Below are 57,671 nucleotides of genomic sequence, written 5' to 3'. Positions count from 1 at the left end.
ATGTTCCTTGTATTGCACGTAATGCGGGTACACGTATAGATTCACGCTCCATTTGACGGGCAATCAAGTGCATTGCGTTGGTGTAAGTACTGATCAGTACCGGATTAAAACTGGCGAGATTCCGGGTAAATTCCCCGATTAATTCCGGTGATAATCGAAAAGTATTAAATTCACGCCGGTTGCTCAGGAGATTCTTCAGTCGATCGGAAACGCTTTTTAAGCTCCAATATATGGAGGAGCCCCACAACAAAGCAAACGGTTCACCGACTTTCCAGTTTGAGCACCACTGATAGGTTCTAAGCTGATGGGCACGCATCCATAGCCGGAAGTTAGCATCCTGAACGAAACAGGCACGTTTGCCTGTAGAACCACTGCTGTAGTTAGTTTGCAGCGTAGTATGGTCAGCCCGTGTCGAAATCAATTCAGCTTGATGTTGAGTTAATTCCTGTCTGGTCAACAAGGGTAATTTGGCGAGATCTGACAGGCTGTTAAAATCATCGGGTCTCAGGCCGCGCTCGTTAAAAACGCGGGTATAGTAGGGAACGCTTTCATAAGCATGTGTCAGTAATGTGTGCAATTTTTCCATTTGCAGTTTTCGGCATTCCCGCAGTGACAGGTATTGCGTTTCTTCCAGCCACTGCAATCGTTTTGCGACCTCGCCTTTACCCTGCATTTTTTCGCTTGCCCAGTATAGCTTGTTGGCCAGACTCGTATTTAGCTTCATAGTTTCCCTCTCTGCATATACACTTCGTCTTTCAAGTTGCCTCTTTGTTGGCTGCGCTCGCTCACCTCGGTCACATAGTTATCTATGTTCCCAAGGATTTACTCCCTTGCCGCCGCGATGCATCTTGAAATCCATTGTGTATAGCGTAATAGCGATTAAGCAAATTTTTGATGGATGCGTCGAAAGTAAGCCAATCATCTTCCTGTAATACGCGGTGCGCTAACGCCCAATAGTCATTTTCAAATGTTCCGTTGAACCATGACGCAAGCAAGGCTGAATGGCTAAAAGAGCTGCTGGTGTCAGTAATGTCCTGATTGGCATCCCAATCGTAAAACAGTATTGGCCCTACAGAGGTCAGGTGTTGATTCAACTCTCGCAGTAATGCTTCGGGTACCCGTTTTTCCAGTATAAAAAGATAAGTTGGCAGGTAGATTAAAAATCGGGCGCTAAGCAAGTCCAACAGACGATCACCATAGACGAACTGGCTGTTTGCGTAGCAATAATCTTGTAATTGCCGACGTTCGTGATCGTCAGGTCGCTTACTTGGCTGACCGAGGAATTGGCTAAAATCGGTGATACCATCGACAAGTTTTACCCCCTGCCATACGGATTCTACGGACCGGGCCAGCCGTTCAGGCTGCCCCGGTACAGGAATGGAGGGGGATGACCAGACATGGAAAGGATTAAAACTCTCAAACACCCGCATGTTAACGGGCGCCCCTTTGAAGCTGTCGACCATCATATAGTTCGATGTATCATCCAGCATGGTATTAAGTGCCTCCTGTCTGGAGGCAAAAATAGCCCGGTAGGGCATAGTCTGGGAACTCAAACGATACCTCCATGACTCCGCGGTATCACCCGGCGCTCACCTTCGCGGATGTAAATATGCTGGTTATCACTATGCTCTTCCAGAATCCATTGTGGGCGCGGCTGTTTGTATTTATTTTCGCGTCCCCAGTCTTGTAGCCTGATCCCCAGACGCCGTGCCTCAGCTTTCAGGTAGTCTGGCAGGACAGGGAAGGGAACAACCACAAAGCTCACACCCGCTTTGGCATACAAAGCCAGTTCGTCCAGACGGGGGAGATCGCTGAGATAAACCGCTAAACCGTTTTCAACGCGATTGTTACTATCGCTCAATTTTGCCAGCAGTGAAGTGGCAACATCCCAGTTCTCTCCCATCCAGTCAGCTACAATTTCGCGGTTGTCTTTGACGACACAGGCAACATAGCAGTCAGGGTGTTCCTCTGCCCGTTGTTGCAGTGGTAATAACCAATCACCATGAGTATGAAAACTCCACTGATAATTAAGATCTTCTTTTTCCAGCATCATTGTTGCCATGTTGTACTGTGTCAGTGGTGCTTCAATCTCATCGCGCTCGACTTGGAATCCCTGCTTACGTAAAAACGCCAAACGTTCCTGATTATTGGACATTAATAAGATATTACGTATACCGAGGAAGTGCAGGATAGCGGTCACTGCTTCATATGAGCGACTATCCAGAGGCGCATGGAAACGCTTATAGATTTCATCAGTATCCAGATTTTCATTTTGTCGGTAGTCATAGATGCGGAAGTGTTTTTCGATACCCAAACCACGGGCATCTTGATCGATGCCATAGATCACCACTCCACCTTTATTCCGGGCAATACGCCGGAATGCCTCGTCAAGCTGAAATCCACAATCGCATTGCTGGGAGTGCATGACATGACCGAAGAAACAAGCCGATTCGATCCGTAGTGGCACGGCTTGCATGGAGTTAAGGTCTCCCAGTGTAGCGCAGGCCCAGCGCTTGCCCTGACATTCAAAGTAATGAAGCTGAAAATAATTGACGCTTTCGTCAATTTTCAGCGGGAGAGAAACGGGGCCGACTATATTTTCCAGTATCGTGTTTTCTGGTTGCTCGTTATGGCTGTATGTCATGATCTTCTCCTTAAAGTGGTGGGGATAGGCAACGTTATATCCGGCGTGACAATAATGCCCGCGCCCAGGTTGGCCTTCCTGACAGAATGCAGGGTTGTGGTTCGGGAGCCGCAGTAAAACTGCATAGTTCGCCCATTTTCCAGGATGCCACTTTATCTGTGTGGGATCTGGTGGGGCAGATCGGAGCGATAACGCACTGACGTGCTGATAATGCCTGACATGCTTCAGCCTCTGAGGAGGCAAATGAGATTTGATTTCGGGCCTGATGAATAATTGTATAATTTACATCGTTTTCCACATCGGTAATGGCGTGAGTGACTTGTTTAGCTAGCCAGTCAGCAGAGCTGTTTCCCGGTAGATCCAGCTCTTGCTCTTTATCTGTACGTAGCAAACGGATGCGAGGAGAGTCGTTTGTGGTACGGCGGCCGAAAAATAGCAGTACAAGAGGGACACCGCGATCTCGCCAGTGCTTTTGTGCGGCTGTCAACGCCTTGCTTTCCTCACAGTAACGCAATACAAGGCGAAGTCCGGCAGCTTGCAACATACTCGCTAATTCCTGCATGTGTTCTTTTTCATCATCGCGTCGGCTGCGTACTAAAATCACGACTTGTGTAGGAGCAAGCCGGGGGTGCACAGTAAGTAAACCATTAGCTCTGGCTGACAGATAAAGCTGTGCGTATAGCACCCTGCGACTGATAAAACCATCCAACTGCCAGACATGTTGTCTTTGTTCTCCCTTACCAAAGCCGATATCGTAACGACGAGACAGTTCCTGTCCCTGAAAATAGAGCGCTGACGTTTGTACACATTCACCACTGGGAAGGGGAGTGTCACTGCCTATAGCCCATTGGTACAATTCTGAACGGTTGCCCCACGGAGGACGTATACCCACTATTTGTGGCAGAGGTAAGGAAGCAGACAGTGCAGTCAGGGAGCTATCTATACGTTGCACATCGAGTAATGCGGCCTCTGGAGTCCGATGGCAGCAGTGAAGTTCGAATATGTCAGACGCTTCAAGTGCACTGAATACCCCTTTACCACTGCGATCAGCCGAACTGAGAGGGCGGAAATAGCGAGCCCGCTGGAACATGCGGATTGGCATCACGTCTGGCGTATTGATCATTTTTTTCCAATGACTGGCAATGACCTGCTCACCCGTTGGAATTAATATACCGCGCTCACGCTGGCTCTGAGTGTCTTTGGTGGTCGCAACTCTCAACAAATTACGCTCTAAATCAAGCAAATCAGCCATAGGTTCAAAACAACTTTCTGCTATAACATGCGGATAGGCGTATTCATCCAGCTCTATTGCCTCATAAGCCGTCCTTATCCTTGTGGCGATGATTTCGCTCAATGCCACTCCCCAAGGAAGTAGAACGGTTGCACCAGGAATGGGGACGATACTGAGATCACAAATGCCAGCCTGTTTGAGTGAACGGGAAAAGTCCCCCATTGTCAGAGCCGCCAGTGTAGAATTTGTCGTTGTCTGAGACGAACATACAGGCCAGAGAAGCTGACTGATAACTGGTTTCGGGTTATGGATCAGCCAGTCTGGTAATGTTGGAAGTGTGCCGCCCAGCGAATCTGCTCTTACCTGTGGATTGGGTGAACCGATATATACATCAGGCTTCATGCTTATTTTATTCCGTTCCGAATTCGTTTATCTGGCGGGTGCGATAGCGGTTTTCTCCCGCTAAAGAAATACCGTCTACCCAAGTTCGATTAATCATCGGGTGTGATTCATGAGTGGGGCCGAAATCAGAATCAGGGTGATAGACCACGATCCGCAGCGGGGTATCATCAGTATGGAAGCTGTGAATTTCGTCTGTTGGCAGTAGGAATACTCCTCCGGCTATCAAGTCGGTTTTCGACTTTTCAGTCAGACAGTAGCCTGCACCCTCAATGACGATCCCGATCCGAACTGAAGGGTGGGTATGGGCTGTCTGATTCAGCCTTGGTGGAACATACAGGTAGTTTAGACAAGGGTCACCCTTGAGCGGCGGTGATATCAGAAGGCTATCGGAGCAGCCATCTATGTATTTCAGCCGTCCCAGTCGTTCTACGGGGCCACCAAATGACAGGAAACCTCTGTAGTTATTTCTGATGCAAATCAAACCGATAAAGGGAGAAAGCTCCGCAGGCCCGGGAATGGAAAAGTACATCCCCGCGCGTAGTTGTTGTGAAGTTCCATCGATGGAGATAGTTAAATCTCCCTGATGAACGAACCCATAAGCGGTACTGTTCTCTTCGACGTGGATAGTCTGTTGACCGCCAGAGATATGCAGAGTTGATGAAAAATTTACGTCCAGATCGTACCGCGATAGCGGCTGCATGATATCGAATATTTCCATAGCAAATTCCTTTAGACTAAGATTTAAAATGTAAATCAGGTTTAATCGGACTAGCTTTGTTAACATTTCGAAAGATGCTTTTTAATACAGCTCGATGCGACAAATCGTCAATATTATTTATGCATTACTATCCTTTGTTTTTTATTAAATACGCGTCTGCTTCATTTAATGTCCGTGTAAATCCACCACATATGAATAACACCGGCTCATCAAATAAATAACGAACATTTCACCTCTCTTAAAAAATGAGAAATTACTTTGAATTCAATATTCAGATTATTGTTAGGAATGATTCAGGGGATTGCTTTGGTTTTTGAATATTACTTTGAAGGTCTTTTTTTGTTTTTGCTCAAGTGATTGTGGAATTTTTATGCGAAGCGTATCGAAAAAAATGCGACTTATCCTGTTTACGCTGGCATAGCGGCAGCTAACTCCCTATAATCCGCCAAACATAGCATGAAAGAATGCTATTTTTCCCACTTTATTTTTTCTTTCTAACCAGGTTATTTTTAGTATGGCTGATGAAGCACATAAGTGTACTATCGTAGGCATTGCAGGTGCCTCCGCTTCGGGCAAAAGCCTTATTGCCAGCACACTTTATCGAGAATTACGGGTTCAGGTCGGCGATCATAATATCGGTGTTATCCCAGAAGATTGCTATTATAAAGACCAAACTAACACCCCGATGGAAGAGCGCATTAAAGTCAATTACGACCATCCAAGTTCAATGGATCACGATTTACTGTTCGAGCATATTCAGGCATTGAAATCCGGTGAATCCATTGAATTGCCTCAATATGATTACGCCGAACACACACGAAAATCAAAATCCATCCACTTCGAACCAAAGCGCGTTATTATCCTTGAAGGTATTCTATTATTAACGGATAAGCGTTTGCGTCAGGAACTGGATTTCTCTATTTTTGTTGATACACCACTGGATATTTGCCTGATGCGTCGCATTAAGCGTGACGTAAATGAGCGTGGGCGTTCATTGGATTCTGTTATGGATCAGTATAAAAAAACTGTCCGTCCGATGTTCCTGCAATTCATCGAGCCATCAAAACAATATGCAGATATTATTGTTCCCCGTGGCGGTAAAAACCGTGTGGCAATTGACATACTGAAAGCTAAAATTGGCCAATTTTGCGAATAACCTGTAGCACAGGTATTCATAAGAATCATCGTATTTTGAGAGGAAGTAATGCGACTCTGTGACCGTGACATTATTAAATGGCTTGATGAAGGTAAACTGGTAATTACCCCACGTCCTCCTGTCGAACGTATTAATGGGGCAACTGCGGATGTTCGCCTTGGGAATCAGTTTCGCGTTTTTCGTGGTCATACCGCTGCTTATATTGATTTGAGCGGCCCTAAGGCTGAAGTCAATGCTGCGCTTGATCGTGTCATGAGCGATGAAATAATTTTACCGGATGGAGAAGCTTTCTTTCTGCATCCCGGTGAATTGGCACTGGCAGTAACACTGGAATCTGTCACATTGCCTGCTAATCTTGTTGGGTGGTTGGATGGTCGTTCATCTTTGGCCCGTCTTGGGTTGATGGTGCACGTTACCGCTCATCGGATCGATCCGGGCTGGCATGGTCAAATTGTGCTGGAATTCTATAATTCAGGAAAACTGCCATTAGCTCTGCGCCCGGGAATGGTCATTGGGGCTTTAAGCTTTGAACCGCTTTCTGGTGATGCTGAACGTCCTTATAACCGACGTCAGGATGCCAAATATAAAAATCAGAAAGGAGCTGTAGGGAGCCGAATCAGCGAGGATTAATCTTTTCTGATGCAGATATCTAGTAAAATATACCTAATGAATTTCGAGTTGCATCGCGGCGGCAAGGGAGAGAGTCCCCTGGAACATAGATAACTATGTGACCGGGGTGAACGAGCGCAAGCCAACAAAGAGGCAGCTTGAAAGACGAAGGGTATAGTCATTTGGTGAAAATAATCATCTTGTGGACATGAGACTGGGGAAGTCATGAAAAGATTGTTGACGACACTCATTATTTTGTTAGTAGTTGTTGTTGCAGGTCTGACGGCATTAGTCATGTTGATTAATCCGAACGATTTTCGTAACTACATAGTAAAACAAGTACAAAAAAAGAGTGGCTACCAGCTCGTGTTACAGGATGATCTGCGTTGGCATGTCTGGCCAAAACTGAGTATTTTGACCGGGCAGGTATCACTAACTGCTCCCGGCGCAAAAAAGCCTGCAATTGTGGCAGAAAATATGCGTCTGGATGTCGAATTATTGCCCCTGTTATCCCATCAGTTGGCTGTGAAGGAAGTTATGCTCAAAGGGGCTGTTTTCCGCCATACGCCTGATAGCCAGCCACAACAAAAACCGGAAGCGCCTATTGCACCGGAAAGTGATATTCATTATCCGGTAGAAGGTGATGGTCATAGCTGGAAATTGGATATTGACCGGATCAGAGTAGAAGACAGTTTGCTAATTTGGCAAACCAACTCCGATTCGCAGTTAAACATACGGGATATTAACCTGTTGATGAAGCGTCAGGATCTGCATCATATTAATCTTGAGCTTAATAGTAAGATCAATAAAAACCAGCAGGAATTTGCTTTTGAACTTGATGCTGACATCAATATTGCTGATTATCCACAGTATGTAACAGGCAATATGAATTCGTTTAAATATCAGCTTACAGGCGTTGGTTTACCCTCAGAAGGTATTATTGGCGAGGGTTCTGCTATTGTACGATATGATGCTTTTTCTTCATTTATTTCGTTACAAAAAATTGCGCTTAAGGTGAATGAGAGCGAATTGACAGGTGGCGTGGATATTAATCTGAAAGATAAACCCGCCTATTCCATCAATTTATTTTCACCCGAATTAAACTTAGATAATCTGCTGGGATGGGATAAGTTAGTAAAGAAGAGTTTTCAGGAAAAACTTGATTACCGGATAGAAAATAATTCGGTAAAACCAGTGATTGCGAAGTCAGTTTCACCTTTATCTAATTATGATCTTAGTTTCCTGAAAGGATTTAATGCTCACCTGTTATTGAAAGCAAATAAATTTATTTATCAGGGGATGGATATTGATAACTTTGTTTTCAAGGCTGTCAATGACGAAGGAATGGCCGATATTTTGAGGTTGAATGGTAACGTATTTGGGGGATATTTTTCGCTTCCTGCAACCATTGATGCAACGGTTAATCCGGCTAAACTGCATGCGAAACCCTTATTACAAAATATTGACTTACAACCTCTGCTGAAAGCATTGGATTTACCGGCAGTATTCAGTGGGCAGTTAGCACTGGAAGGAAATCTTTTGGGGGAAGGGTATGATGAATATGCGGTCGCTCATTATTGGCAGGGAGATCTGAACGTTAATTTAAAAAATGCGCGTTTAGATGGTTTGAATATTCCAATGTTGATCCAGCAATCTTTTTCAAGAGTCACCGATCAGGTTAAGTCGCCCACGAATACTCAGAGCTTTACTGGCGCACAAAATTTATCAGTAAAAGCGAAACTGGCACAAGGTGAAATTAAAATTAACAACCTTTCTGCAATTTCTGAGAATTCAAAGATTGAAGGGCAGGGCAAAGCAAACTTATTGAAACAGAATGTTGATGTTGCATTACTGGTGCAGTTAACCGGTGGCTGGGGGCAACAAAATGAGTTAGTCAGCCATTTAGAAAAATTAAAAGTACCCTTACGGGTTTATGGCGATTGGAACAATTTGCAATATGCTCTGAATGTTGAATCCATCTTGCACGATGAATTACAACAAAAAGTTAAGCAATCCATAAAGAACTGGCTTGATAATATTGATAGCAGTAAAAATAAGAAAAAAGCCGCAGAATAATAGATAATTTGAGCATCATCAGGTGATTAATCTGCCAATCACCTGATGAGTCATAAAGTGGGTATTTTACTCCCTGTTACTGCTAATACCCGGTCACTTCATAATAAAACTCAGGAGTCCAGCCTAATTGTGGTGTGGTCACTGATATGGTCAAAGTATCTTGCGATAACCCCACTCCATTCGAATGACTTCTTTGGGTTCTAATATCAGCCAGATGGCTGGGGCCTTGGTTATCGAAATGATTACAAGCGATACTGGCGTGACACGAAATAATGCCATTAGGCAGGCTGATAGGTAATTGTATTTTGTAATAATTGGTATAGTACGTTATTCCACCGACAATCGATGTGTTTTCTGGCTTAATGGGTGCACTGGCTATTGCTACGCCATTTATTTGAGTAATTTTCCCAAGGTTAATGATCGTAGCATCTTGTCCGATTAGCTGGGATTCAATTTTTGATCCAATTAAATCACCCAAGCCTATATTTTTTACGAACGCATTTTTGTCCGGAATATCGGCACCATTCTCATCTTTTGCCAATCGGCCATTAGCGTTTTTAGTCACTTTGTCTAAGCGGGAATCGATCTCGCTTTTATTATAAGTGCCTACATCTAATGCAGTGAGGGTAATGTCGGTTAGTAATGCCTTATTGTTCACTGTACGGGTCAGAGGGACTTTGCTATTGACATTATTATTGGCATCATTTGCTAGTTTTCTGACAGAATTGATTTGTTGATCAATGTCTCCTTTAGCATAGGTATCTACATCAGATGCGTTAAGTATAATGTCTGTTAATAATGCTTTATTATTTATCGTACGGAACACCGGTACTTTGCTATCGGCATTATTATTGGCAGCATTTGCCAGTTCTTTGACGCCATCAAGCAGCTGATCTGTTTCTTCCTTATCGTAAGCATTTACATCAGATGCTATCAATCTGATATCATTGACTAATTCTTTTCCATTTATTCGACGGGTTAACGGAACTTTGTTTTCCGCATCGCGGATGGCGCTGGTGGCGTTTTGGTTGGCGGTATCAGCCAGCTTCATTGCCTGTCCGATATCCTGCTTAACGGGCGCAATCAGCGCATCGGTCTCAGCCTTATTGTAGGCATCCACGTCCGCCGCGTTTAGATTGATATCATTGACCAGCTCTTTATCATTAATTTTACGGGTTAGCGGGACTTTACTTTCCGCATCACGGATGGCGCTGGTGGCGTTTTGGTTGGCGGTATCAGCCAGCTTCATTGCTTGTCCGATATCCTGCTGAACGGGGGCAATCAGTGCATCGGTCTCAGCCTTGTTGTAGGCATCCACGTCCGCTGCGATCAGGCGGATATCATTGACCAGCTCTTTATCATTAATTTTACGGGTTAACGGGACTTTACTTTCCGCATCACGGATGGCGCTGGTGGCGTTTTGGTTAGCGGTATCAGCCAGCTTCATTGCCTGTCCGATATCCTGCTGAACGGGGGCAATCAGCGCATCGGTCTCAGCCTTGTTGTAGGCATCCACGTCTGCCGCGATCAGGCGGATATCATTGACCAGCTCTTTATCATTAATTTTACGGGTTAGCGGGACTTTACTTTCCGCATCGCGGATGGCGCTGGTGGCGTTTTGGTTAGCGGTATCAGCCAGTTTCATTGCCTGTCCGACATCCTGCTGAACGGGAGCAATCAGTGCATCGGTCTCAGCCTTGTTGTAGGCATCCACGTCTGCCGCGATCAGGCGGATATCATTGACCAGCTCTTTATCATTAATTTTACGGGTTAACGGGACTTTACTTTCCGCATCGCGGATGGCGTTGGTGGCGTTTTGGTTGGCGGTATCAGCCAGCTTCATTGCCTGTCCGACATCCTGCTGAACGGGGGTAATCAGTGCATCGGTCTCAGTCTTGTTGTAGGCATCCACGTCCGCTGCGATCAGGCGGATATCATTGACCAGCTCTTTATCATTAATTTTACGGGTTAACGGGACTTTGTTTTCCGCATTGTTGATAGCAGTGGCTGCGTTTTGGTTGGCGGTATCAGCCAGTTTCATTGCCTGCATGACATCCTGCTGAACAGGCGCAATCAGTGCATCGGTCTCAGCCTTGTTGTAGGCATCCACGTCCGCCGCGTTTAGATTGATATCATCGACCAGCTCTTTATGGTTGATCTTGCGGGTTAACGGGACTTTGTTTTTCGCATCACGGATGGCGGTAGTGGCATTTTGGTTGGCAGTATCAGCCAGTTTCATTGCCTGCGTGACATCCTGCTGAATAGTCGAAATCAGCGCATCGGTCTCAGCTTTATTGTAGGCATCCACGTCTGCCGCGTTTAGATTGATATCATTGACCAGCTCTTTATGGTTGATCTTGCGGGTTAACGGGACTTTGTTTTTCGCATCACTGATGGCGGTAGTGGCATTTTGGTTGGCAGTATCAGCCAGTTTTATTGCCTGTGTGACTTCATGCTGAACAGGCGCAATCAGCGCATCGGTCTCAGCCTTGTTGTAGGCGCCCACGTCCGCCGCGTTTAGATTGATATCATGGTTCAGCTCTTTGCCATTAATTTTACGGGTTAACGGAACCCATTTATTCATGGCATTATTGGGGTCGGCTAAATTATAGGCTTTTTGGGCTAATTCATGGGTGGATTTCACCGCTTTAGATGTAGCTGCGTGCGCTTCGCTATTACTGTCTACAGCATTGCTCAGAATGACAAAGCCTTTATTTTTTAATGTAGCATCGGGATGATTACGACTTTCTGCGTGATCTCTGATTTTCCCTCTGACATAGCTACGAGTGGCTAAGCCAGAAATTAATTCAACTATCCAGCCAGTTAAATTTCTATCACCAATAGGTAAAACCATGCGAACTGTTTGTTCCTGCATTTGTGATTTGTACAGAGCAGCACAGTTTCCGACAGCGATGAGCGTATTATCTTCATCAAACAGGCCTATTTCGCGGATCCACCAGTTCCCCTCATTTTCTGGGATTATCTGTTCAACAATAATTTGATTAGGGTTATTGGGATCGATGAATAGCCTGTCAATTTCTGCACGATGCTTTTCATTTATCAATTGGCTTTGATCGGCATGAGGTGTTGGTAAATGCCCATCGCCAACAGCCATATGTGTGATCTCAAGTTTATTTCCTGAGGTTGCTGCATTTTCCAGTTTATTGGCGCCTGAATCCGTCAATAATGCAAAATATTTATTACTCATGTAACCCCCATATTTATGAATGACAAGTCAATGAAGTAAGACATACAATTGCATACGTAAGATTTAAGGCTTAATTATCTGAAAATTCGCATTAAATCGATATAATAAAATTTATCAGAACTAAAAAAACCGACATAATGCCGGTTTTTTTAGTAAGTGATATCTATATTTGAATAGATTATTCGACGGTTTCTTCTTCCATTTTCAGCGAGGTAATTTTCACTTTGTTGATACGGTGGCTGGTAATTTCCATTGGCTCAAAAAGATAATCACCGATCTTTAGTTGTTCGCCCAGTTGTGGAATATGTTGCAGATGCTCCATTAATAAGCCTGCCAGTGTCTGATATTCGCGTTTTTCATCCAGTGGTAGCGGAACGTAAAGTACCAAATCATCCAGCGGCATAAACCCATTGGCAATCCAGTCTCCTTCTTCCGTGACCTGAATATCATGACGAGCATCAATTTCTCCACTACCTACCGGTAGGTTTCCTGTAATCGTTTCCACTACATCAGTAACCGTAACGATACCTTCAACAGAGCCGAACTCATCAACAACAAAGGCAAAATGCGTTTGAGCCTGACGGAATTGCTCTAATGCCTGAAGCAAGGAAAGAGATTCAGGAAAAATTAATGGCTGCTGTACTAATTGGCGCAAATCAAATGGATGATGAGTCAGTTGTTGATTAAGGATATCAATCACATGCACAACTCCCAGCGGTTCATCACTGGTTTTTTCATCTGTAACCACAATCCGGGTATGCGGCTTTTGTTTCAGTAGTACAGCCAGTTTGTCCATGGGGGAATGAACATCAAGGTAAATTACATCATGGCGTGAAGTCATAATGCTACTGACAGTGCGTTGTGCAAGGCTGAGAACACGGGCGATCATTTGCCGTTCCTGTGGCTCAAAGACTTCTTTATGCTCTTCGTGATCTGCAATCAAATTAGATGCATGATCATCCAGATTCGCTCTTTCACGTTTACCATTTAAAATATGCAGAACCGCTTCTGCTGTTCTTTCACGTAATGAACGTGAAGCACTCAGAAATTTACGGCGGTTGAACTGGGCAAATTGATTTAGTGCTTCAATTATAATAGAGAAACCAATGGCGGCATAAAGGTAGCCTTTGGGAATGCGATAACCAAAGCCTTCTGCAACCAGACTGAAGCCTATCATTAACAGGAAGCTGAGACACAATATCACTATGGTCGGGTGAGCGTTGACAAACTTTGTCAGTGGCTTACTGGCCCATATCATCAGGATCATCGCAATAATAACAGCAGCAACCATGATACCAATGTGATCAACCATACCGACGGCAGTAATCACTGAATCCAGTGAGAAGACCGCATCCAGAACAATAATCTGCACAACCACTGCCCAGAAACTTGCTCCTTTACGCTGTTGATTGGTATGCAGATTTTTTCCTTCCAGCCGTTCATTCAGTTCCATTGTTGCTTTAAAAAGCAGGAATATTCCCCCAATCAGCATGATTGAATCGCGGGCACTGAATGAATGACCCCACAGCGTCAGCAATGGCGATGTCAGGGAGACAAGCCAAGAGAGGCTGAATAAGAGGATAAGCCGCATTAACAGAGCACAGGTTAAACCCGTTAGCCTTGCTTTATCCCTTTGCTTTTCCGGTAATTTGTCTGCCAGAATGGCAATAAATATTAAGTTGTCAATGCCCAGAACAATTTCTAAAACGATAAGAGTGGCCAGACCTGCCCATATCGTCGGATCAGCGATCCATTCCATACAGTTTATTTTACCTTTTAGTATGACGGCGTTTGCCGACTCCTGAATAATGAGGATTGGCTGTCAAAATATCAATAGATGATTTATTGCGGCTGGAAATTTTTTCAGCAAAAAAACAGTATGACGATATCGATTGCATCAATAACTACCCCCAATACCCATTCATGAGTTAACATGTGATCTCATTAACAAATTGTCTACTATATTTTGTTGTACTCAACATTGTTACATGTGCAACATTTTGGTAGATAGCAGTCATTATCAGACGGGAGTTATTCATGTCCAAACAACAGATCGGTGTTGTCGGTATGGCGGTTATGGGGCGCAATCTGGCGTTGAATATTGAAAGCCGTGGTTACTCTGTATCTATCTTCAACCGCTCCAGTGATAAAACTGATGAAGTTATCGCTGAAAATCCAGGGAAAAAATTAGTTCCAAGTTATTCCATTGAAGAGTTTGTCGATTCACTGGAAAAACCGCGTCGTATCCTGTTGATGGTTAAGGCCGGTGAAGCTACGGATAAAACTATTGCATCTCTGACGCCACACTTGGATAAGGGTGACATTCTGATTGATGGCGGCAATACCTATTTTCAGGATACTATCCGCCGTAACCGTGAATTATCTGCGCAAGGCTTTAATTTCATCGGTACAGGGGTTTCTGGTGGTGAAGAAGGTGCATTGAAAGGCCCTTCAATTATGCCGGGCGGGCAGAAAGAAGCCTATGAACTGGTTGCGCCGATCCTGAAAGAGATTGCTGCTCAGGTGGATGGTGAACCTTGTGTGACTTATATTGGTGCCGACGGTGCCGGTCACTATGTGAAAATGGTTCACAATGGCATTGAATATGGCGACATGCAGTTGATTGCTGAGGCTTACTCTTTATTGAAACATTCACTGAACCTGAGCAATCAGGAACTGGCAGAAGTATTCAGTGACTGGAATAAAGGCGAACTGAGTAGTTATCTGATCGAAATTACTGCTGATATCTTCCGTAAGCAAGATGAAGAAGGTAAATATCTGGTTGATGTCATTCTGGATGAAGCAGCCAATAAAGGAACAGGTAAATGGACCAGCCAGAGTTCTCTTGATTTGGGTGTTCCGGTAACGTTGATTACGGAGTCAGTTTTCGCACGTTATATTTCTTCAATGAAAGATCAGCGCGTTGCCGCATCTAAAGTTCTGTCAGGGCCAGAAGCGCAGCAATTTGCAGGTGATAAAGCGGAATTTATTGAAAAAGTCCGTCGTGCGTTGTATTTAGGCAAAATTGTTTCTTACGCGCAGGGTTTCCAGCAGCTGAAAGCCTCTTCCGATGAATACAATTGGGATCTGAATTATGGCGAGATCGCTAAGATCTTCCGTGCGGGGTGTATTATCCGTGCTCAGTTCCTGCAAAAAATTACGGATGCTTACAACGAAAATCCGGCTATTGCTAACCTGTTGCTGGCACCTTATTTCAAACAAATTGCTGATGAATACCAGCAGGCTCTGCGTGATGTCGTTTCTTATGGTGTGCAGAATGGGATCCCAACTCCAACATTCTCTGCTGCCATCTCTTATTATGACAGCTACCGTTCCGCAGTCCTGCCAGCCAACCTGATTCAGGCACAGCGTGACTATTTTGGTGCGCATACTTACAAACGCACTGATAAAGAAGGTGTATTCCATACCGAGTGGTTAGAATAATAGAACGTTAATATTTAACTATTATTATTCAAAAAGGTGCTGAATTTTTCAGCACCTTTTTTACAGGCCATTACCGAGTAGCGCACGCCGGGAAAAGATTACTCTTCTAACAGCCAATGGGCAGCATGCTCCAGCCAATGATCGATATGGGAATCAAGCATATTGTTCAGTAATATGATGCAGGCAATAATAACCAGACCAAGCATTATCAAAATAAACAATTTATTCATAGGATAATTACTCATCTTGTCTGGTTGAATTATAGCAGAACGAGAGTTTTGCTCAGGTTAAGTCTGGCTGATTAATCACTTTGCGAAATGTGATTAGCTCAGGCATCGCGATCCGGCGGTAATCTTCTGTATTTAAAATGATTGATCGTTCCAGACTGCCAGCGTTAAATGCTAACTCATCATAGCGTTCAAACAAAAGTGGGTCGGCAATCAGCTTTAAATCAGGATGAAAACTAAAGGGAGGGATAGCGCCAAAAACACAGCGAGTTAATTCGGAAACCTCTTTCGGGCTTGCCAGTGATGCTCTGTTGCCACCAGCCTGTTTAGCCAGAACTGACAGATCAGCCTGCTGATCGGCGGGTAAGATTGCCAGAATATATTGACGGTAATTATTTCCCTTAACATGGCAGACTAAAGCTTTTGCCCCCTGACCTAAATGTGTCCCACGTATTTTTGCGACTTCTTCGGATTTCCCGCCAGTGGCATGTTCCATCACCCGATAACGGGCATGGTGAGTATCAAGTAAGGCTGTAAGGTGTTCAAAAATATCATTTTTTAACAAAATGCTCTCCTGATCCTGAATATTTTTAATTGTATTCATCTGATTATTAAATATATTTTTATCCTTTTGAAGTTCAGTGAATTTCCGTTTATTTTTTATTCCTACACTTGTGATTGTTGATTTGAGTCAAAATAACTGATGTAGATAAGTGAGAAATTATAAATCACTTCTCTATTCAAGATTTGAGATACCTCAGTAAAACCTAAGGAGTTCCTAATGGCAATATCAACTTTCTTTATCCCGCCAGTGAATAAAATCGGTGAAGGATGTCTGAACGAAGCCATTCAGTTAGCAAAAACCTATGGTTACAAACAGGCTCTGATTGTTACTGACCGAGTACTGAACGAGATTGGTGTTGTTGGGAAAGTTCAGAAGTTATTGACTAATGTAGGGATCAAAAGTGCGCTTTATGATGGAACGAATCCGAACCCAACTACGATTAATGTCGAAGAAGGATTGGCTGTTCTGCATCAGCATAGCTGTGATTTTGTGATTTCGCTGGGGGGCGGTTCGCCGCATGACTGTGCTAAAGGTATTGCATTGGTTGCGGCCAATGGCGGAGATATCCGCGATTATGAAGGAGTTGATGTTTCTGCAAAACCTCAGTTGCCGTTGATAGCAATTAATACCACAGCAGGTACAGCTTCTGAAATGACGCGTTTCTGTATTATCACGGACGTAGAGCGCCACATCAAAATGGCGATTGTGGATAAAAACGTGACGCCTATTTTATCCGTGAATGACCCTTCTTTGATGATCGGTATGCCGAAAGGGCTGACCGCAGCGACAGGTATGGATGCGTTGACTCATGCAGTTGAAGCTTATGTATCTACGGCGGCTAATCCTATTACTGATGCCTGTGCACTGAAAGCGGTGGAGATGATCAGCAGTTATTTACGCCGGGCTGTTGAAAATGGCAGTGATGTGGAAGCGCGGGAAAATATGGCCTATGCCCAATTTTTAGCGGGTATGGCATTCAATAATGCTTCTTTGGGGTATGTTCACGCGATGGCTCACCAGTTGGGCGGTTTCTATGATTTGCCACATGGTGTCTGTAATGCCGTGTTGTTGCCTCATGTACAGCGCTTTAATGCAAAAGTTGCAGCCTCCCGCCTGAAAGATATCGCAGTTGCGATGGGGGCAAATGTCGAGCATGTTTCTGACCAAGAGGGTGCCGAAGCCTGTATTCAGGAAATCCGCCGGTTGGCAAAAGATGTCAATATTCCAGCGGGATTAACTGAGTTAAACGTCAAAGTGGAAGATTTGCCTGTTTTGTCAGCTAATGCACTCAAAGATGCCTGTGGGTTTACTAATCCCATTCAGGCATCACATGAAGAGATTGTGACCATTTTCGAAGAGGCGATGTAATTAGCCCGCTGAGGATAGACCTTAGTCATAAAATGCCACTTCGTTTTATTCGGTTGCTGTCATTTAACGAAGTGGCTCTGTTTTTTGAACTCTATTCCTGAGCAGAAAACGGTGCGCTATCTTTAACTGAATGCCTTTCCTGTAATTGACGGATAATACAGCTCAGATCTAAATTTTGATCTTGGAGTAACACCAGCAGATGATAGAGTAAATCAGCCGCTTCATTGGTGAGTTCTTCCCTGTCATTAACAGTTGCTGCTAATGCGGTTTCTACACCTTCTTCTCCCACTTTTTGTGCAATGCGTTTTGTTCCGCTGGCATACAGACGAGCAGTATAAGAACTATCGGGAGACGCATTTTTCCGGCTTGCCAGTAATTGCTCTAATTGATAAAGAAAACCCCATTGTGTTTGTGCCGGAGCAAAGCAGCTTTCAGTCCCTTTATGGCAGGTTGGGCCGATAGGATTGGCAAGGATAAGCAGAGTATCATTGTCACAGTCAGGATAAATCTCGGATAACTCCAGAAAGTGACCAGAACTTTCACCTTTCGTCCATAACCGCTGTTTGGTACGTGAAAAGAAGGTGACTTTACCGGAACTTAGCGTTGTATTCAGGGCTTCTCTATTCATATATCCCATCATCAGTACGGTACCAGATACGGCATGCTGCACGATCACGGGCATCAGGTTATCGACTTTTTCCCAGTCCAATTTTTCGATTTCCTGCGATGTTAATGTTGATATCGTTAACATATTCTTACCTCAACCCCTTGTTCCGCCAGATATTGCTTTAGTTCGCCAATGTTAATAATCTGCTTATGGAAAACGGAAGCAGCTAAGGCCCCATCAACGTTAGCCTGTTTAAATGCATCCAGAAAATGAACCGGAGCGCCTGCTCCCCCTGATGCGACCAAAGGCACGGAACAGGTTTCCCGAACTTGTTTAAGCTGGGTAAGATCATAGCCACTACGAACACCATCCTGATTCATCATATTCAGGACAATTTCACCGGCTCCACGTTGTTGTACTTCCCTGACCCAATCCAGAGTCTGCCATGCCGTTGCTGTGGTGCGTTTTTCATCTCCGGTGAATTGATATACCTGATAGCGATTACTTTCTTCATCAAACCACGTATCAATTCCGATTACGATACATTGGACTCCATAGCGATCAGCCAAACGGTCAATTAAAGAAGGGTCTGACAAGGCTGGGGAGTTGATAGAAATCTTATCCGCACCAAATGATAAAATTTGCCCGGCATCTTCGACTGTTTTGATTCCACCAGCAACACAGAATGGGATATTGATGACTTCAGCGACTTTTGCAACCCAGCTTTTATCCACAACACGGCCATCAGAAGAGGCAGTGATATCATAAAATACCAGTTCGTCAGCACCTTCCTGAGCATAGCGCTGTGCAAGAGGTACAATATCACCAATAATTTCATGATTGCGGAATTGTACTCCTTTGACTACCTGCCCATCACGTACATCAAGGCAGGGAATTATGCGTTTTGCCAGCATTGGATAGCCTCCTTCAGTGTAAATTTTCCTTCAAGTAACGCGCGCCCGACAATGACCCCCGTCACACCCGATGCAGGCAGAGAGGAAATATCGGCCAGACTGCCAACGCCTCCGGATGCCTGAAATGCAACTTGTGGATAGTGTTGGCTGATCTCCTGATAGAGTGAAATATTAGAGCCGTTCAATGTGCCATCACGGGAAATATCCGTACACAGAACATGTTTCAGACCAACGGATAAATATTGTTCAACGACCTGTTCCAGTGTTGCTTCGCTGTTTTCCTGCCAGCCACTGATAGCAACTCGCTTAACACCGTCTGAATTGATGCGGACATCCAGCGCTAACACAATAGATTCAGCACCATAATTCTGAAACCACTGCTTCACTAACGCTGGTTGAGTGATCGCAGTGGAACCAATAACAACCCGGCTTGCTCCGGCTTCAAAGAGTGCAGCAACATCGCTTTCTGAGCGGATCCCTCCTCCTACCTGTACTGGAACAGATACGCCTGACAGTAGTTCGCGTAATAATGAAATCTGGCGTCTGGCAGGATCTTTCGCGCCGGTCAAATCCACCAGATGCAGGAGTTTAGCTCCTGTTTGTTCGTATTCCTGTAAACGGGAGAGGGGAGAACTACCGTAATTTCGACACTGACCATAATCCCCCTGATGTAAACGTACAACATTGCCATCAATTAAATCTAATGCAGGTATAATCATGGGGTTACATCTCCAGAAAGTTTTTTAATAACTGCTCTCCTGCTGCACCAGAACGCTCAGGATGAAATTGGACACCAAAAAAATTGTGTTTTGAAATAGCGCTACTGAACGAGCCACCATAATCTGTTTGAGCAAGGGTGTATTCGCCAATGGGCAGTGCGTAGCTGTGAACAAAATAAAAATAGGCATTATTTTCAATGCCATGAAACAGAGGATGCCCTGATAGGGTATTAACCTGATTCCAGCCCATATGCGGTAATGGCAGACCAGCAGTCGCCATTTTTCTAACCGGAGCGTTAATTAATTTCAGTAGCGGTATATTCCCGCCTTCTTCGCTGCTTTCAGCCAGAAGCTGCATGCCTAGGCAAATACCCAAAACAGGCTGAGTAAGCGAAGTGATCAGAGGGATTAACTCCCGTTGTTGTAGCTGGGCCATTGCGGTGGTGGCGGTGCCGACACCCGGCAAGAGCAATTTTTCTGCTGATTTCACAACATCGGCATCAAGGCTGATTATTGGGTCATACCCTAACCGACGAATGGCATAAGCAACTGAAGCAAGATTGGCACAGCCGGTATCCAAAATAACCACTTTCATTCTTATTCTCTCTTATAAAACACCTTTAGAGCTGGGTAGGGTATCGCCTTCGACGCGGATAGCCTGCCGCAGTGTGCGACCAAAAACTTTGAACAGACTTTCGGCACGATGGTGATCGTTTTTACCTTTAGTTTTCAGGTGTAAAGTACATCCCATGGTATAAGAGAGTGATCGGAAAAAATGTTCGATCATTTCTGTGCTCAAATCCCCGACACGCTGATGTTTGAATTCAGCTTTATATTCAAGGTGTGGTCTGCCGGAAATATCCAGCGCACATCGGGCAAGACATTCATCCATTGGAAGAGTAAAACCGAAACGGGCAATACCGAGTTTGTCACCCAACGCCTGTTTCAGGGCTTCTCCCAGAGCGAGGCCTGTATCTTCAACTGTGTGGTGATCATCAATATAAAGATCACCATCAACTTGAATATTCATACGAAAACCACCATGAGTGGCAATTTGATCCAGCATATGGTCAAAGAAGCCTACCCCTGTATTAATGCGGCTTTTTCCTTCACGATCCAGCCAGACTTCAATATTGATGGCTGTTTCTTTGGTGGTGCGGTTTACATTGGAATAACGATCCTGACGGGTTAACTGCTCACAAATTGCTGACCAACCGAATGATTCAGGTTGATAGAGAAGACCCTGAATTCCCATATTCCGGGCTAATTGCTGGTCAGTTTCCCGATCACCGATGACGTAACTATTTTTTGTATCTAACGTGCCATCAGCCAGATATTTTTCTACTAATCCGAGTTTTGGCTTACGGCAGTTACAGTTATCTTCGGGTTTGTGAGGGCAGATTAATATTTCTTCAAACTGAATTCCCTGTGAAGAAAATACCTGCATCATCAGTCTGTGAGGTGGTTCAAAATCAACCATAGGAAAACTGTCTGTGCCTAATCCATCCTGATTAGTGACCATGACCAGTTTATAACCGGACTTCTGTAAGGCTAACAGAGCAGGGATCACCCCGGATTCAAATGCCAGCTTATCAAGGCGATCAACCTGATAATCCGTTGGTGGCTCAGTGATTAACGTGCCATCGCGATCAATGAAAAGTATTTTCTGGCTCATGGATTCTCTGTTTCCTGTACTTGTTGATTTTGCTTGCAAAGAGCGTCAATGGCGGTGATCAACTGCTCACATTCACTGCGACTGCCAACAGTAATGCGCAGGCAATTTTCCAGTTCCGGCTGCTTTTGTTGGTCACGAAGGATAATGCCCTGATCCCATAATGCTCTGAATACAAATTCAGCATTGGTGAATCTCACCAGAATATAGTTGGTTTCACTGGGAAAAACTTTCTCCACTAATATCAGCTTATCAAGTGCGTCCTGTAGATAAGCGCGATTGGCAATAATTTCTTCTACCCGCTCCTGCATTACCCGTATGCCCGATGCTGTTAAAGCCTGTGCTGCGATATCTGCAACAGGTGTGGCAAGGGGATAAGGGGCGATCACTTTCAACATTAGCGCGATAATATCGGCAGAAGCCAGCGTAAATCCACAACGTAGCCCTGCTAAAGCAAAAGCTTTCGAGAGGGTTCGCAAAATGACAAGATGTGGATACGCTTTTAGCCAGTGAGTGGTAGTATTTTGTAGGCTGAATTCGATATAGGCTTCATCAATGGCAACGATGGCACGATTGCGGGCCAGTTCGAGGATCTGGCGTAACGCAGAGGGAGAAATCAGGTTACCGGTTGGGTTATTCGGGCTACAGATATAGATTAATTTGACGCGATCCAGATTATTTTTGATGGCCGTTATATTTGGCTGCCAGTCTGCGCCTGCGAGGATCTTCTTCTGTGCGACACCAAAAGTTTCAGCGCTGACACTGTACATACCATAGGTTGGTGGGCAAAACATAACAGCATCTTTGCCCGGCTCACAAAAAATACGGATCAGCAGCTCGATAGCTTCATCTGCTCCTCGGCTGACAAGTACTTGTTCTGGTTGCAGGCCGGCATAATCAGCGTAGCGCTGAATAACTGTTGCAGGCTGGCATTCAGGGTAACGATTGAGTGTTTTTTCAGAGAACTGAAAATCAGGTGCGGCGTGATATTCATTGGCGTTTAACCAAATATCACCCTTGCCACCCAAACGACGGGCTGACATATAAGGGACTAATTTACGGATATTTTCTCTTGCCAGTGAAGTGACATCAAAAACAGTGCTCATTAATTACTCCTTAGCCTGAGAGCTTGTGTCTGCGTTATTGTTTGTATTATCAGAATGATTCAAGGCAGCGATGCGTAATGTAACTGCATTTTTGTGTGCAGTGAGTTGCTCCGCCTGTGCCAGTGTTTCGATGGTTGGTGCCAGTTTTTTCAAACCCTGTGGCGTCAGCTTCTGCACGGTCATTCTTTTTAAAAAGTCTGCCAGCCCAAGGCTTGAGTGGGTAGAGGTATAGCCGTAAGTGGGTAAAACGTGATTGGTACCGGAGGCATAATCTCCCGCAGATTCCGGTGACCAATCACCGAGAAAAATGGAACCGGCACTGGTGATTTTATCTACAAGCTGTTCTGGTTGCCGTGTCTGGATAATCAAATGTTCAGGGCCATATTGGTTGCTGATTGCCACACATTGGGCGATATCATCAGCGACAATAATCCGGCTGGATTGTAAGGCTTGTATTGCAATTTGTTGGCGTGGCAGGGTTGGGAGCTGTTTTTCAATTTCACGGATAACTTCTCCGGCATAGCTTTCGTCAGGTGTAACCAGTATGACCTGCGAATCTGGCCCATGCTCGGCTTGTGAAAGTAGATCTGCTGCTGTGAATATGGGATTGGCACCGCTATCAGCGATTACAAGGACTTCAGAAGGGCCTGCGGGCATATCAATGGCAGCTCCGTCAATACGTTGACTGACCTGTTTTTTAGCTTCAGTGACCCATGCGTTACCCGGGCCAAAAATTTTATCCACTTTAGGAACCGATTCTGTGCCAAATGCCATGGCGGCAATAGCCTGAGCACCACCAATCTGGAAGATATCACTAATACCGCATAGTTGCGCAGCATAGAGAATTTCATTTGCAATAGGTGGTGGAGAGCACAGCGTTACTTTACGACACCCGGCAATGCTGGCAGGGATCCCCAGCATCAGTACAGTAGAAGGCAGTGGTGCTGAGCCGCCGGGGATATACAGTCCCACGGAATCAATTGGGCGTGTGATTTGTTGGCAACACACGCCGGGCATAGTTTCTACTTCAATTGCCACAGGTTTTTGAGCTTCATGAAACAGACGAATGTTATCCATTGCCAGCTGGATAGCCTGCCGGATGTCGGTTGTCAGATGTTTACCTGCTGCGTTAATCTCCTCTTCTGGGACTCGGACAGCATCAATTATTGTGTTGTCAAAACGCTGGCTGTATTCCCGTAACACGTTATCACCGTGCTCTTTAACTGATTCCAGAATCTGTTTTACCGTAGAGGTAATATCTTCAGATGCGGTGACAGCAGGGCGGGTCAGCAACATTTTTTGCTGTTCTGGTGTGTATGCTTGCCAACGGATAACGGTGCTGAAATCGACAATACTGACATTGGTGCTCATCGGGTTTACTCCATCATTTTTTCGATTGGTAAAACCAGAATAGAACTGGCTCCCAATGTCTTGAGTTTTTCCATGGTTTCCCAGAAGAGTGTCTCACTGCTTACCATGTGCATGGCTACACGATTCTGCGCTCCGGCCAGCGGCAAAATGGTAGGGCGTTCTGCGCCCGGCAACAGATCGATGATTTCTTCCAGTTTGTCACTGGGTGCATGTAGCATGATGTATTTGGATTCACGAGCCTGAATTACACCTTGAATACGGGTCATTAGTTTATTGATAAGCTGTTGTTTAGCTTCCGGCATTTCGCCATCACGTTGGATCAGACAGGCTTTTGAGCGATAGATAACTTCTACTTCCCGTAACCCGTTTGCTTCCAGTGTCGCACCGGTTGAAACCAGATCACAGATGGCATCAGCTAACCCAGCTCGTGGAGCAACTTCAACTGAGCCATTAAGCAGACAAGGTTTGAATTGAATTCCTTTTTTATCCAGATAGCGTTTTAGTAAGTGTGGATAAGACGTTGCGATGCGTGAATTTTGTAAGCATTCCACTCCTGTATAGTTGTAATCAAGAGGGGCAGCGAGAGAAAGACGGCAAGCGCCAAAATCAAGACGGCGTAATGTACTATAACGGGGATTATCCCCCTGTGCCCGGCGGCTCAGTAACTCTTCTTCCAGTACGTTTTCACCAATAATACCTAAATCAACAATGCCATCCATCACGAGGCCCGGAATATCATCATCACGGACACGAAGGATATCGATGGGCATATTTTCCGCGAAAGCGATCAATCTCTGCTGTTGCAAATTGATTTTGATACCACAGCGTGCCAGTAATTCTCTCGAATCATCACTCAGACGCCCTGATTTTTGCATCGCTATCCGTAAGCGTGTTTTATCTAACATGTTATGTCTACCCTATATAAATCAGAATATTTTCTGTAACGCGAAATTTATTAGTCTCGGGATTTATCAGGTATAAAAAAACCCCCGGAAAATCTTCCGAGGGTTTCTATCGTACTCATGCCACCGGAAGACTTACTAAATGTCTTCCAGCACACAACAGCCTGAAAGACTAATCAGGATGATGGTGATGATGGCTAAATTGAATACGATTCATAATATGTGTGCTCTCTGTTTGATATGGTTTTTGTGTTATTTGTTATTCAGGGCTATTTTGTGACTTCAGGGTAACTTTGTGCTTAACTTTGTATGCTGGCATAACTTGCCAGAATAAATAATGAACTGTCTGCCGTTTAACCTATCTGATCCTGTGTATGAAAAGCAATCTTTTTTTTTAAAAAATTTCTTTTTGCTATTAACTTTTTGTTTTATAAGAAATTACATTTTTCCCCATCAACGTAGAGTTGATTAATGTTTTTTATAGGAATACATATTACCTAATAATCAATAGCGTATAAGCTGGAGAGAATTATAGTGAAAAAGGTTTCAATTATCGGGCTGGGATGGCTGGGATTGCCATTGGCACAAGCTCTGCAAGGGAGTGGTTTACAGGTCATCGGCAGTAAAACAACACCAGACGGGGTTGAAGCAGCATGTATGTGTGGTATTGATTGCCATTTATTGAACCTGACTCCTGAAATAGTCTGTGCAGCCGATGAGCTTGAACAACTGATGTCAGTGGATGTATTGGTTCTGATGTTGCCACCCAGTGCTATCGCAGGAGGTGGTGTAGAGTATGTCAGAGCAATACAGTTAATTGTAGACACAGCACTTTCGCATTCTGTTCCTCATATTATTTTTACCAGCTCAACTTCCGTTTATGGTTCGTCTGTTGGTTATCTTGATGAAGATGCGCCATTGGCGCCTGAAACTCAGTCAGCCAGAGCATTGGTTGAGCTGGAGAACTGGCTGCATCAGTTACCCAACACTTCTGTTGATATCTTACGTTTGGCTGGGCTGGTCGGTACGGGGCGCCACGCAGGGCGTTTTCTGGCAGGACGGAAGGCAATTTCAGGAGGAGAGAATGCTGTTAATCTGGTTCATCAGGATGATGTTATCTCTGCCATTAAGTTGCTTATTCAGCACTCTGAAGGAGGAAACGTTTACAACTTGTGTGCACCTGTACACCCTAAAAGGTCAGAATTTTACTCGCAGGCCTGTCGCCAGCTTAATCTGACTCCGCCAGAATTTTTACAACCGGAAGAGGATAAGGAACCGGAAAGTGACACTGAAAAATGTAAAACAGTGGATGGAAGCCGTATTTGCCGGGAACTGGGATTCGAGTATCAATATCCAGATCCCGGAAGCATGCCGATGAGCCTGTAATTAATTTATTTCAATCATAACGATTTTTTGGAATGCTGGCCTTTCAGTCATTAATTGATACCAGCGTTCTAAGTTTGGCAATGATGGACGTTCAGTCATCACATTGATCCACGGGTAGATAAACGGAGCCAAGGCTATATCAGCCATGCCAAACTTATCACCAGAAAGATATGTTTGTTGGCTTAATGCCTCATCGGCAATTTTCAGCAGTCTTTCTATTTCAGCTAAAGCCTGTGCGATGACTTTTTGATCGCGCTGTGCCTCTGGTGTCCTGACAAGGCTTATCATGAGTTGTTTAATGGGGGAGAAGAGATTGCACCCGGTCCAGTCCATCCACTTTTCGATATTATATTTTTCTTTAATATCATTTGGATAAAGCGTATTTTTTCCGAATTTTTCGGCAAGATAACGAACGATCACATTTGATTCCCACAGAGTAAAATCACCATCCTGTAAGCATGGAATAACGCCATTGGGATTCATGTGTAAATAATTCGGATCATCAAGTTTGCCAAATTTCCCTCCGATATCAATTTGCTGGTAAGGAACATTTAATTCCTCCAGACACCAAAGCACTTTTTTGACATTTGATGAATTTTTACGGCCCCAGACTGTCAGCATCATTTTCTCCTCAATATCAAGTTGTTTGATAATATGACAATAAATTCATAGAAATAACAGGAGAATCTTTGCGTTATCGGATTGGAGTCTTATCCTATAGCATCTATATTAATAGGAGTTTTATATTTCAGTTGTTAAATAGGATGTGGTTGTCAGAGAGAAAAGGCAGATGATAATGATGAAAAGAAGAGGTCATATTAAGAGAATAAAGTCTTTTACGGTGGGGCTGGGTGTTTTTTGGCTGGCGAGTACCAGCTTATATGCAATGGACGAACCCACAGCACCTGAAGTTGATGCGAAATCTTATGTTTTGATGGATTATGCCAGCGGGAAAATTCTGGCATCAAATAATGCTGATGAACGTTTAGATCCTGCAAGTCTGACAAAAATGATGACTAGCTATGTCATTGGGCAGGCAATGAAGTCAGGTAAGATCTCTCAGGACGATATGGTTACAGTGGGACAGGATGCGTGGGCGACAGGGAATCCTGTGCTCAAAGGCTCATCCCTGATGTTTTTAAAACCGGGTGATAGAGTCAAAGTTATTGATTTGAATCGTGGGATTGTGATCCAGTCTGGCAATGATGCGAGCATTGCGCTCGCTGATTATGTCGCAGGAAGTCAGGAAGCTTTTGTTGATTTGATGAATAAATATTCTCAGTCACTGGGGCTGACGAATACGCATTTTAAAACAGTGCATGGGTTAGATGCTTCAGGGCAGTACAGTACTGCGCGAGATATGGCTGTTTTGGGGCAGGCGATGATCCGTGATGTTCCGGATGAATATGCGCTGAATAAAGAAAAAGAATTTACGTTTAACAAGATCCGCCAACCCAACCGCAACCGTTTGTTGTGGAATCAGAATATGAATGTGGATGGCATAAAAACAGGGCATACCAGTGGTGCGGGATATAACCTTGTCGCATCTGCAACAGAAGGCCCGATGCGCTTAATCTCGGTTGTCTTGGGAGCTTCAAGTGATCGGATGCGCTTTGTGGATAGTGAAAAGCTTCTGTCATGGGGCTTTCGTTTTTATGAAACGACGATTCCATTAAAGGCTGATACTGTTTTTGTCACACAAAAAGTCTGGTACGGAACTCGCTCGGAAGTAGCATTAGGTGTTGAAAAAGATGCCGCGGTGACTCTCCTGCGTGGGCAGGCTGGTAATGTGAAAGCGAGTTTCACCCTGAATCAGCCTGAGCTGGAAGCACCATTGGCAAAAAATCAGGTTGTAGGAACCGTTGATTTTATGTTGGATGGGAAAGTCATTGGGCAACACCCGCTGGTAGTGAAAGAAGCCGTTGAGGAAACGGGATTCTTTGGCCGTATCTGGGATTTTATTGTGAAGACGGTTAGTGGCTGGTTTAACTCAATTTTCAGTTAATAGGTGATTTAAAAATACGAAAATATATACACTTCGTCTTTCAAGTTGCCTCTTTGTTGGCTGCGCTCGTTCACCCCAGTCACATAGTTATCTATGCTCCTGGGGATTTACTCTCTTGCCGTCGCGATGCAAATTGAAATTCATTGTGTATCATACAGGCAGAGCGGTATAAAAATGCCAGTCCTATAAAAGAGACTGGCATTTTTTTCAGGAGGATAACTATAAAAAGTTACCTGATATATCGGTTACATTACAGAGTAAACTGCAGCAGAAATGGCAATTGAACCTGTCACAATAACGAAGATATTGCTTGGTTTGCCTGCGTATTTACGCATAGCAGGTACTTTGTAAATGGCATACATTGGCATGATGAACAGGATCATGGCAATGATTGGGCCACCCAGAGATTCAATGATGTTCAGAATACTTGGGTTAAGAGTAGCGATAATCCATGCGCTGATCAGCATGAAAAGGCTGGTGATTCGATTCAGCGTTTTGTGCTGAATAGATTTGCCTCGTGCGCTCATAGCTTTACTAACGATACCGTTAAAACCTTCGCGAGCACCCAGATAGTGACCAAGGAATGATTTGGTAATAGCGATAAAGGCAATGAATGGAGCAATATACTCAATGAGTGGTGTATTAAAGTGGTTAGCCAGATAAGACAGGATAGTAATGTTCTGCGCTTTTGCTTCTGCCAGATTTTCTGGTGACAGGCTGAGTACGCAGCTGAACACAAAGAACATGACTGTCAGTACCATCATGATATGAGCATAACCCAGAATGCGTGAACATTTCTTTTCCGCGTTTTCGCCGTATTCTTCACGTTTTGCTACAGCAAACGCAGAGATGATTGGAGAATGGTTGAAAGAGAAAACCATAACCGGAATAGCCAGCCACAAGGTGAACAGCAGACCGTGACTGTTTGTGGAAGAAACGGCATTTTCCAGTGACAGAGTGTCAAAAATCGCAGTGTTCCAATGAGGAACCAGATACAGAGCCAGCAGCATTAGTACAGTGACGAATGGGAATACTAGTACGCTCATTGCTTTAACAATGGCTTGCTCACCGAAACGGATAATACTCATAACGCCGAGAATCAAGACCAGTGCCAGCAGTGCGCGAGGAGGTGCATTCATATGCAGCTGGTGGGTAATGAAACTTTCTACCGTATTGGTCAGTGCGACACTGTAAACCAGCAGGATAGGGTAGATAGCAAAGAAGTAGAGGATAGTGATAAAAAAGCCTGCTACTTTCCCGAAATGTTCTTCTACTACACCAGTGATATCTTCACCGCTATTTTTGCCGGACAGGACGAAACGACACATTCCCCGGTGAGCAAAAAATGTCATCGGAAGTGCGAGCAGAGCCATAATGATAAGTGGTATTAATCCGCCAATCCCGGCGTTTATGGGAAGAAACAGAACGCCAGCCCCGATGGCTGTACCATATAATCCCAACATCCATACAGTGTCTGATTTACGCCAGGTAGAGTAATCGCTTTTGCTGCCGGAAGCAGAGGATGCGATTGAACCTGCTTGAGATGTGTCCATAAATATCTCCGAAATAACGCGGTAAAGTAAAATTTAAAAACTACTAAACCCGCGCATTAATAAAATGCACGAGTTGGATTCGTTATATGAATAATAAGTTGTCAGATGTTGAGCTGACGTTTATTTATACATGTTTATTTATATACTAATAATGTCGCTTAAAATACAGCCATTTTAGACTGAGGATTCGAGATCCCGTTTAGCCCTATTTTTGATATTTAAATCAAAATTTTTAACCACAGACATTTGCTAAGGGAAATATAATTATTTTTAGTAAAATGTACCGTGATCGCTCTCGCAATTGCAAGATTTATATCGTAAAGTTAATATGTTACGAATCTTTATAATGATGTTAATTAAATATTAAATAAAATGCGGCGGTAAGAAATTAAGGTAATAAATATCATAATTTAAATTTAAACTTCTTGTTCTGGTTATGTGGATAATATATTTATTAAAATATTAATAAAAATTTTAATTTTGAAATTTGTATTCTAAATCACAAGGGCTAATACTAACCGCTTTAATTGGAATTAAAAATTGCATTTATTTATTCTGATTGTATCGTGCTGAAATAAAAGTAAAATAATTCTGTTTTTGGGGTTGGCTTAAGATCTGGGTTTTATCAATAGGAATTTGGTATTGAGTATTATAACTTAATAAACATCTTAATTTTAAACAGTCATCATATGAAAGGGAATTATCATTGGTTATTTTTTATGTAGAAAGAGTAATGATACTCCATTGTGTGATGTTATATATAACGCAGAGTTTTATGATGATTGAGGGCGCTTCATATGTATATTTGTTGTTTTTCAAGTTGTAGCCAACAAAACTACAACTTGAAATTTATTGGGCATTTTTCCTTCTGAGGGAAAAACAAGCTAATTTTGCACCCAGCCTCTTTTAATCAAAAAGGAACAGAAGAATTGATAAAGGGAAGTCAGCTTGTTTTGTAAAAATGCGCCGTACCGATGCCAGAATATCTGGGAACATGCACACCCCATCAGGCTGACTAAAAAGGCTCCAATCATGTCAATTGGCCAATGAACGCCAACATAAACTCGGGCCCACACGATAGCACATGCAATAACCATCAGACACAATCCTGACCAGATGCGATGCCAGAAAAGAAATGCCAGTGAAAACGTAAACACGGCTGTACCGTGGTTACTGGGAAATGAAACTGTAGGTGCATGAGCGAGAAAGTTATAGCCAACCCCTTCAACAAACGGGCGGGCATGAGGAACAAGTGCTCCAATAATGGTTGATGCCGTTATGGCAAAGGCAAAGGCGATACAGGATTTACTGACAACAATACGTTGATGTGAAATGGCCTCTTTTTTCCCCCAAAGCCAGAAAACTGCCAGTGTTATGGGATATACATACACCAGATATTTTGCAATAAAGATCGAAAACATGATCATGCCTGATGATGAATCTGGTGTTGCATTGATAAGGTTAAACAAATCGTGGTTCAGTTGTTCTAGCAAGATGAGCCTCACACGTGCCTTGGAGTAAAAATACGATAACGTGTTTATCTATTTATCGGTAAAAACAATAATTTTAGCATGTGGATCAGTAAAGCGGTATCGCCTTCATTTGTCATTTTATTTAATGATTGTTGCAGTTGGGTAGGTCAATAATGTATTCATGATATGGGATAAGTTGTTTTTCACTTGCTTAACACCATGTATAAACAAGAATGTATAAACAAAAAACCCGATAGTCTTTAACCAAAGGGGATGACTATCGGGCTCCTCAATATGGGGACATCAAAGAAAAGCAGTGGCACTAATTGAGACTGTACGAAAACCTGAAAGTTCTCGCGATCGTAAAAAAATTACAGAATTTTTTCTATTTAGTGGGCTTTTTGAAGGGTGTGGTCTGGAATTTCTTTTAGAATGAAAGAGATATTTGCTGCTCAAGCTAAGAGGGTTCTTTTACCTGAACAGCAATGGTGCTGCGATTATTTATACAGTTCTAGATTTTCTTTGGCGTAGGCTTCAAAGTCAGTGCAACCGCCAATGTGTGTTTCATCAATGAAAATCTGAGGAACAGTCTCAACAGTTTTGCCCACCGTTTTTGACAAGTCTTCTTTGGTGATACCCTCTGCCAAGATATCTACATAACGGTAATCAAAGTCTTCACGCTCTGTTTTTAATTTTTCAGCCAGTTCTTTTGCGCGGACACAGTATGGGCAACCAGGGCGACCAAAAATGACAGTGTACATATAAACTCCTTAAGTAGTAATGATCATGGACTACATTGATATGTCATCTTGAGTTACTATGCCTGTAAGCGTCGGTAAAAAAAAGCAGGAATTTCCTTTCGCTTTAATTAGTCCTGCCAATACAAGTGGCTCAGGTATGATTATCTGGTGAGATATGCTCAAAATTTATCACCCGTATCAGGTTTGGAAGGTAGTCAACAAATGAAGAAAAGTTCATCAAAAGAGATGCGTTCGTTGGCTGATATGCCAAAGCTGGTTATTCTATTAGAACTATTGGGTATCGGGTTATTAGTGTTAGTCTATTTATCGGTAACAGATAGTCTAATTCTATCACCTTTACTAATGACGACAGAAGCACACGTTGCTATGATCTTATTGGGCATTGGCTGTTTGATTCCCGCAGCTATCCATATTATCTGGCGTGCGATCTATAATCTTTCTTTCTTAGGTATTGATCATAAGAAAGAGGGCAGCAATCATCGGGTTGTCTCTGATGGAGAAAAAACAAAATAGGTTAACGATTTCATGTTGCTATCCTAATAGAGTGTTTTCTGAAGGTAGCAGGTGTCACTTTTAGTCATATGAGGTTGATTCAATGGATTCTATGGTTACCCCAAATTTAGCAACATTACGTAATTGGCTCGATAAGCTCAAAATTTCTTATTTTGAAAATGAAGCAAGCCAGGTATTGCATTTGCCTCATATGCAGAATATTGAGGGGCTGTTTGATGCCAAGATTGATCTGTTGGGGGATGTTGTCTTTTTCTCCGCTCTGGCAGAAGTCCGGCCAACAGCTATCATTCCATTGGTTGCGAATCTGAGCCAGATTAATGCCAGTTCTCTGACTGTGAAGGCATTCCTTGATATTCAGGATGAAAATTTGCCTAAGCTTATTGTTTGCCAGTCATTTCCTATCGCCGCCGGTATGACGTTCCAGCAATTTTCTCATTTTCTGAAACTGGGTGAGGAGCAAATTGCCAATGTGATCTTTGAAGTTCACAGTAACAATTTCCTTTATGTCACGAGTGATATGGAAAGTGAAATGGAAGTAGAAGATGAAGAAGATGAGGCACAGGCTTCGACAGAAACATCAACGTTTACCTTGCACTAATATTTTTTAATGTGGTTTTTTACAATGCAGTGTGCGCAGTATACCGCGGGGCATTGTCACTCCTGCCAGTGGCTTGATAAGTCCTATTTAAATCAGTTATCAGATAAACAAGAACATTTACAACGGCTTTTACGAGATACTCCGAACACGCGCTGGCAGCCTCCTGTTGCCAGCCAGCTCAGTGAGTTTCGTAATAAAGCTAAAATGGTCGTGAGTGGCAGTGTTGAGCGTCCGCTGCTCGGAATGCTGCATAGGGATGGAAGAACAGTTGATCTTTGTGATTGTCCTTTGTATCCGCAACACTTTCAGCCAGTTTTTGAAGTAATAAAAATATTTATTGCGAAAGCGGGGTTAGTCCCATACAACGTTGCACGTAAAAAAGGTGAACTGAAATATATTCTGTTGACCGAAAGCCGGGCTGATAAAGAAATGATGCTGAGGTTTGTGTTACGTTCAGAAACAAAACTGGCGCAGTTACAACGATCCTTACCGTGGTTACAGGAAAAGTTACCACAACTGACGGTAATTTCTGCGAATATCCAACCGACACATATGGCGATCCTTGAAGGTGAAAAAGAAATTATTTTCACTGAAAAGAAAATGTTGCAGGAAAATTTCAATAATATTCCGTTGTATATTCGGCCCCGGAGTTTCTTCCAGACGAATCCGGTTATTGCTTCACAGTTATATATGACAGCAGGGCAGTGGGTCAGGGAGCTGAATATAGGCAGTATGTGGGATCTGTTTTGTGGGGCGGGAGGTTTTGGTCTGCATTGTGCAGATAAAGAAACCAAGCTGACAGGCATTGAGATCAGTGAGGAAGCTATTGCCTGTGCCAGAAATTCAGCCGAGAGCCTCGGGCTCAAACATGTTGAATTTCAGGCACTGGATTCTACTCACTTCGCTCTTGAGAAATCGCAGACTCCAGAATTGGTATTAGTTAACCCGCCTCGAAGGGGGATAGGTAAAGAGCTTTGCCAGTATCTTAACCGAATGGCACCTGAGTATATTCTTTATTCAAGCTGTAATGCGGAAACGATGGCAAAAGATATCACCATGCTCGAACGATACCGAATAGAAAAAGTGCAGTTATTCGATATGTTTCCACACACTGAACATTATGAAACGCTGGCTCTGTTGGTTCTGGATAATGGTTAGCCCGTAATGAAAGAATAGCTTCCATTGTTGGTAATCATCAATGGAAGCAAAGATACATCATAGCTAGTGGTTGTTTAATTGCGTTGCTCAAATGATAGTGTGCGCCGTTCAAAAATACGCATCAGTAATGTCAAAAGACCATTTATGCAGAGATAAATGATACCTGCTGCAACAAAAACGGTTGCATCATAACTGCGGCCAAATTGTAGCTGGCTGTATCCCATAATATCCAACAGTGTGATTGTACTGGCCAGTGAAGTGCTTTTGAAAATTAATACAACCTCATTGGAATAGGACGAGAGCGCTCGTTTGAAGGCATACGGCAGTAATATACGCATGGAATGTGCCTGTGACATACCCAGTGCATAACAGGATTGCCATTGTCCTTCCGGGATTGCCTTAACTGCCCCATAAAACAGTTGAGTAGAATAGGCTGCGCTATTTAAAGCCAGCGTCACCATCGCACAGAGCCACGGTTCAGACATTAACTGCCATAACCACGGGTATGCTTTTATGGCTGGAAATTGCCCGGGACCATAGTAAATTAAAAAGAACTGTACGAGTAAGGGAGTGCCGGTGAATAGTGTTATATAGCCTTTCACTAATTGAGATAGCACCGGCAGTTTCATTGTCAGAATCACAGTCAGGATGACTGATAGCATAAACGCCACCAACAACGCTGTAAAAGTAAGGCTCAGGCTGGTTTGCAGGCCCGGTAAGATATCCTTTATATACTCAAGCATCAGAAGCACTCCGTTCAAAATGAGTCGTACGTACTTCAAGTCGTTTGAGGATAAATTGGCTCACTAGTGTGATAACCAAATAGATGATAGCGGCTACCATATACCAGGTGAATGGCTCTTGTGTACGAGTGGCGATGCTTTTTGTTTGTAACATCAAATCATTAACGCTGATTAATGAGACCAGAGCTGTATCCTTTAATAAAACTAACCATTGATTACCTAACCCGGGTAAAGCATGGCGCCACATTTGTGGCATGACCAGCCGGAAAAAGATGCGGCTTTGGCTTAATCCCAGTGCCTGACCCGCTTCCCTTTGCCCGATAGGAATAGCTTTTAATGCGCCTCTTATTGTTTGGGATGCATAGGCAGAATAAAGGAGTGAAAGCGCAATAACACCGCACAGGAAAGGGCTGACGTCAAAATTGTCAATTTCCATCTGTATTCGGAATTGCCAGACGATCAGATTGACATCAAAACCTTCTGATAAAATGATAAGAAGCTGTGAACTCCCGAAGTAGATAAAAAGAACCACCAGAATTTCAGGTAACCCACGGATCAGGGTAACCCAGCAGGAACCTAAAAAAGCGAAGGTTTTCCAGCGGGAAGACTCCCAGCCAGCAAAAATCATTGCCAGAATCAAACCGGCTATAAGAGAGGAAACAGCAAGGCCGACGGTGATACCGGCGGCACTCATTAAAGATTGAAATTCATTCATTGGAGTTCAATTAATTATTTTTGCCAAACCATTTTTCGTAGATGGTGTCATAAGTACCATCCTGTTTGATTTCCGCCAGAGCTTTATTCAGTTTATTTAATAAGCCTGTATTGCCCTTACGAACCGCGATACCTAAACCTGTGCCAAAGTAATCTTTATCAGTGACTTTCTCACCAATGGTCCCTAACTCTTTATTCTTTTTTAGCCATTCATTGACAACAGCAGTGTCACCGAATATTGCCTCAATACGACCATTTTTCAGATCGAGAATTGCATTCTGGTAGCTATCATATGGCACTGTTTTTAACTCTTTATGCTGTTCCATCAGGTATTTTTGATGTGTTGTGCCATTCTGAGTGCCTACTAACTTTCCTTTTAACTCATCAATTTTGGAAAATTTGCCTTTGACAGTCACGAAGTTGGCAGAGTTATCGTAATAAGTATCAGTAAAATCAACCTGTTTTTTTCTGTCAGGCGTAATATCAATACCCGCCATTAACACATCAACGCGCCGGAATTTCAGGCTGGGAATAAGACTGTCAAATGCCTGATTAGTGAAACTGCATTCGGCATTAAGTTTTTTACACATTGCGTCTGCCAGATCGACATCGAATCCCTGAATCTTATTGTCAGCACCAACGAATTCAAATGGAGGATAGGTCGCTTCCGTTGCGAAACGCAGAGTTTCTTTTTCCGTTGCGGTTGCTGATAGAGTGACTGTAGTTAATAACGCTGCAAGCAAGAATTTTTTCATAGCCATGTCCTGTAATTGATGAGCATGTGATTGATGATTATTTTTCTGACATTATCTGTATGGCTGGCTCAGTATGACAAACTTAGTGTGACAAATAATGAGCAAAAGCTTCAGTTTGAGGCTTCAAAAAATGACTAGCATCACCTTTTTCTATAATTCGTCCTTTTTCCATGTAGATAACCTGGCTGGCTGTTTTACGGGCAAGTTCCACTTCATGTGTCACAATAATTTGGGTAATTCCGGTTTCTGCCAGTTCTCTTATGATATCAACAACCTGAGATGTGATTTCGGGATCAAGTGCAGCTGTTGGTTCATCAAATAACAGAACCTGAGGCTCCATCATTAGCGCCCGCGCAATAGCGACCCGTTGCTGTTGCCCCCCTGACAAGTGCAGCGGAAAGCGATTCGCAAACTCTTCAAGACGAAGGCGGGAGAGTAATTTGGCCGCTTTTTCCATGGATTGCTGTTTGGATAATCCCTGCACCCGACAGGGAGCTTCAGTCAGGTTATCCATTACGGTTAAATGTGGCCATAAGTTATATTGCTGAAAAACCATCCCTACATTCTGCCGCAGGGCACGGATTTCTTTTGCGTTAGGCGGTTGTTTAAAATCAAATTGATGCTTTGCTACACTTAACTGGCCGGAACGTGGCATCTCGAGTAAATTCAGGACTCTCAATAAGGAACTTTTGCCTGCACCACTAGGCCCAAGCAGAACGACGGTTTCCCCTGAACCACATTCAAAATTGATATCAAACAGAGCCTGATTAGTTCCATAGAAACAATTGATATTTTTTAATTGAATTTTCATGCGAAAACTATGAATAGTTAATTAGTTGATGGGATATTAATCCCAAAGGAATAACTATGCAATAATGTGCGCGTAAAATCGTTATTTTAGTCAGTTTTATGGGTTTTATAATCAGGCGTTGTTCTTTTTTTACCTTTTGTTGAGTGACTTTTTTTAGTGTAAATATGAGATTGTTAAATAACGTTATGCGTTTATTTATATAAATCTATTGGGTAAAAAATGCGATAAATATAGGCGTCATCAGGCTTAAAATGAAACCGTGAACGATGGCTGCGGGTACAATACTTATACCCCCACAACGCTGTAATATGGGTAATGTGAAATCGATTGATGCAGCTCCGGTTAAACCTAGTGCCGTTGAGCGATAGCGATTGATTAGCATGGGAAGAAGCATAATAGATGCCAGTTCACGAGCCAGATCATTAAAAAAAGCTGTACTGCCAAGTACTGGCCCGTAGGCATCAGAAATTAAAATGCCGGAAAGAGAATACCAGCCATATCCGGATGCAACAGCCAAGCCAGTCTTGGTTGGTAAACCAAGCAGGAACGCTGCTATCACGCCACCAATAAGTGAACTGATAGCGACAATAATCGCAACAACAGCTCCACGGCGATTCATGAATGTTTGCTTTAGGCTCAAGCCGTTATTACGTAGTTGGATACCCACAAAAAACAGTAAGAAAATTAAGGTGATTTCACTGGCTTTGCTGGAAAAATGAAACCATGACCATTCAGTCAGACCGAGCAAAAAACCGAATATTAATGCACTACATAATTTGATGGAGTCTAATGCCATATGCAGGCGAGAAGGGGGAGTTTCCTGTTTATGCCCTGTAATAATCCACGGTTCTTTTTTATCCAGAAAAAAAAGTGCAAGCCAGTTAGTTGCGAATATACACAGGAAAAATGTCATTGCATACAATAGGATAGAGAGTAAATTACTGCCCAGATTATCCAGCATTGCAAGGCTGATCCCCATAAGCAGGAGAATGAGATAAACCATGACATTGAGTAATTGATGAACTCGGGTAAGTATCGTTTTGTTATTTAGGCGAATCAGATAACCCAGGCTCAATGGAAGGAGGATAATTAGTAATCCTGAAAACATGTCACATATCCTTATAATAAACGTCTTTTAATCTGGCTTTATACGCTTGTCTTTCAAGTTGCTTTTTTGTTGCAGGGCATACTTCGAAATCCATTGGTATATCTTTGACTGGTCATAAAAACCAAAAAAGCTGTAACAACAAATAATTCACACTACTATAACATGCCGAGGAAAGGGAAACCTACTGAAATTCAGCCTATTCTTACTATCCTGTCATTTTTAATTCACAAAAAAATTAAGCAAATTCAAAGCGAAACAGGGTAATATCTTTTTGTATGGTATGGAAAATGGCTACCTTAGATATATGCGTCAGTTATGACTGATATTTGATGATAAAACTCTCCTGATTTTTACATCTGTTTTATTTACACCCAATTGATTTACATCTCACTCAATTATATTTATTGTGAATGAAAATCAGTAGGTTCTTAGGGAAGGGGAGTAGTGAGGTTATCCGCTGAATAACACGCCACAAATAAAGGGGGATTTACCTATGGCGTGTGAATTACGAAACTATTGGTTACTCTTTTTTAATTTTGAGCCATCTTCCAAAGGAACAATAACACAGGCATGATTGCCTTTAGGGCCTTGATTAACGCTGAAATTCACTTTTTGTCCGGCTTTCAGCGTCCTATAACCATCCATCTGAATGGTTGAATAGTGAGCAAATATGTCCTCGCCGCCACTCGCCGGGCAAATAAATCCAAAGCCCTTCGCATTATTGAACCATTTAACTGTACCTGTTTCCATACTTCTCTATCCCTCGTATTATGATTTCGGGTTTAGGAATCACTAAAAATTTCAGGATCATGAACAGTCGTCCAGCTAGGAATGGTGTTCATAAAATACACTGTAGTGAAATTCATTTTATCGTCAAGTGCAGAAGTTATGACAGGTTGTCTCAAATCATCAAAGTTTGATATAGATAACGGTATCAGACTTTTAGGTGGAATACTGGCTCTGATCGTCTACGGGAATAAGCAGAGTGCTTTATGTAGTGATAAAATATATAGAGGTAGAACGAATTAGTTCATACTAAAATCCGATAGAAAGATAATGCTCAGTGGAAAGACAATGAGTCAGTTTTATAACAGCTTGAATCTTGAAGAATTTATAGAAGACAAAGAAAAGCAAGCGCTACAGCCGCCGTCTATGTACAAGATAATTTTGAATAACGATGACTATACCCCCATGGAGTTTGTGGTTGACGTATTACAAAAGTTCTTTTCTTATGATATTGAACGAGCAACGCAACTAATGCTGGATGTCCATTACCAAGGGAAGGCAATTTGCGGTATTTATACAGCAGAGGTCGCAGAAACTAAAGCTGCGCAAGTGAACATGTATGCTAAGGAGCACGAGCATCCGTTACTTTGCACGCTGGAAAAAGTCTGATCTGGCTTATTGATTTTGGAGGAGGTGCTTATGCTCAATCAAGAATTGGAGCTGAGTCTCAACATTGCTTTTGCCAAAGCAAGGGATAACAGACATGAATTTATGACTGTCGAGCACCTGCTACTGGCGTTGTTAAGTAACACATCAGCGCGAGAAGCACTGGAGGCTTGTAAGGTCGAGCTGGCAGTTTTACGCCAGGAACTAGAAAATTTTATTACTCAAACAACCCCTTTATTACCAGAGAATGATGACAGGGATACTCAGCCAACATTGAGCTTTCAGCGTGTGTTGCAACGAGCGGTATTTCATGTTCAATCTTCAGGCCGCTCAGAAGTTTCCGGGGCGAATGTACTGGTTGCAATTTTTAGCGAACAAGAATCTCAGGCGGCTTACTTACTGCGAAAGCATGATGTCAGCCGGCTGGATGTTGTGAATTTTATATCTCACGGAACACGTAAAGATGAGCTCGATAATGAGAATCATCATAATGTTAATCCAGTTCAGGAAGAACAAGTGATAGGTGAGGATAGATTGGAAAATTTCACTACAAATCTGAATCAGTCTGCACAAAAAGGGCAAATTGATCCGCTGGTTGGTCGTCAGCATGAATTGGAAAGAACAATTCAGGTGCTGTGTCGCCGGCGCAAAAATAACCCATTGCTTGTTGGTGAATCGGGAGTCGGTAAAACTGCGATTGCTGAAGGGCTTGCCTGGCGCATCGTGCAAAAAGATGTTCCGGCAGTGATGAAGGATTGTACGATTTACTCACTGGATATTGGTTCATTATTGGCAGGGACAAAATATCGGGGCGATTTTGAGAAGCGCTTCAAAACCTTGTTAAAAACGCTGGAACAGGACAGCAAAAGTATTCTCTTTATCGACGAAATCCATACTATTATCGGTGCTGGTGCCGCTTCGGGTGGGCAGGTGGATGCAGCCAATCTGATTAAACCTCTTTTATCCAGTGGTCGTATTCGGGTGATTGGCTCGACAACTTATCAGGAATTCAGCAATATCTTTGAAAAAGATCGCGCCCTGGCCCGTCGGTTTCAGAAGATCGATATTCTGGAGCCTTCTTCCGAAGAAACGGTACAGATTATTCATGGATTACGTGCTAAGTATGAGGCGCATCACGATGTTCGCTACACAGCAAAAGCGATTCGGGCTGCTGTTGAACTGTCGGTGAAATACATTACTGATCGTCATTTGCCGGATAAAGCCATTGATGTGATTGATGAAGCAGGCGCGCGTACAAGGTTAGTTCCAATCAGCCGCCGCAGAAAAACCATTAATGTTGCAGATATTGAGTCAGTTGTTGCACGTATTGCCCGTATTCCGGAGAAAACCGTTTCAGCCAGTGATAAAGATGTCTTGAGAACACTGGATGATCGTTTGAAAATGCTGGTTTTTGGTCAGGACAAAGCAATCGGCGTATTAACCGAAGCCATCAAAATGAGCCGTGCCGGGTTGAGGCAGGAGTACAAACCTGTTGGTTCTTTCCTGTTTGCCGGGCCTACCGGAGTGGGTAAAACAGAAGTTACAGTACAGTTGGCGAAAGTACTCAATATCAAATTATTACGCTTTGATATGTCTGAATATATGGAGCGTCATACTGTCAGCCGCTTGATAGGTGCTCCGCCTGGTTATGTTGGTTATGATCAGGGTGGTTTACTAACGGATGCTATTATTAAGCACCCTCATTCTGTGTTGTTGCTTGATGAAATTGAGAAGGCTCATCCGGATGTGTTCAATATCCTGCTTCAGGTGATGGACAACGGAACGTTGACTGATAACAATGGCAGAAAGGCGGATTTCCGTAATGTTATTCTGGTGATGACAACCAATGCGGGAGTACGTGAGATACAGCGTAAATCCATTGGGTTCACGGAACAGGATAATAGCATTGATGGCATGGTTGAGATCAAACGAACCTTTACCCCCGAATTTCGTAATCGTCTTGACAGTATTATTTGGTTTGACTCATTGTCTGCGGAAGTTATTCAGCAAGTGGTTGATAAATTTATTGTTGAATTGCAGGTTCAATTGGATGAAAAAGGCGTGTCTCTGGAAATCAGTACGGATGCCCGTCAGTGGTTATGTGATAGAGGGTACGATAAAGCAATGGGTGCCCGTCCGATGGCACGTGTGATTCAGGATAGCCTGAAAAAGCCATTGGCAAATGAATTACTGTTTGGTTCTTTAGTGCATGGAGGCTCAGTCAGGATTAGTCTCGATAAAGAGAAAAATGTACTGAAATATGATTTCAAAAGCGTACAAAAATCAAACAAGAAAAAATCAGAAGATGCCGTACTATAATCAGTACGGTATATGAAAAACTAGCAATTAAGCAAAGAGCAACACCACAGGCGAATGTTGAAAAACATAGCCTGTGGTGTGTTAAGAAGGTATCGAACTTAGCGGCTACGGAAGATGATACGGCCTTTGGTCAGGTCATATGGGGTTAGTTCAACTGTAACCTTGTCTCCAGTCAGGATGCGGATATAGTTTTTACGCATTTTGCCTGAAATATGAGCAATGACAGGATGCCCATTTTCTAATTCGACACGAAACATGGTGTTTGGCAGTGTGTCTAACACAGTACCTTGCATTTCAATATTGTCTTCTTTGGCCATCTAATCCTCTAAATGTAACAAACGTAGTTTAACCGGCAAGATAATGCCGAAAAACCCTCATTATGTAAAGGAATGTCGTATTTTACACCATCATTTTCCTCATAATGGCATTGACACTCCCACCGTGAATGGTATAAACCACCAAATATTGGTTATAATGCCAGCGTTTGTTTATCCCAACAACCGATTTGCAATGATTGCTTCTGGTATTGGTCAAGATGCCGGAGAAACTCTTTCCTTGGAATATTTTTGGCGCCCAGTGATTCAGTATGGTGGTTTAGCACCTGACAGTCAAACAATTGACCGCCATGACGTAAAAAATGGTGATAGAATACCACAAAAGCGCACTTTGATGCATTCTCCATTTTGCTAAACATCGATTCACCGCAAAATAGTGTACCCATATTAACACCATATAACCCGCCGACGAGCTGTTGTTTATGCCAAACTTCAACTGAGTGAGCTAAACCTTCCTGATGTAAGGTTTGGTAGCCCAATTGAATGTCAGAACCGATCCATGTGCCTTCCTGCCGCTGGGCACAACCACAGATCACCTGTTCAAAAGCATAGTTTACCGTAAATTGGTAAGGGTGTTTGCGAATAAAACGTCGTAAGGTACGGCCGGTATGTAATTCTCCAGGGATCAGGACAGCCCTGGGATCGGGAGACCACCACAAAGGCAGTTCATTAGGTGAAAACCACGGGAAAATGCCTTTGCGATATGCGGTCTTTAATCGTTCTGCACTTAAATCACCCCCAAATGCCAGCAAACCATTTGGTTCTGCCAGTGCAGTCTCTGGATGGGGAAATTCATACGAGTTATCCAATTGAGCTATCAACATAAAACTTATTACTCCTGATCAGGATAGCTCTGCCGTTGATAGAATTGGTAGTAGCGTCCTTGTTGGGACAATAATACATCGTGTTGTCCTTGCTCAATGATACGTCCCCCATCCATCACACAGATCCGATCCATGTGTTGTAAGCCTGTTAACCGATGGGTAATTACAATAAGTGTTTTATCCTGACAACTATGGCGTAATAGCGCCAAAATTTGTTGTTCAGTATCTGCATCGAGCCCTTCTGTTGGTTCATCCAGAAGCATGAGTGGTGAGTTATGCAGTAAGGCTCTGGCAATACCCAAGCGGCGTTGTTCACCACCTGAAAGCTGACGTCCGCCTTCGCCCATCCAACAGTTTAGCTTTTCATTGTTTTCTAGCAAGTTTCCTAAGCCGACCTGTTGTAATACTGTTGCTAATTCTTCATCTGTAGCCCCCGGTTTTGCCATCAACAGATTTTCACGCAGAGTATGGCTGAACACATGTATCCGCTGAGGAACGACTGATATCATTGATCTCAGCGTGGCTTCATCATAAAGAGAAATAGCCTGTTGGTTGAGTAGAATTTCTCCGTTATCAACATCCCACGCCCGGGTTAATAATTGTAAAAGAGTCGATTTACCGCAGCCAGTTTTACCCAATAAGGCGATATGTTCACCTGCCTGAAGAGACAGTGAAACATTCTGCAATACAGGCATAAGCTGGTTAGGATAAGTGAATTCTATATTTTTTATCTCAAGGCTGAGATGACCTATACTTTTAGGCCCGTCAGCAGGAAAGGTGACTTCTGCTTTCTGATGCATTAGCTGGGAAACACGGGTTGCTGACGAGATCACCTGCCCCATGTGCTGGAATGCAACAGTGACGGGCCCCAGAGATTCAAACGCGGAAAGGGCACAGAATGTAAACAGAGCAATTAATGCACCGGGTTGATTATTTCCACCTACATTTGCTGCTGCCAGCCACAATATTAATGTTACCGTTATACCAGTAGCAAAAATCATGATGGCCTGAGAAAGCCCAGTCAGGTTGGCTTGCTGTTGCTGGCTTTTTAGCCATTGGGATTCAACTTCGGACATTGTCTGGCGGAAACGTTTAAGAGCACCGAACACGGTTAATTCTGCCTGACCCTGCAATGTGCTGGTGAGTAAAGTACGGTACTGCCCACGTAATGCTGTGATATTCCTGCCATAAGGTTTACCTGCGTGATAAAACACAAAAGGTAATATAAGTAATAATCCCAGCATAATACCGCCGAGGGTATAGGCGAGAGTCCGGTCAAGAAAGCCTAGACCTAATGTCAGAACTACAATTACAGCGAGTGCAGCAAGCAGTGGAGACAGGACACGAAGATAGAGGTGATCTAATGTTTCTACATCAGCCACAATTCTGTTTAATAACTCTCCCTGACGAAAACGGGCAATCCCACCCGGCGAAAGTGGCAGGATCTTCTGAAAGGTAAATACCCTCAGATGGGCTAATACCCGAAATGTAGCATCATGGCTAACCAACCGTTCTCCATAACGCCCGGCAGTGCGGAAAATTGCGGCTCCCCGGACACCCGCGGCAGGCAGCATGTAGTTAAAGGTATATTTTCCGGCAAAGCCCGCCACAGCCGTACCAGCCAGAAACCAGCCAGACAGTGTAAGTAAGCCAATACTGGCTAACAGAGTTAATGTTGCCAGAACCATCCCTAAACTGATGAGAAACCAGTGGCGGCGGTATAGTGCGAGAAATGGAAGTAATATACGCATGATTAAAGCTCCATACTGCGATGAGACAACAGACGGGAAAATGCGCCCTGAGATTGGCTCAGGCTTTCATAGTTGCCTTTTTCAATAATGAATCCATTTTCCATCACCCAGATTTGATCGTATTCCGGCGTTTCTTCCAGTAAGTGTGTAACCAACAGCGTAGTTTGCTGACTGGATGCCTGATTCAACGCTGTCATTACCCGTTGCTCACTGTGAGCATCAAGACTGGCAGCGGGTTCGTCCAGCAGCAGAAGCTGGCAGGGATGCAATAAAGCCCTGGCTACAGCAATACGCTGTGCCTGCCCAACAGATAACCGTGCTGCATTATCACCAATAACGGTATTTATGCCATCGGGTAGTGCAGAAACAAACTCCGTCACATAGGCTCGCTGCATGACATCCTGAATTTTTTCCTGTGTCGCATCAAACTGCCCAAGACGAATATTATCAAGTATGGTTTGTTCTGGCAGGTGAGGGTTTTGCCCAACCCAGCTTAATTGTTCACGCCATTTGTCGAGATCAAGTTCATTGAGCTCACTTCCATTGATTTTCAGTGAACCGCGATAAGGAAGAAAACCGAGTAAGACATTTATCAGAGAACTTTTTCCCGCGCCGCTTTTACCCACTAATGCAATACGTTGGTGTTGATCAATCGTAAAATTTAAAGGGCCGGCAAGACGATGACCATCATGCGACAAAATTTCCAGCTCATTCGCTTCAATACTGACAGCATTTTTATCTGACAGAATTTTTTTACCGCCGTATGAGGCATGTTCCTCATCGCTGGTTAATAGTGTGAAAAGTGATTCCGCCGCACCGACAGCCTGGGCTTTAGCATGGTAGAAAGTACCCAGATCACGCAGCGGCTGAAAAAACTCCGGAGCAAGGATAAGTGCCAAAAAACCGGCAAACAGTGTGACACCAAGGCCGTAACTGCCAAAATGCAATTCTCCCAGATAAGAAAAACCAAAATAGACAGCCACAACGGCAATAGAAACAGCAGCAAAAAACTCCAGTACTGCAGAAGATAAAAATGCCATGCGTAACACTTCCATCGTTCGCTGCCGGAAATCTTCGGTTGATTCGGTAATTTGCTTAACTTCGGCTTTTCCCCGATGGAATAAGCGTAATGTTTCGAGACCACGCAAGCGATCGAGAAAATTACCGCTTAATCGGCTGAGCGCAACAAAATTACGCCGATTTGCATCCGCTGCACCTAACCCAACTAACGCCATAAAAAGCGGAATCAAAGGTGCTGTTACCAATAAAATAACACCGGCAGCCCAATTGATTGGAAATACTGTAATCAGAATAAGCACTGGAATAGTGGCAGCGAGGGTCATTTGAGGTAAATAGCGGGAATAAAAATCCTGCATATCTTCGATCTGTTCCAGAATAATCGTTGCCCAACTGCCAGCGGGTTTACCTTTTACCCAGACAGGCCCTAATTGAGTCAATTTATCCAAAACCATACTACGGATTTGCTGACGTACAACCTTGCCACAAATAAAGCCGACACGCTCCCGAATAGCACTGACAATCGCTCGTAGGGTAAAAGAAGCCAGTAACATCGCAAACTGGTTGATAAGATGTTCACGGGGAGCATGGTCCATGATAAGTGCCTGAAGAATGGAAGCGAGCAGCCAGGCCTGAGAGATAATCAGTAGGCCGCTGATCAGGCCTAGTAGCATGGATAGGCGAAGCCATCGACGGGCTGGAGTACTTTGTTGTTTCAGCCATCGAACCAGTTCAGATTGTCTTGTTTTGTCCATAAGAAAAATTTCAGATTAACAGATGATACAGAGTATCAAAACAAGCTGGTAACCACATTGCCAGCTTCCGCGCACTATGCCTATCTACAAAATGTGTTATCTACAAAATGCTATTTACAAAAAATGCGCCCTGTTAAAAAGCGCTATTGGAATAGCGCTTTTAAGGGAAGATATTTTTATTTGGTTGCCAGCCCGTCCAGAAAACGTTCAGCATCCAAAGCTGCCATACAGCCAGTACCGGCAGACGTAATCGCCTGACGATAAACATGATCCATGACATCACCAGCGGCAAAAATACCCGGAACGGAAGTCTGAGTGGCATTTCCATGCAGCCCGGACTGGACTTTGATATAGCCGTTTTCCAGTTCAAGTTGACCTGCAAAAATACCGGTATTCGGGCTGTGACCGATAGCAATGAAAACACCGGCAACATCCAGCTCTTCGGTGTTATCGCTCTTAGTATCGCGGATACGAACACCTGTCACACCCATCTCATCACCCAAAACTTCGTCCAGAGTGCGGTCTGTATGCAGAATAATATTGCCGTTTTTAACTTTATCCATCAAACGATCAATCAGGATCTTCTCTGAGCGGAAAGTATCACGACGGTGTATCAGGTGAACTTCAGATGCAATATTCGCCAGATATAATGCTTCTTCAACGGCGGTATTGCCGCCACCGACAACTGCAACTTTTTGTTTACGGTAGAAGAAACCATCACAGGTTGCACAGGCAGAAACACCACGTCCCTTGAATTCTTCCTCGGAAGGTAAGCCTAAATAGCGAGCCGAAGCACCAGTTGCGATGATCAGAGCATCACAGCTATATTCCTGATCATCACCATACAGATGGAATGGTCTTTTTGAGAAATCAACTTTCTGAATGTGGTCAGAAACAATTTCTGTCTGAAATTTTTCAGCGTGCTGGAACATACGCTCCATCAAGCCAGGGCCTGTCAGCCCTTCAGGGTCACCGGGCCAGTTTTCAACTTCAGTCGTGGTGGTTAATTGGCCGCCTTTCTCAACCCCTGTAATGAGTACGGGACTTAGATTAGCACGGGCTGCATAAACAGCAGCAGTATAACCAGCAGGACCTGAGCCAAGAATGATGAGCTTACTGTGTTTGGCTGTACTCATGAATACCTCATTTCCATTATCACATATCGTGGATTTAGGGATTGTAGGAGAAATGATAAGTTAAAAAAAGCGATTATCAGATAAAATATTCATGTTATTAACGATTTTACCGATAGATAGTAACTATGATGTAATGGGAATGTAAGGAGTAAGTGCTTAACATTTTGAATTGAACATCATTTATGCGTTTTAGTCATGAAACGAGCGGCTAAGGCGATTTACCGAAAATTTGTTTGGTATGTTGTTCTGATTTTTGTTCATTTACTTTGACAATCGGCTATGCATTTGCGAAAACATCTGTGTAAGAGATAATTATCTACCTCGCTAATCAATTGTTTCTATAGAATAGACAATTCTGAGGGGATGATTTTCTCATAGAATATTAAAAATTGCCGATAAGCTGCTTTCTGGGAGACCCAATGTTTTGGGAAAATCGTGTTTTGGGAAATTACATTCTGGAAGACGGTGTTCTAGTAAGTCGTATTTTGGTTAATCGAGTTCTGGGAAATTGTGTTCTGGAAGATTACGTGCAGGCCCCAAACCTTGGTTACAGATTGAGCTTTAGCCTTTGAAGACATCTTTTCCAGCTCAATTGCTTAAAAGAGATAGGGAAAATGTTATGGGTGTAGGAATATAAAGAGAGAGCAATAAGATGATAGATAATAAGAAGCGTCCAGGAAAAGATCTTGATCGCATAGACCGTAATATCCTTAATGAATTGCAGAAAGACGGCCGTATTTCCAATGTGGAATTATCCAAACGAGTAGGCTTATCACCAACTCCTTGTCTGGAGCGTGTACGTCGTTTAGAGCGTCAGGGTTTTATTTCTGGTTATACGGCGTTGTTAAATCCTCACTACCTGGATGCATCATTGCTGGTATTCGTTGAAATCACCCTGAATCGCGGAGCAGCAGATGTTTTTGAGCAGTTCAATACTGCCGTACAAAAACTTGAAGAAATTCAAGAGTGTCATTTAGTTTCTGGAGATTTTGACTACTTACTGAAAACACGTGTACCGGATATGTCTGCGTACCGTAAATTACTGGGTGAAACCCTGCTACGCCTTCCGGGTGTTAACGATACTCGTACTTATGTCGTTATGGAAGAAGTGAAACAGAGTAACCGTCTGGTAATTAAGACTCGTTAAGCTTTTGTCTACAATGTACAGTGTATAGATGCAAAACAGGAAAAAGTTAGGTACACTCCTGTTTATGCATACAGTTTCAACGCTGAGCTGCCCTCAGCGTTGTTCCGTTTAATCCACAGGAAAACCTGGAGAGCCTTTCTTGAACCAGGAATATACAGAAGACAAACGTGTTAAATTAAAAAGAGTCAGCAGTGGCCGCAGGCTTCTGGAAGCCATTCTGTTGGTAATTGCTATATGTGCCGTCTACTTAATGGTAGCACTTGTCAGTTTTCACCCCTCCGATCCCAGCTGGTCCCAAACTGCCTGGCATGAGCCCGTCCATAATTTAGGTGGCAGTGTTGGTGCGTGGTTATCAGACATACTATTTTCCGCATTCGGTATTCTTGCCTATGCAGTCCCGCCATTAATCTTTTTAGGGTGTTGGAATGCTTTCCGTCAGAAAGATAGGCAAGAGTATGTAGATTTTTTCACGCTCGCATTACGTATTATTGGTGCCTTGGCACTTATCCTGACTTCATGTGGTTTAGCAGAACTTAATATTGATGACTTCAAAGATTTCGCGTCAGGTGGTGTAATTGGCAGTTTATTCAGTAGTGCCATTTTGCCGTGGCTCAATATTTTGGGTACGACTCTGGCGCTGCTTGGTATCTGGGTTATCGGGTTTACGCTATTTACTGGCTGGTCCTGGCTTACCATTGCAGAAAAAATTGGCGCTTGTATCCTTGATTCAATTAGCTTTGTACTCAATCGTAGCCGTCCTGAATCTGAATATGATGAAGAGCGGGAAGGGCAGGCATTGGAAAATGAAGTAGTATCCGCTTCCTCTGATACTGAAAAAGAACCCATCCATAATGGGAATAAGCCTGCTACCGCTGATATTATGCAGGATTCAGGTACAGTCGATGAAGACGACGTTTTGTTGGCAACACCAACGGTAGCAGAATTAGCGAATATTGACTCAAGACAGCCAGAAAGCGAAAAATCAGAAGAAAGTCTCACTCCTGTCAGTATTTCATCTGGAAGTGTTACATCTGAAAGTGCTCCATTTGAGCCTCAGGTCTCTATCGTTCCGGAAACAGCTCAGGCTATATCAGAGCCAGAGCAGGTTGAGAATGTTCAGGAAGCGGAACCTACGCACTATACATTTGAACTGCCGGGCGACGAGCAAACAAGGCATCTAACGGCAGAATTCAGTAATACACTGCATACTGTGCCGGAGCCAGATTTACCGCCAGCCGATATGCATTCAGTTACAGTGGGTATAGCAGCGCAGGATACAGTGCAGGATAGTCTGGCTGTGTCGCCATCACCTGATAATCGTGATGAGTTGCAGAATCCGGTAACAACTCCTGCTGTGCCAGTAAGGAACCCTCAGGTAAAACAAGGTATTGGTCCTGAGATGCCGAGGCCGAACCCAGTACGGATACCGACTCGTCGTGAATTATATGGCGTTAAAGTCCCTTCTTATCGTTTGGCTGAACATTTGCAGCGAAAAGAAAAAGAGAGACAGGAAGAACTTAATGCTGAAGCTGAAGAACAGAAAATGGATGCGCAACAACAAGATATGTTGCGTCAGCAATTTCTTGATCAGCAACGTGAACGTTACGGCTGTGATGTTGAAAAAGAGCCTAAAGAAAATACAGAGCGACTTCACTATACTCAAAGCCAGACTGTTCTTGATAACCTGCATGAGAATAAAACAGTAGAGGCTCCTGTTTTACCTGTCAGTAATGTTGACGAGCAGGCAGAGCAGGAAGAAATGTTGCGGAAAGCATTTGAGCAGCAACAGAGTGAACGTTACCAAAACCAGACTCAGCCCTTACAACAGCCTGAAAAATCTGTATTTGAATATTTTTCACAAATTGATAGCTCAGATAAACCGGAGCCGACAGAACCACTCTTTATGCCATCTGAGTTCATGCCAGCAGAAGATATTTCACAACCAGAACAGGAAATAAATGTTCCTCCTGTTTCAAGTGATTCAGCAATTTCTGTTGTCCCGAATACTGTTCATGAGGCAGAAAACCGGCATAATTTTGCACAGCAACCGCAGCAACCGCAGCAACCGCAGCAACCGCAGCAACCGCAGCAAAGCCTATTCCATCCGTTCTTGGTGCGTAATGATCAACCATTACCTAAACCAACTACACCGATGCCTTCTCTCGATCTTCTGGCTGCACCGCCGGCAGAAGAAGAACCTGTTGATATGCTCGCTCTGGAACAAACTTCACGTTTAATTGAATCCCGTCTGAACGATTATCGGGTTAAGGCTGATGTTGTCGGGTTTTCGCCTGGCCCAGTGATTACCCGGTTTGAGCTGGATCTGGCTCCCGGGGTTAAAGCTTCACGTATTTCCAATCTATCCCGTGATCTTGCCCGTTCACTTTCGGCTGTCGCTGTCAGGATTGTAGAAGTCATACCGGGGCTACCTTACGTCGGTCTGGAATTACCCAATAAAAAACGTCAGACCGTCTATTTACGGGAAGTATTGGATTGCGAAAAATTCCGTGATAACCCCTCTCCTTTAACCATCGTTTTAGGGAAAGATATCGGGGGCCAGCCTGTTGTGGCTGATTTAGGGAAGATGCCGCACTTATTGGTTGCAGGGACGACCGGTTCGGGTAAATCTGTGGGGGTTAATGCGATGATCCTCAGCATCCTGTATAAAGCAAAACCCGAAGATGTTCGCTTTATCATGATCGACCCGAAAATGCTTGAACTGTCTGTTTATGAAGGCATCCCCCATCTGTTGACTGAAGTCGTGACAGATATGAAAGATGCTGCTAACGCATTGCGTTGGTGTGTTAATGAAATGGAACGCCGCTATAAACTGATGTCAGCTTTAGGTGTGCGCAATATTGCAGGTTATAACGATAAGATCAAACAGGCTGAGCAAATGGGCCGTCCTATTCCTGATCCATTCTGGAAACCCGGTGATAGTATGGATGCGGAACACCCTGTCCTGAAAAAAGAACCTTATATCGTTGTAATGGTCGATGAGTTTGCTGACCTAATGATGACTGTAGGGAAAAAAGTAGAAGAATTAATTGCCCGTCTGGCTCAGAAAGCAAGGGCAGCAGGTATTCATCTGGTGCTGGCAACACAACGTCCTTCTGTTGATATTATTACAGGCCTGATTAAAGCTAATATTCCTACGCGCATTGCATTCACCGTTTCCAGCAAAATTGATTCCCGTACTATTCTTGATCAGGGAGGGGCAGAATCATTGCTTGGTATGGGGGATATGCTTTATTTAGCACCAAATTCATCTATTCCTGTACGTGTTCACGGTGCTTTCGTTCGTGATCAGGAAGTTCATGAAGTTGTTAATGACTGGAAAGCACGTGGTCGCCCTCAATATATTGATAGTATTATTAAAGGGGGAGAAGATGGCGAAGGCGGTTTGGGGTTGGATGGTGATGAAGAGTTGGATCCTCTGTTCGATCAGGCGGTAGAGTTTGTGATTGAAAAACGTCGGGTGTCTATTTCCGGAGTACAGCGCCAATTCCGCATTGGCTATAACCGGGCAGCCCGTATCGTAGAACAGATGGAAGCTCAGCAAATTGTCAGTACGCCGGGTCATAATGGTAATCGTGAGGTTTTAGCTCCTCCGCCACACGAACACTGATAATAATATGAATTGAAGGTACTCACACATGAAAAAACTGATGTTGATTGGCTGTCTGATGGTGGGGTTGAGCGTGAGTTCTGCATGGGCTGATGCTGCACATGATTTGCAGGAGCGCCTGAGCAAAGTAAATAGCTTTCATGCAAATTTTACCCAGACAGTTACCAGTAATGATGGCTCAGCGATTCAAAATGGTGAAGGTCAACTTTGGGTCAAACGCCCTAATTTGTTTAACTGGCATATGACATCACCTGATGAAAGCACTTTGATTTCTGATGGTAAGACATTATGGTTTTATAATCCCTTTGTTGAACAAGTTACTGCGAATTGGCTGAAAGATGCGACGGGAAATACGCCATTTATGCTGATTGCCCGTAATGATTCAGCAGATTGGAAGCAATACAAAGTGACTCAAAGTGGTAATCATTTTGAGCTGACACCCAAGAGCGCTAGCAGGAATCTTAAGTATTTCTCAATCACAGTGACACCAGATGGCACTATTCAGAAATTTACTGCTGTTGAACAAGATGGTCAGAAAAGTGCTTATCAGTTGAAAGGGCAGCAGAATACGAATGTAGATGCGTCAAAATTTAAATTCACTCTGCCAGAAGGTGTGACGCTGGACGATCAACGCCAGTGAGGTTTAATTGAACAATCTTTCTCTTGATTTTTCACAGAATGAATTTCAGCCACTGGCCGCAAAAATGCGGCCAATCACGTTAGATCACTATATTGGTCAGCAACATTTATTAGCGGAAGGTAAACCTCTACCGAGAGCTATTCGTGCGGGGCAACTCCATTCTATGATTTTATGGGGGCCACCGGGTACGGGAAAGACCACATTAGCTGAAATTATTGGTTATTATGCGCAGGCAGATATTGAACGTATTTCTGCGGTGACTTCGGGTATCAAAGAGATCCGGGAATCCATCGAAAAAGCACGGCAAAATCGTAATGCAGGTCGCAGGACAATTTTATTTGTTGATGAAGTTCACCGATTTAATAAAAGCCAGCAAGATGCATTTTTGCCACATATTGAAGATGGCACAATTACATTTATTGGCGCGACAACCGAAAATCCCTCTTTTGAATTAAATTCAGCTCTGCTGTCACGGGCGCGAGTCTATCTACTGAAATCCCTTTCGCCAGCAGAAATAGAACAAGTGCTGACTCAGGCCTTAAGTGATAAAGAACGTGGTCTTGGTGGGCAAGATATTGTGTTGCCGGAAGATACCCGGCATATACTCGCAGAGCTGGTAGCCGGTGATGCACGCCGCTCACTGAATCTGCTGGAAATGATGTCAGATATGGCGGAAGTTGATGCGAAAGGTCAGCGGATTCTGACACTTGAACTGCTGAAAGAAGTCAGTGGGGAAAGAAGTGCACGCTTTGATAATAAAGGTGACCGATATTACGATTTAATATCGGCCTTACATAAATCAATCCGCGGTTCAGCGCCAGATGCTGCACTTTATTGGTATGCGCGGATTATTACTGCCGGTGGTGATCCCCTTTATGTTGCCCGACGTCTACTGGCGATAGCTTCTGAAGATGTTGGTAATGCAGATCCTCGAGGGATACAGGTTGCAATTGCTGCATGGGATTGTTTCACTCGTGTCGGAGCCGCAGAAGGAGAGCGGGCTATTGCGCAGGCGATTGTTTATCTTGCTTGTGCTCCTAAAAGTAATGCTGTTTATACTGCATTTAAAGCGGCTATGGCCGATGCTCAGGAAAAGCCTGATTATGATGTCCCGGCTCATTTGCGTAATGCCCCGACGAAGTTAATGAAAGAGATGGGATATGGTGAAGCATACCGTTATGCGCATGATGAGCCGAATGCTTATGCCGCCGGAGAGATTTATTTTCCGCCTGAGATGCAAAAGACAACTTATTACCATCCGACTAACAGAGGATTGGAAGGTAAAATCGGTGAAAAATTAAACTGGCTAATGGCACAGGATCAAAATAGTCCAATAAAACGCTATCGTTAATGTGGCTGATACGGTAATGTTGGTACGTTAAAAAACTTCTATCAGTCTGCTTAGTCCAGACTGATTTTATTACTGTTTTACCAATAACTTTTTTCTCAATAACAAACAAGCACAGGAATAGCATGCTCGATCCAAATATGCTGCGTAATGAGCTAGACGCAGTCGCCGAAAAACTGGCTCGCAGGGGTTATACCCTTGATGTGGAGACGGTGCGTAAACAAGAAGAGCGCCGTAAAGTTTTACAAGTTGAAACTGAAACCCTGCAAGCAGAACGTAATTCCCGATCGAAATCTATTGGTGCAGCGAAAGCCCGTGGTGAGGATATTGAACCACTGCGTCAGGAAGTAAATCAATTGGGAGAAAAGCTGGATACAGCAAAAGCAGAATTGGAAGCATTACAGGTTGAGATCCGTGATCTTGCACTGAGTATGCCGAATATTCCTGATGATTCTTCTCCTGATGGTAAAGATGACAGCGATAACGTAGAGATCAGCCGTTGGGGTGAGCCGCATCAGTATAATTTTGAAGTGAAAGATCACGTATCATTGGGTGAATTGACAGATGGTCTTGATTTTGCAGCAGCCGTGAAATTAACGGGTGCGCGCTTTGTGGTAATGAAAGGCCAGATTGCCCGTTTGCACCGTGCATTGGCGCAATTTATGCTGGATTTGCATACTGAGCAGCATGGTTATCTGGAAACCTATGTTCCTTATCTGGTTAACCATGACACTCTGTTTGGTACAGGTCAGTTGCCTAAATTTGGTGAAGACTTATTCCACACTAAAGCGCTGGAAGAAGAATCTGGTAGTAACTATGCACTGATCCCGACTGCGGAAGTTCCGGTGACTAACTTGGTGCGTGGTGAGATTCTGGATGAGAAAGATCTTCCTTTGAGAATGACGGCACATACACCTTGTTTCCGATCTGAAGCGGGTTCTTATGGTCGTGATACCCGTGGCCTGATCCGTATGCACCAGTTTGATAAAATTGAGTTGGTTCAGATTGTACATCCTGAGAAATCAATGGAAGCACTGGAAGAACTGACAGGACATGCGGAAAAAGTATTGCAGCTACTAAACCTGCCGTACCGTAAGATGTTGCTGTGTACCGGAGATATGAGTGCAAGTTCAAGAAAAACTTACGATTTGGAAGTTTGGCTACCGGCTCAGAATACTTATCGTGAAATTTCATCTTGTTCTAACACATGGGATTTTCAGGCTCGTCGTATGCAGTCTCGTTTCCGCAGTAAAGATGATAAGAAAACCCAGCTGGTACACACACTGAATGGCTCAGGTCTGGCTGTTGGCCGTACTCTGGTTGCAGTGATGGAAAACTATCAGCAGGCAGATGGCCGAATTGAAGTTCCGGCAGTATTACGTCCTTATATGAACGGGCTGGAATATATTGGTTAATAGCTGATTATTCTAAGTAATAAAAAAGCGCCTTGTTAGGCGCTTTTTTATTTAATGATATATACGCTTTGGGTTAGAGAAGAATAATAAGCACTGAAAATATCGCTTATTATAAATATAGAAATAAGAACCCTTAAATAACGAAATCTGATTGTATTTGTTTTTCTTCCTGCTTATAAAAAATACTACGGTACGTTGTATAATAAACAATAAGGTTCATCGGAAGCATTATAATCAGACCTAAAAATAAGGGAAGCAGTGATACAATAAATAGAATCCCCATCAGTAAGAAAAATAGAAATCCACCGAATAAATTTTTCTTTACCGCACTCAGACTCATTGATACTGCCTCACCAAATTTCAGATCATTAATGATAATTAATGCGGGAGCAAACCAGATAAATGCAAGAGCAATGGTGATGAAAATCCAAAACACAAGACATGCCCACATAATTGAAGGAATAACCGCAATTAATTGTTCTGGGTCTAGTTCTGCATTTATATCCTGAGCGGCTAAAATCAAATCTATCATCCCTATGCCCGCAATGAGAACAGCAGCCACAGCCCCAAGTGCACAGATGCCTAAATAAAGAGCACCAACAGCAACCAGTGAACCTAATTTTTCTTTAAACCCGTAAAAGAGTAAATCTATTTTAAAATTCCCCGTAGTTCTTTGCTTCTCAGCGGCTGCGATAATACCCGCAACAAACACAGGACTAAACAAAGTTAAGATATAATTGAGCAGTGGAATAACACTCAATCCTCCAAGAATTAACATATAGATAAATGTAAACAGTATCCATTGCGATGGATTTGCTTTAAACATCTTCCATGCATCACCGATCCACTCGGTGGCAGCTCCGGCACCTACGGACTGTCCTTCACGAATGAAAATCTCTTTTTCTTTGATAAGGGAAACATTTTGTTCCCCAGAATTTAAATTAATATTTTGATTATCCATTTCTTTTACTTAATTTGATTAAATGATTTTTCTAAGTTAAATGTTAACTAAATTCATCCCTGAACAACTTTATGGATAAATTAGATAGAATTGTTCCATGAAAGTCATTAATCAACAAGGATTAATAAATTTCTAATTAATGGATTATCATTCGATTTTTTGTTTATTTTATAAGATAAAATTAACTGCTCTTGAACGGAGGATTTTCTATATTTATCAGAATGGGGCAATCGATGATGAGTTTTGGCAAAATATCAGGTAGTAAACAATGGGTAACTGAAGAGGTTATTTTGAGATATGAAACTGGCTGCAACCCGTGACTGAGCCAGTTACAATTTAGAACGATTAATTCAGTGGAATAAAAAATATGTTTAATTTAACCCCAATTCCGCTTAAGCTATTGCTGAAATATCTTCTTCTGAGTAGAAAATTTTCAGTGATGGCTTTTTCTCTTTAAGGCAGTAAGCAACCAATCCCGTTAAAATCG

51 protein-coding genes, 1 pseudogene and 1 other annotated feature (1 of these 53 running past the window's edge) are annotated in these 57,671 nt (G+C 43.3%); of the genes and pseudogenes, 17 read left to right on the top strand and 35 right to left on the bottom strand.

Annotation, left to right across the window (positions count from 1 at the left end; translation table 11 throughout):
* From AAC855_RS14715 to AAC855_RS14695, 5 genes are all read right to left on the bottom strand, one after another.
* On the bottom strand, window positions 1-724 hold the 5' portion of the coding sequence (locus AAC855_RS14715; protein WP_340610568.1) for a phenylacetate--CoA ligase family protein. The gene continues 665 nt to the left of window position 1, outside the view; only the first 724 of its 1,389 coding nucleotides appear in the window; it begins with the start codon at window positions 722-724; its stop codon lies beyond the left edge, outside the window.
* An 82-nt stretch (window positions 725-806) separates the two neighbouring features.
* Window positions 807-1,553, bottom strand: a complete 747-nt coding sequence (locus AAC855_RS14710) for a DUF6939 family protein (protein WP_340610567.1) — start codon at window positions 1,551-1,553, stop codon at window positions 807-809.
* Window positions 1,550-2,644 (bottom strand): GTP cyclohydrolase II, encoded by a 1,095-nt coding sequence (locus AAC855_RS14705; protein WP_340610566.1) that lies wholly within the window; start codon window positions 2,642-2,644, stop codon window positions 1,550-1,552. Before AAC855_RS14705 ends, AAC855_RS14710 begins: the two co-directional genes overlap by 4 nt.
* A gap of 34 nt (window positions 2,645-2,678) precedes the next feature.
* Window positions 2,679-4,277: a hypothetical protein gene (locus AAC855_RS14700; RefSeq protein ID WP_340610565.1), complete on the bottom strand. Its 1,599-nt coding sequence runs from the start codon at window positions 4,275-4,277 to the stop codon at window positions 2,679-2,681.
* A 7-nt stretch (window positions 4,278-4,284) separates the two neighbouring features.
* Complete coding sequence (locus AAC855_RS14695) at window positions 4,285-4,995, bottom strand: AraC family ligand binding domain-containing protein (RefSeq protein ID WP_340610564.1); 711 nt, start codon at window positions 4,993-4,995, stop codon at window positions 4,285-4,287.
* A 514-nt stretch (window positions 4,996-5,509) separates the two neighbouring features.
* Between AAC855_RS14695 and udk the strand changes: the two genes are divergently transcribed.
* The 3 genes from udk to asmA all read left to right on the top strand — a co-directional run bounded on the left by udk (window position 5,510) and on the right by asmA (window position 8,836).
* Complete coding sequence (udk, locus tag AAC855_RS14690) at window positions 5,510-6,151, top strand: uridine kinase (protein WP_340610562.1); 642 nt, start codon at window positions 5,510-5,512, stop codon at window positions 6,149-6,151.
* A 48-nt stretch (window positions 6,152-6,199) separates the two neighbouring features.
* A complete protein-coding gene (gene dcd / locus AAC855_RS14685; RefSeq protein WP_099121235.1) occupies window positions 6,200-6,781 on the top strand; it encodes a dCTP deaminase in 582 nt (193 codons plus the stop codon).
* A gap of 204 nt (window positions 6,782-6,985) precedes the next feature.
* Window positions 6,986-8,836 (top strand): outer membrane assembly protein AsmA, encoded by a 1,851-nt coding sequence (gene asmA, locus AAC855_RS14680; RefSeq protein ID WP_340610561.1) that lies wholly within the window; start codon window positions 6,986-6,988, stop codon window positions 8,834-8,836.
* A gap of 82 nt (window positions 8,837-8,918) precedes the next feature.
* On the opposite strand, the gene AAC855_RS14675 is transcribed toward asmA, so the two are convergent.
* Entirely contained in the window at window positions 8,919-12,044 is a 3,126-nt protein-coding gene (locus tag AAC855_RS14675) for a phage tail protein (RefSeq protein WP_340610560.1), read from the bottom strand.
* 178 nt (window positions 12,045-12,222) lie between these two features.
* Entirely contained in the window at window positions 12,223-13,803 is a 1,581-nt protein-coding gene (locus tag AAC855_RS14670; RefSeq protein WP_340610559.1) for a TerC family protein, read from the bottom strand.
* Window positions 13,804-14,081: 278 nt separating this feature from the next.
* On the opposite strand from AAC855_RS14670, the gene gndA reads away from it, so the two are divergent.
* Window positions 14,082-15,488, top strand: a complete 1,407-nt coding sequence (gene gndA / locus AAC855_RS14665) for an NADP-dependent phosphogluconate dehydrogenase (protein ID WP_340610558.1) — start codon at window positions 14,082-14,084, stop codon at window positions 15,486-15,488.
* Window positions 15,489-15,586: 98 nt separating this feature from the next.
* Here the strand turns inward: gndA and AAC855_RS14660 are convergent, their stop codons facing one another.
* Both AAC855_RS14660 and AAC855_RS14655 read right to left on the bottom strand, forming a co-directional pair.
* Window positions 15,587-15,718, bottom strand: coding sequence for a hypothetical protein (locus tag AAC855_RS14660; RefSeq protein ID WP_340610557.1), 132 nt, complete (start codon window positions 15,716-15,718; stop codon window positions 15,587-15,589).
* 52 nt (window positions 15,719-15,770) lie between these two features.
* Entirely contained in the window at window positions 15,771-16,319 is a 549-nt protein-coding gene (locus AAC855_RS14655; protein WP_422824392.1) for a YbaK/prolyl-tRNA synthetase associated domain-containing protein, read from the bottom strand.
* A gap of 177 nt (window positions 16,320-16,496) precedes the next feature.
* Between AAC855_RS14655 and yiaY the strand changes: the two genes are divergently transcribed.
* Complete coding sequence (yiaY, locus tag AAC855_RS14650) at window positions 16,497-17,648, top strand: L-threonine dehydrogenase (RefSeq protein ID WP_340610553.1); 1,152 nt, start codon at window positions 16,497-16,499, stop codon at window positions 17,646-17,648.
* A gap of 91 nt (window positions 17,649-17,739) precedes the next feature.
* Here the strand turns inward: yiaY and hisIE are convergent, their stop codons facing one another.
* From hisIE to hisL, 9 genes are all read right to left on the bottom strand, one after another.
* A complete protein-coding gene (gene hisIE, locus AAC855_RS14645; protein ID WP_340610551.1) occupies window positions 17,740-18,399 on the bottom strand; it encodes a bifunctional phosphoribosyl-AMP cyclohydrolase/phosphoribosyl-ATP diphosphatase HisIE in 660 nt (219 codons plus the stop codon).
* A complete protein-coding gene (gene hisF, locus AAC855_RS14640; protein WP_340610550.1) occupies window positions 18,393-19,169 on the bottom strand; it encodes an imidazole glycerol phosphate synthase subunit HisF in 777 nt (258 codons plus the stop codon). Before hisF ends, hisIE begins: the two co-directional genes overlap by 7 nt.
* Window positions 19,151-19,888, bottom strand: a complete 738-nt coding sequence (gene hisA / locus AAC855_RS14635; protein ID WP_340610548.1) for a 1-(5-phosphoribosyl)-5-[(5-phosphoribosylamino)methylideneamino]imidazole-4-carboxamide isomerase — start codon at window positions 19,886-19,888, stop codon at window positions 19,151-19,153. The genes hisF and hisA overlap by 19 nt, the downstream gene beginning before the upstream one ends.
* Before the next feature lie 4 nt (window positions 19,889-19,892).
* On the bottom strand, window positions 19,893-20,483 hold the full coding sequence (gene hisH, locus AAC855_RS14630; protein WP_340610547.1) for an imidazole glycerol phosphate synthase subunit HisH: 591 nt from the start codon (window positions 20,481-20,483) through the stop codon (window positions 19,893-19,895).
* A gap of 12 nt (window positions 20,484-20,495) precedes the next feature.
* On the bottom strand, window positions 20,496-21,563 hold the full coding sequence (gene hisB, locus AAC855_RS14625; protein ID WP_340610545.1) for a bifunctional histidinol-phosphatase/imidazoleglycerol-phosphate dehydratase HisB: 1,068 nt from the start codon (window positions 21,561-21,563) through the stop codon (window positions 20,496-20,498).
* Window positions 21,560-22,666, bottom strand: a complete 1,107-nt coding sequence (hisC, locus tag AAC855_RS14620; protein ID WP_340610543.1) for a histidinol-phosphate transaminase — start codon at window positions 22,664-22,666, stop codon at window positions 21,560-21,562. The genes hisB and hisC overlap by 4 nt, the downstream gene beginning before the upstream one ends.
* 3 nt (window positions 22,667-22,669) lie before the next feature.
* Window positions 22,670-24,037: a histidinol dehydrogenase gene (hisD, locus tag AAC855_RS14615; RefSeq protein ID WP_340610541.1), complete on the bottom strand. Its 1,368-nt coding sequence runs from the start codon at window positions 24,035-24,037 to the stop codon at window positions 22,670-22,672.
* A gap of 5 nt (window positions 24,038-24,042) precedes the next feature.
* On the bottom strand, window positions 24,043-24,942 hold the full coding sequence (gene hisG, locus AAC855_RS14610) for an ATP phosphoribosyltransferase (protein ID WP_340610539.1): 900 nt from the start codon (window positions 24,940-24,942) through the stop codon (window positions 24,043-24,045).
* Between the two features lie 72 nt (window positions 24,943-25,014).
* Window positions 25,015-25,136: a sequence feature (His leader region), on the bottom strand.
* Window positions 25,112-25,156 (bottom strand): his operon leader peptide, encoded by a 45-nt coding sequence (hisL, locus tag AAC855_RS14605; RefSeq protein ID WP_155271310.1) that lies wholly within the window; start codon window positions 25,154-25,156, stop codon window positions 25,112-25,114. It overlaps the preceding feature by 25 nt.
* A gap of 317 nt (window positions 25,157-25,473) precedes the next feature.
* Between hisL and AAC855_RS14600 the strand changes: the two genes are divergently transcribed.
* A complete protein-coding gene (locus AAC855_RS14600; RefSeq protein ID WP_340610538.1) occupies window positions 25,474-26,325 on the top strand; it encodes an SDR family oxidoreductase in 852 nt (283 codons plus the stop codon).
* On the opposite strand, the gene AAC855_RS14595 is transcribed toward AAC855_RS14600, so the two are convergent.
* Window positions 26,326-26,946 carry a glutathione S-transferase family protein gene (locus AAC855_RS14595; protein ID WP_340610666.1) on the bottom strand — a complete coding sequence of 207 codons (621 nt, stop codon included), beginning with the start codon at window positions 26,944-26,946 and terminating at the stop codon, window positions 26,326-26,328.
* Window positions 26,947-27,121: 175 nt separating this feature from the next.
* Here AAC855_RS14595 and AAC855_RS14590 point away from each other — a divergent pair, with 175 nt between their 5' ends.
* Window positions 27,122-28,330, top strand: a complete 1,209-nt coding sequence (locus tag AAC855_RS14590) for a serine hydrolase (RefSeq protein ID WP_340610537.1) — start codon at window positions 27,122-27,124, stop codon at window positions 28,328-28,330.
* A 245-nt stretch (window positions 28,331-28,575) separates the two neighbouring features.
* Here AAC855_RS14590 and AAC855_RS14585 read toward each other — a convergent pair whose 3' ends face one another.
* The 3 genes from AAC855_RS14585 to AAC855_RS14575 all read right to left on the bottom strand — a co-directional run bounded on the left by AAC855_RS14585 (window position 28,576) and on the right by AAC855_RS14575 (window position 32,116).
* Window positions 28,576-29,883 carry an HAAAP family serine/threonine permease gene (locus AAC855_RS14585; protein WP_340610535.1) on the bottom strand — a complete coding sequence of 436 codons (1,308 nt, stop codon included), beginning with the start codon at window positions 29,881-29,883 and terminating at the stop codon, window positions 28,576-28,578.
* Window positions 29,884-30,767: 884 nt separating this feature from the next.
* The gene (gene ybjG, locus AAC855_RS14580) at window positions 30,768-31,376 is read right to left on the bottom strand and encodes an undecaprenyl-diphosphate phosphatase (protein WP_340610534.1); all 609 of its coding nucleotides are present in this window, start codon (window positions 31,374-31,376) and stop codon (window positions 30,768-30,770) included.
* A gap of 476 nt (window positions 31,377-31,852) precedes the next feature.
* Complete coding sequence (locus tag AAC855_RS14575) at window positions 31,853-32,116, bottom strand: GrxA family glutaredoxin (RefSeq protein ID WP_086953673.1); 264 nt, start codon at window positions 32,114-32,116, stop codon at window positions 31,853-31,855.
* A 201-nt stretch (window positions 32,117-32,317) separates the two neighbouring features.
* Between AAC855_RS14575 and AAC855_RS14570 the strand changes: the two genes are divergently transcribed.
* The 3 genes from AAC855_RS14570 to rlmC all read left to right on the top strand — a co-directional run bounded on the left by AAC855_RS14570 (window position 32,318) and on the right by rlmC (window position 34,385).
* Window positions 32,318-32,629: a YbjC family protein gene (locus AAC855_RS14570; protein WP_340610533.1), complete on the top strand. Its 312-nt coding sequence runs from the start codon at window positions 32,318-32,320 to the stop codon at window positions 32,627-32,629.
* Window positions 32,630-32,711: 82 nt separating this feature from the next.
* Window positions 32,712-33,227 (top strand): type III secretion system chaperone family protein, encoded by a 516-nt coding sequence (locus AAC855_RS14565; protein ID WP_099110672.1) that lies wholly within the window; start codon window positions 32,712-32,714, stop codon window positions 33,225-33,227.
* A gap of 24 nt (window positions 33,228-33,251) precedes the next feature.
* Window positions 33,252-34,385: a 23S rRNA (uracil(747)-C(5))-methyltransferase RlmC gene (rlmC, locus tag AAC855_RS14560; protein ID WP_340610532.1), complete on the top strand. Its 1,134-nt coding sequence runs from the start codon at window positions 33,252-33,254 to the stop codon at window positions 34,383-34,385.
* A 74-nt stretch (window positions 34,386-34,459) separates the two neighbouring features.
* On the opposite strand, the gene artM is transcribed toward rlmC, so the two are convergent.
* From artM to cspD, 6 genes are all read right to left on the bottom strand, one after another.
* On the bottom strand, window positions 34,460-35,128 hold the full coding sequence (gene artM / locus AAC855_RS14555) for an arginine ABC transporter permease ArtM (RefSeq protein WP_340610531.1): 669 nt from the start codon (window positions 35,126-35,128) through the stop codon (window positions 34,460-34,462).
* The gene (gene artQ, locus AAC855_RS14550; protein WP_340610530.1) at window positions 35,121-35,843 is read right to left on the bottom strand and encodes an arginine ABC transporter permease ArtQ; all 723 of its coding nucleotides are present in this window, start codon (window positions 35,841-35,843) and stop codon (window positions 35,121-35,123) included. The genes artM and artQ overlap by 8 nt, the downstream gene beginning before the upstream one ends.
* A gap of 10 nt (window positions 35,844-35,853) precedes the next feature.
* Window positions 35,854-36,597 carry an arginine ABC transporter substrate-binding protein gene (artJ, locus tag AAC855_RS14545; RefSeq protein WP_340610529.1) on the bottom strand — a complete coding sequence of 248 codons (744 nt, stop codon included), beginning with the start codon at window positions 36,595-36,597 and terminating at the stop codon, window positions 35,854-35,856.
* Window positions 36,598-36,679: 82 nt separating this feature from the next.
* Entirely contained in the window at window positions 36,680-37,408 is a 729-nt protein-coding gene (gene artP, locus AAC855_RS14540) for an arginine ABC transporter ATP-binding protein ArtP (RefSeq protein WP_340610527.1), read from the bottom strand.
* 205 nt (window positions 37,409-37,613) lie between these two features.
* Window positions 37,614-38,516 (bottom strand): LysO family transporter, encoded by a 903-nt coding sequence (locus AAC855_RS14535; RefSeq protein ID WP_340610526.1) that lies wholly within the window; start codon window positions 38,514-38,516, stop codon window positions 37,614-37,616.
* A gap of 513 nt (window positions 38,517-39,029) precedes the next feature.
* A complete protein-coding gene (cspD, locus tag AAC855_RS14530; protein WP_099110679.1) occupies window positions 39,030-39,266 on the bottom strand; it encodes a cold shock-like protein CspD in 237 nt (78 codons plus the stop codon).
* 324 nt (window positions 39,267-39,590) lie between these two features.
* On the opposite strand from cspD, the gene clpS reads away from it, so the two are divergent.
* The gene (clpS, locus tag AAC855_RS14525) at window positions 39,591-39,911 is read left to right on the top strand and encodes an ATP-dependent Clp protease adapter ClpS (protein WP_228859774.1); all 321 of its coding nucleotides are present in this window, start codon (window positions 39,591-39,593) and stop codon (window positions 39,909-39,911) included.
* A 30-nt stretch (window positions 39,912-39,941) separates the two neighbouring features.
* A complete protein-coding gene (gene clpA / locus AAC855_RS14520) occupies window positions 39,942-42,227 on the top strand; it encodes an ATP-dependent Clp protease ATP-binding subunit ClpA (protein ID WP_340610525.1) in 2,286 nt (761 codons plus the stop codon).
* 98 nt (window positions 42,228-42,325) lie between these two features.
* On the opposite strand, the gene infA is transcribed toward clpA, so the two are convergent.
* The 5 genes from infA to trxB form a co-directional block, all read right to left on the bottom strand.
* A complete protein-coding gene (gene infA, locus AAC855_RS14515; protein WP_340610524.1) occupies window positions 42,326-42,544 on the bottom strand; it encodes a translation initiation factor IF-1 in 219 nt (72 codons plus the stop codon).
* Window positions 42,545-42,696: 152 nt separating this feature from the next.
* On the bottom strand, window positions 42,697-43,386 hold the full coding sequence (aat, locus tag AAC855_RS14510) for a leucyl/phenylalanyl-tRNA--protein transferase (RefSeq protein ID WP_340610523.1): 690 nt from the start codon (window positions 43,384-43,386) through the stop codon (window positions 42,697-42,699).
* Window positions 43,387-43,394: 8 nt separating this feature from the next.
* On the bottom strand, window positions 43,395-45,137 hold the full coding sequence (gene cydC, locus AAC855_RS14505) for a heme ABC transporter ATP-binding protein/permease CydC (RefSeq protein ID WP_340610522.1): 1,743 nt from the start codon (window positions 45,135-45,137) through the stop codon (window positions 43,395-43,397).
* Window positions 45,138-45,139: 2 nt separating this feature from the next.
* Window positions 45,140-46,909, bottom strand: a complete 1,770-nt coding sequence (gene cydD / locus AAC855_RS14500; RefSeq protein ID WP_340610521.1) for a heme ABC transporter permease/ATP-binding protein CydD — start codon at window positions 46,907-46,909, stop codon at window positions 45,140-45,142.
* A 176-nt stretch (window positions 46,910-47,085) separates the two neighbouring features.
* Window positions 47,086-48,045, bottom strand: a complete 960-nt coding sequence (trxB, locus tag AAC855_RS14495; protein ID WP_340610520.1) for a thioredoxin-disulfide reductase — start codon at window positions 48,043-48,045, stop codon at window positions 47,086-47,088.
* A 652-nt stretch (window positions 48,046-48,697) separates the two neighbouring features.
* On the opposite strand from trxB, the gene lrp reads away from it, so the two are divergent.
* From lrp to serS, 5 genes are all read left to right on the top strand, one after another.
* Window positions 48,698-49,192, top strand: a complete 495-nt coding sequence (lrp, locus tag AAC855_RS14490; RefSeq protein WP_004256338.1) for a leucine-responsive transcriptional regulator Lrp — start codon at window positions 48,698-48,700, stop codon at window positions 49,190-49,192.
* 139 nt (window positions 49,193-49,331) lie between these two features.
* On the top strand, window positions 49,332-52,820 hold the full coding sequence (locus AAC855_RS14485; protein WP_340610519.1) for a DNA translocase FtsK 4TM domain-containing protein: 3,489 nt from the start codon (window positions 49,332-49,334) through the stop codon (window positions 52,818-52,820).
* Between the two features lie 28 nt (window positions 52,821-52,848).
* Window positions 52,849-53,460 carry an outer membrane lipoprotein periplasmic chaperone LolA gene (gene lolA, locus AAC855_RS14480; RefSeq protein WP_340610518.1) on the top strand — a complete coding sequence of 204 codons (612 nt, stop codon included), beginning with the start codon at window positions 52,849-52,851 and terminating at the stop codon, window positions 53,458-53,460.
* A gap of 7 nt (window positions 53,461-53,467) precedes the next feature.
* A complete protein-coding gene (locus AAC855_RS14475; protein ID WP_340610516.1) occupies window positions 53,468-54,811 on the top strand; it encodes a replication-associated recombination protein A in 1,344 nt (447 codons plus the stop codon).
* Between the two features lie 122 nt (window positions 54,812-54,933).
* Window positions 54,934-56,223: a serine--tRNA ligase gene (gene serS, locus AAC855_RS14470; protein ID WP_340610515.1), complete on the top strand. Its 1,290-nt coding sequence runs from the start codon at window positions 54,934-54,936 to the stop codon at window positions 56,221-56,223.
* A 133-nt stretch (window positions 56,224-56,356) separates the two neighbouring features.
* Here serS and AAC855_RS14465 read toward each other — a convergent pair whose 3' ends face one another.
* Window positions 56,357-57,184, bottom strand: coding sequence for a BPSS1780 family membrane protein (locus tag AAC855_RS14465; protein ID WP_340610514.1), 828 nt, complete (start codon window positions 57,182-57,184; stop codon window positions 56,357-56,359).
* 392 nt (window positions 57,185-57,576) lie between these two features.
* A pseudogene (locus tag AAC855_RS14460) lies at window positions 57,577-57,671 on the bottom strand (IS982 family transposase); the annotation flags it as partial.

The sequence above is a fragment of the Xenorhabdus bharatensis genome, from assembly GCF_037996705.1.
Classification (GTDB): Bacteria; Pseudomonadota; Gammaproteobacteria; order Enterobacterales; family Enterobacteriaceae; genus Xenorhabdus; species Xenorhabdus bharatensis.
This window is presented reverse-complemented; position numbering and strand designations above follow the sequence as displayed.

Bases quoted from the DNA above. Each gene is read 5' to 3' on its own strand.
- AAC855_RS14675 (WP_340610560.1), bottom strand. From the start codon at position 12,044: ATGAGTAATAAATATTTTGCATTATTGACGGATTCAGGCGCCAATAAA.
- hisIE (WP_340610551.1), bottom strand. From the start codon at position 18,399: ATGTTAACGATATCAACATTAACATCGCAGGAAATCGAAAAATTGGAC.
- rlmC (WP_340610532.1), top strand. From the start codon at position 33,252: ATGCAGTGTGCGCAGTATACCGCGGGGCATTGTCACTCCTGCCAGTGG.
- clpS (WP_228859774.1), top strand. From the start codon at position 39,591: ATGAGTCAGTTTTATAACAGCTTGAATCTTGAAGAATTTATAGAAGAC.
- artM (WP_340610531.1), bottom strand. From the start codon at position 35,128: ATGCTTGAGTATATAAAGGATATCTTACCGGGCCTGCAAACCAGCCTG.
- aat (WP_340610523.1), bottom strand. From the start codon at position 43,386: ATGTTGATAGCTCAATTGGATAACTCGTATGAATTTCCCCATCCAGAG.
- hisA (WP_340610548.1), bottom strand. From the start codon at position 19,888: ATGATTATACCTGCATTAGATTTAATTGATGGCAATGTTGTACGTTTA.
- AAC855_RS14695 (WP_340610564.1), bottom strand. From the start codon at position 4,995: ATGGAAATATTCGATATCATGCAGCCGCTATCGCGGTACGATCTGGAC.
- asmA (WP_340610561.1), top strand. From the start codon at position 6,986: ATGAAAAGATTGTTGACGACACTCATTATTTTGTTAGTAGTTGTTGTT.
- trxB (WP_340610520.1), bottom strand. From the start codon at position 48,045: ATGAGTACAGCCAAACACAGTAAGCTCATCATTCTTGGCTCAGGTCCT.
- AAC855_RS14660 (WP_340610557.1), bottom strand. From the start codon at position 15,718: ATGAATAAATTGTTTATTTTGATAATGCTTGGTCTGGTTATTATTGCC.
- gndA (WP_340610558.1), top strand. From the start codon at position 14,082: ATGTCCAAACAACAGATCGGTGTTGTCGGTATGGCGGTTATGGGGCGC.
- cydC (WP_340610522.1), bottom strand. From the start codon at position 45,137: ATGCGTATATTACTTCCATTTCTCGCACTATACCGCCGCCACTGGTTT.
- AAC855_RS14655 (WP_422824392.1), bottom strand. From the start codon at position 16,319: ATGAATACAATTAAAAATATTCAGGATCAGGAGAGCATTTTGTTAAAA.
- hisH (WP_340610547.1), bottom strand. From the start codon at position 20,483: ATGAAAGTGGTTATTTTGGATACCGGCTGTGCCAATCTTGCTTCAGTT.
- artQ (WP_340610530.1), bottom strand. From the start codon at position 35,843: ATGAATGAATTTCAATCTTTAATGAGTGCCGCCGGTATCACCGTCGGC.
- hisD (WP_340610541.1), bottom strand. From the start codon at position 24,037: ATGAGCACCAATGTCAGTATTGTCGATTTCAGCACCGTTATCCGTTGG.
- serS (WP_340610515.1), top strand. From the start codon at position 54,934: ATGCTCGATCCAAATATGCTGCGTAATGAGCTAGACGCAGTCGCCGAA.
- infA (WP_340610524.1), bottom strand. From the start codon at position 42,544: ATGGCCAAAGAAGACAATATTGAAATGCAAGGTACTGTGTTAGACACA.
- dcd (WP_099121235.1), top strand. From the start codon at position 6,200: ATGCGACTCTGTGACCGTGACATTATTAAATGGCTTGATGAAGGTAAA.
- AAC855_RS14570 (WP_340610533.1), top strand. From the start codon at position 32,318: ATGAAGAAAAGTTCATCAAAAGAGATGCGTTCGTTGGCTGATATGCCA.
- hisB (WP_340610545.1), bottom strand. From the start codon at position 21,563: ATGAGCCAGAAAATACTTTTCATTGATCGCGATGGCACGTTAATCACT.
- hisG (WP_340610539.1), bottom strand. From the start codon at position 24,942: ATGTTAGATAAAACACGCTTACGGATAGCGATGCAAAAATCAGGGCGT.
- AAC855_RS14590 (WP_340610537.1), top strand. From the start codon at position 27,122: ATGATGAAAAGAAGAGGTCATATTAAGAGAATAAAGTCTTTTACGGTG.
- AAC855_RS14595 (WP_340610666.1), bottom strand. From the start codon at position 26,946: ATGCTGACAGTCTGGGGCCGTAAAAATTCATCAAATGTCAAAAAAGTG.
- lolA (WP_340610518.1), top strand. From the start codon at position 52,849: ATGAAAAAACTGATGTTGATTGGCTGTCTGATGGTGGGGTTGAGCGTG.
- AAC855_RS14535 (WP_340610526.1), bottom strand. From the start codon at position 38,516: ATGTTTTCAGGATTACTAATTATCCTCCTTCCATTGAGCCTGGGTTAT.
- clpA (WP_340610525.1), top strand. From the start codon at position 39,942: ATGCTCAATCAAGAATTGGAGCTGAGTCTCAACATTGCTTTTGCCAAA.
- AAC855_RS14585 (WP_340610535.1), bottom strand. From the start codon at position 29,883: ATGGACACATCTCAAGCAGGTTCAATCGCATCCTCTGCTTCCGGCAGC.
- artJ (WP_340610529.1), bottom strand. From the start codon at position 36,597: ATGAAAAAATTCTTGCTTGCAGCGTTATTAACTACAGTCACTCTATCA.
- hisC (WP_340610543.1), bottom strand. From the start codon at position 22,666: ATGAGCACTGTTTTTGATGTCACTTCACTGGCAAGAGAAAATATCCGT.
- AAC855_RS14575 (WP_086953673.1), bottom strand. From the start codon at position 32,116: ATGTACACTGTCATTTTTGGTCGCCCTGGTTGCCCATACTGTGTCCGC.
- cydD (WP_340610521.1), bottom strand. From the start codon at position 46,909: ATGGACAAAACAAGACAATCTGAACTGGTTCGATGGCTGAAACAACAA.
- udk (WP_340610562.1), top strand. From the start codon at position 5,510: ATGGCTGATGAAGCACATAAGTGTACTATCGTAGGCATTGCAGGTGCC.
- AAC855_RS14700 (WP_340610565.1), bottom strand. From the start codon at position 4,277: ATGAAGCCTGATGTATATATCGGTTCACCCAATCCACAGGTAAGAGCA.
- artP (WP_340610527.1), bottom strand. From the start codon at position 37,408: ATGAAAATTCAATTAAAAAATATCAATTGTTTCTATGGAACTAATCAG.
- AAC855_RS14670 (WP_340610559.1), bottom strand. From the start codon at position 13,803: ATGGAATGGATCGCTGATCCGACGATATGGGCAGGTCTGGCCACTCTT.
- yiaY (WP_340610553.1), top strand. From the start codon at position 16,497: ATGGCAATATCAACTTTCTTTATCCCGCCAGTGAATAAAATCGGTGAA.
- cspD (WP_099110679.1), bottom strand. From the start codon at position 39,266: ATGGAAACAGGTACAGTTAAATGGTTCAATAATGCGAAGGGCTTTGGA.
- AAC855_RS14705 (WP_340610566.1), bottom strand. From the start codon at position 2,644: ATGACATACAGCCATAACGAGCAACCAGAAAACACGATACTGGAAAAT.
- AAC855_RS14465 (WP_340610514.1), bottom strand. From the start codon at position 57,184: ATGGATAATCAAAATATTAATTTAAATTCTGGGGAACAAAATGTTTCC.
- hisF (WP_340610550.1), bottom strand. From the start codon at position 19,169: ATGCTGGCAAAACGCATAATTCCCTGCCTTGATGTACGTGATGGGCAG.
- lrp (WP_004256338.1), top strand. From the start codon at position 48,698: ATGATAGATAATAAGAAGCGTCCAGGAAAAGATCTTGATCGCATAGAC.
- AAC855_RS14565 (WP_099110672.1), top strand. From the start codon at position 32,712: ATGGATTCTATGGTTACCCCAAATTTAGCAACATTACGTAATTGGCTC.